Below are 55,436 nucleotides of genomic sequence, written 5' to 3'. Positions count from 1 at the left end.
GACACGGAGCGTCGCGCCGGTGGCGCCGGTGATCCGCACGCGGGCGCCGGTGGGAGCATCGGGCCCGCGTGCCGGCCATTCGCCGTCGCCGACGCGCACCCGGCCGCCATGGTCGCTCACCGGCTCGACCACGGTGACGACCTCGCCAACTAGCCGCGCGACGCGGTCGTTGAGCAGCGGATCGGCGCTCTGCACGGGGAAGTCATGATACCAGCGCCGGCCGATCAGCACCGCAACAGCCGACCAGCCGGCGAAGCCGAGCAGTTGCCCGGCAAGCGGCAGGTCCGGGAACAGCAGCGCGAGGCCGCCCATGATCGCCGCCGCGGCCGCGAGGAACACCAGGAACACGCCCGGCACCGCCAGTTCGGCGATCCCCAGCACGACCGCGGCGATCAGCCAGAGCAGGGGCGGGTGCTGCAGCCAGTCCACCTAGGCGATCAATCCTGCTGGTCGAACGGACCGGGACGGCGGGCCGGCGGCGCGGGCGGGGCGGGGGCCTTGGGGGCGCCGCCAGACAGCGCGTCCCGGGCCAGCTCGCCGATGCCGCCCAGCGTGCCGATCAGCTGGGTCGCCTCGACCGGGAACAGGATGGTCTTGGCATTGGGCGAGGTCGCGAACTTGCCGACCGCCTCGACATATTTCTGCGCGATGAAATAGTTGAGCGACTGGGCGCTGCCGGACTCGATCGCGTCGGACACCAGCCGGGTCGCCTCGGCTTCGGCCTGGGCGGCGCGCTCGCGGGCCTCGGCGTCGCGGAACGCCGACTCGCGGCGGCCTTCGGCCTCCAGGATGCGTGCCTGCTTCTGGCCCTCGGCGCGCAGGATCTCCGACTGGCGGCTGCCCTCGGCCTCGAGGATGTTGGCGCGCTTCTCGCGCTCGGCCTTCATCTGTCGCCCCATTGCGTTGACGATATCGGCGGGTGGGCGGATGTCCTTGATCTCGACGCGGGTGATCTTCACGCCCCAGGGGGTGGTCGCATGGTCGACCACCGAGAGCAGGCGCGCATTGATCTCGTCGCGCTTGGACAGCGTCTCGTCCAAGTCCATCGAGCCCATCACGGTGCGCAGATTGGTCGTGGTCAGCTGGAGCAGCGCGACATACAGGTCCGACACTTCATAGGCAGCCTTGGCGGCATCGAGCACCTGGAAGAACACCACCCCGTCGGTGGAGATCATCGCATTGTCCTTGGTGATGATCTCCTGGCCGGGAATGTCGATCACCTGCTCCATCATGTTCACCTTGCGGCCGACACGGTAGAAAAAGGCGGGGTAGAAGTTGAAGCCGGGTGCGGCGACGGTGGTGAACCGGCCGAAATGCTCGATCGTGTACTGATAGCCCTGGGTCACGATCTTGACGCTGGCCAGCAGGTAGAAGAGCACCAGCGCCACCAGACCGGCCAGAAACACGAAAAGCACGTCCATACGCCCCGACTCCCCTCGCAATGGGGCCTAGTGCTAGCATAGAGAGGCGCGATGACCAGCATGGCTCTCGCCCCCCGCACCGCCCTGTTCCTGCCCGCATCGAACCCGCGTGCGATCGCCAAGGCGCGCACGCTCGCCTGCGACATGGTGATCCTCGACCTCGAAGATGCGGTGAAGCCCAAGGACAAGGATGCGGCGCGCGACGCGGCCGTGGCGGCAGTGGCGGAAGGCTTTGACGGGCGGATCGCGGCCATTCGGTTGAACGGCGCCGACACGGCGGAGCATGAGGCAGATCTCGCCGCGGCCGCGCGCTCGGCGGCGGATCTCATCGTCGTGCCGAAGGTAGAGGATGCCGCCAGCATCGCGCGGATCGCCCCGGCGGCCGGCAAGCCGATCCTCGCGATGATCGAAACGCCGGCCAGCGTTCTTGCCGCCGCTTCCATCGCGGCGGTGCCGGGTGTCGCCGGGCTGATCGCCGGGACCAACGATCTCAAGGCAAGCCTCGGCATTCCCTCGGCGGCGGGGCGGGGCGGACTTTCGCTGGCGCTGCAGACCGTGGTGCTGGCGGCGCGCGCCGGAAATGCCTGGGCGCTCGACGGCGTGTTCAACGCGCTCGCCGATGCCGAGGGGCTCGCTGCCGAATGCCGCGAGGGCCGCGCGCTAGGCTTTGACGGCAAGACGCTGATCCATCCGGGACAGATCGCGATCGCGGCGGAGGCGTTTGGCGCGACCAACGACGAGATCGCCGATGCGCGCGCCTTGCTCGCTGCCGCCCAGGGCGGTGCAGAGCGCTTCCGCGACCGGATGATCGAGGCGATGCACGTGGCCCAGGCGCGGGCTCTTCTGCAACGTGCTCGGGAGGCCGAATAAATCTTCCTGCTCGCGACCGTCCCGTCTGCCGTTCTTCTATGTCTATTGTATGGGCAATCTGCACGAGCTCGACAGCACGCTGCTCCAGGCGATCGGGGCGATCGAAGCGCTGCTCGCCTTGCCCTGCTGCGATGTCGCCGAGCTTTCCCGCATCCGCTACCAGACCGCGCGGGCCGTCGCGGCCCGCCGCCGGGCGATGGACCTGCTGTTCAATGGCGCAATGGCGGAAGGTGGTGCCCGCGCAGAGGCGGTGCAGTCGTTGCGCGCCGGCAATTTCGAAATGCGGATGTTCTACACCGACCATACCATCGCCTGGCCCACGGCGCGTGCCGTCGCGGAGTGGCCGGCCTATGTCGCGGCCTCGCGCAAGCTGGCCGCGGTGATCCGCCGGCAGGTGGAGGTGGAACGCGCGCTGCTCTACCCGGAACAGCCTCGCGTCGACGCCTGACGCTCCCCCTCTAGCGCATCCGCACCCTTGCGGTTACATGGGCCGCCAACATTCGACTCAAGGATTTGGCGCACCCCCATGGAAATCCCTCTCGGCTTAACGTTCGACGACGTCCTCCTCTATCCGGGCGAATCCGAAATCGTGCCGAGCATGGCGGATACGCGCACCCAGGTGACCAAGGGCCTCGCGCTCAATATCCCGATCCTCTCCTCGGCGATGGACACCGTCACGGAAGCCGACATGGCGATCGTGATGGCGCAGCTCGGCGGCATCGGCGTGCTCCACCGCAACATGGAAGTGGAGGAGCAGGTCGAGGCGGTTCGCCTGGTTAAGCGCTTCGAGAGCGGCATGGTCGTCAATCCGATCACCATGGCGCCCAATGGCACGCTCGCCGACGCACAGGCGCTGATGGCGCGCCACCGGATCAGCGGCATCCCGATCGTCGAGGCCGACGGCAAGCTGGTCGGCATACTCACCAACCGCGACGTCCGTTTCGCCGAGAACCCGGCGCAGCGCGTCTCCGAGCTGATGACGCACCAGAACCTCGCTACGGTGAAGCTGGGCGTGGCGCAGGAGGAGGCACGCCGCCTGCTCCACCAGCGCCGCATCGAGAAGCTGCTGGTGGTGGACGACGCCTATCGCTGTGTCGGCCTGATCACGGTGAAGGACATCGAAAAGGCCGTCACCTATCCGCACGCTACCAAGGATGCGACCGGCCGCCTGTGCGTCGCCGCGGCGACGACCGTGGGTGACAAGGGCTTTGCGCGCACCGAGGCGCTGGTCGACGCCGAAGTCGACTTGATCGTCATCGATACCGCGCACGGCCATAACAAGGACGTCAGCCGCGCGGTCGAGCGGGTGAAGAAGCTCTCCAACCGCGTCCAGGTGATCGCCGGCAACATCGCGACCGCCGAAGCCGCACGCGCGCTGATCGGCGCGGGCGCGGACGGCCTCAAGGTCGGCATCGGCCCGGGCTCGATCTGCACCACCCGCGTCGTCGCAGGCGTCGGCGTGCCGCAGCTCACCGCGGTGATGGATGCGGCCAACGAAGCCGCCAAGTCGGGCATCCCGGTGATCGCAGACGGCGGCATCCGCACTTCGGGCGACATCGCCAAGGCACTGGCCGCCGGTGCGAGCGCGGCGATGATCGGTTCGCTGCTCGCGGGCACCGAGGAAGCGCCGGGCGAGACCTTCCTGTACCAGGGGCGTGCCTACAAGTCGTATCGCGGCATGGGCTCGGTGGGCGCGATGGCCAAGGGCTCGGCCGACCGCTATTTCCAGCAGGACATCAAGGACCAGCTCAAGCTCGTCCCGGAAGGCATCGAGGGCCAGGTCCCGTACAAGGGCCCGGCACGCGACGTGATCCACCAGCTGGTCGGCGGCGTGAAGGCGTCGATGGGCTATGTCGGCGCGGCGACGCTGCCCGAGTTCCAGCAGAAGGCGCGCTTCGTGCGCATCACCAATGCGGGCCTCAAGGAAAGCCACGTCCACGACGTGACGATCACCCGCGAGGCACCCAACTACCCGACGCGCTGAGCGCGCTAGCCGGTCGCGGCGGGCCTTTGCGCGCTCGCGACCGGCGGCGGCACCGTTTCGGCATGGCGGACCTGGTTGCGGCCGCCGCCCTTCGCTGCATAGAGCGCGCGGTCTGCTTCGCGATACAGCTTGGCGAGGTCGACGCGGTTGCGTCCTTCGGCCACCCCGATGCTGATCGTAACCCGCTGGTCGCCGATCGCGGCGCGATGATCGCAGGCGGCAATTTCCTCGCGCACCAGCTCGGCAAAGTCGAGCACGGGCGGGACCCCGGATATGGTCAACAGCGCGAACTCCTCGCCGCCCAGCCGGGCGACGGTGCACAGCGGGCTCTCCCATTGCGCCAGCCGTGCGGCGATCGTGCACAGCACGATATCCCCGGCGTCATGGCCATGCTCGTCGTTGATCGCCTTGAAACGGTCGATGTCGACCAGCAGCAATGCCACGGTGGCCTGGCTGCGCGCCGCGGTGGCGATCAGCGCTTCGGCCGCATCGAAAAAACCCCGGCGGTTGCGGATCGCCGTCAGCGGATCATGCTCGGCGAGCCGGCTGGCGCGCGCCTCGGCGGCGCGGGCAAGGTCGCGCTCGGTGCGCATGCGGGCGAGCCGGCGGCTCGCGGCGAACGATAGCCACAGCGTCTGCCAGGCCGAGGCGAACAGCACCAGGATCTGCGCGCCGCCGCCCCAGAAGAAGGTGCCGATATCGATCACTTGCGTGAGCGCCAGCGCTGCCATCGGCACCGACCAGGCCGCAAGCAGGTCGCGCGCCTCCGCGCTGCCGCGGCGGGCGCCGACGATCAGGCATGCCAGCACCGCCACCAGATTGCCCAGCACCGCAGCGGCGAGGGGCGGCGCGATGCTCTCGATCAGCGGGCCGCGCGCCAGCGTCGCCGGGATGCCGATCACCGCGACGGCGATGCCGAGGGCGAGTGCGGTAGCGCGCAGCACACTCGGGATCCGCTCCTTCTCCAGCGCGCTCGTTGCGCTTAGCGTGGCGAGCAGGATGGAGAGGGCGGACAGCGCGGTGCAGGTCTGCGCCGCCAGCGTCCCCGCCAGGCCCGGCGCGAGCAACAAGCCGAATTGCGACCAGATCGCGCCCCATACGCAAACCGTTGCGGCCCAGGCGCCCTGCCAGCCCAGATAGGCACGGCGCGTTCCGAAGGCGAGCGACAGGTTGTACACCGCGCCCGTCAGCAGCAGCGTAAGTGCGGCTCCGATCAGGGCGCCGAGGACGGCGGTTTCGATGCCCGCTTCGCCTGTGTGCACCAACCGCAGCCGCAACAGCTGGGCACTCGCCAGCCGGTCGATCCGCATCGTGATCGAGCGCAACGGGGTCTTCAGGTCGCGCGGCGTGAAGGCGATCTGGGCGCCGGGGCGCCAATGGTCGCCGAAGTTACCGGCGCGAACCTCTTGCCACTCGATGCTGCCATCGGCGTAGCGAAAGGCGACGGCGAGCCGATCGAACCGCGTCTGGTGAACAAGCAGCGTCGCGGCCTCGCCGCGGATGTCATAGCGCTGCGGATCCAGCTGCAGCCATAGCCGCGCCGGCTGGTAGCCGGCGGGCTTTTCCCCGCAGCGGAAGCGGATCGCAGACAGCGCCGCGCTCGGCCCGTCCATAGGCGACGCGGCGGTACACATGCGCGAGTCGAGCGGGATCGGCACCGCATAAGCCGCCGCCGGCACGAGCAAGCAGCCCAGCAGCAGCACCCGCCAGCCACGAAGCAGAGCCCGAATCGCCACGCCACGCACCGAACTCTTCCCCACGATCCCCAAATCGCACCCCATGCGAAACCCGGGGTGTACAAAGGATTGCGCTCGCTGGCTATCCGCCATGAGGGGCGGGCGCTTTGCATTCCGCGGGCGTTCGGCCTAGCGCTGCCGCCATGACTCCTGCCGCACGTGTGCAAATGGCGATCGAGCTGCTCGATCAGGTGATCGCGGCTGCGCGCAACCGCGGTGCCGCGGCCGACATAATCCTGGCGCGCTGGTTTGCCGAGCGGCGCTTCGCGGGCTCGAAAGACCGGAGGGCGGTCCGCGCGCTAGTCTATGATGCGATCCGGCGCTGCGGCGAGGTGCCGGTGTCCGGCCGCGCGGCGATGCTGGCGCTCGCCCAGACGCAGCCGGCACTGGCGGCGCTGTTCGACGGCTCGCGCTACGGCCCCGCTGCGATCGCCGAGGGCGAGCCGGTGGCGGGGCAGGGCATCGCGCCGGCCTGGCTCGAAGCGGCGTTCGAGGCTTCGGGGCTCGATGCGGACGAGCGCGCAGCCTTGCTCGATCGCGCCCCGCTGGACCTGCGGGTCAACCGCCTGAAGACGACACCCGAAACCGTGGCAGCGCTGTTCGACGGCGCCGAGCGCCTCGCCTTCGCGCCCGATGCGCTGCGGCTGCCCGAGGACACGCCGGTCGATCGCAGCGAAGCCTATGCCGAGGGCGCCTTTGAGGTGCAGGATGCCGGCAGCCAGCTGGTCAGCGCGCTGGCGGGTGCGGCGCCGGGGATGACGGTGATCGATCTCTGCGCGGGCGGCGGCGGCAAGACGCTGGCGCTGGCGGCGGCGATGGCGAACCAGGGCAAGATTTTAGCCTGCGACGTCGACCGGCCGCGCCTTTCCAAGCTGATGCCGCGGGCCGAGCGCGCCGGCGTGACCATCGCCGAGACGCTGCTGCTCAACCCCGGTCGCGAAGCCGAAGCGCTGGCGGATTGGCGGGAGCAGGCGGATCTCGTGGTTGTGGACGCGCCCTGTTCGGGCACCGGCACCTGGCGGCGCAACCCGGAGGCGCGCTGGCGGCTGACCCCGGCGCAGCTCGATCGCTATGTCGATACCCAGGCGCATCTGCTCGATGTGGCCGCGCGGCTGGTGCGGCCGGGCGGTGCGCTGGTGCACATCGTCTGCTCGCTGCTCGATGCCGAGGGTGCGGGGCAGGTCGAGCGGTTCGTCGCGGCGCAACCGGGCTGGGTGCCCGTGCGGCTCGACGCGACGGCAGGGAGTCCGCGCGGCGAGGGGCTGCGGCTCACGCCGCTGCACGACACGACCGACGGGTTTTTTGTCGCGAAGCTGGTGCGGCAATGCTAGCCCATCGCCATGGAGTTTCGGAGATGTTGATGCGGTTCACGACGATCTCGGTAGCGGCGGCGCTGCTGGTGCTGACGGTTTCGACCAGCCTGAGCGCGCAGCGGCCCGACAGCCAGCTCGAACCCCGCTCGGTCGAGCTGGTGCGCCAGGCGCGCAGTGCGCAAGGCGCGGGCAACCTCGGCGGTGCCAATGATCTGCTCGAAAGCGCGCTGGCGGTCGATCCGCGCAACCGCGAGGCGTTCGTGCTGCTCGCCGACATCGCGCGGACGCAGAACCTGCCCGGCAAGGCGATCCGCTTCTATGGCGAGGCGCTCAAGCTCGATCCCAACGACGTGACCGCGCTGCGCGGCCAGGGCGAGGCGATGGTCGCCAAGGGTGCGATGACCCGCGCCAAGGACAATCTCGCCAAGATCAAGACGATCTGCAAGACGGGCTGCGCCGATGCGACGATCGCCAAGGGCCCGCCGCCGACCCCGACGCCCGTTGCCGCCAACGACAACGCCGCCAAGGACGCGGCCAAGCCCTAACGGGTTCAGCCGGGGGCGATCGCCGCCTCCAGCGCCCGCGCGCGGCTTTCCTGCGCAGCGACGATGGCGGCGCCGCGATCCATGGCGGTCTGGAGCGCCGGATAATCGGGCTGGCCGCTCTGGGCGCGCTCGATGCGCAGCTGGTCCATATCGGCAAGCGTCACCGCGGTGCGCGAGCGCAGCCCGTCGAGCACGCTCAGCGCGGTCTGCGCGTCGAGCCATGGGCTCGTACCCGCCGCCTGTCCGTGGGCGCGGGTGACCTTCGCCTCGGCATCCTTCGCCGCTGTCTGGAAATCGCGGTCGGCCGACTCGATTGCGGCAGTGAGCGCGGCGATTCGCGCGTCGAGTGCCGCATCGGGAGTCGCCTGCGGGATGGGGCGCTCCGGCTCCGTAAAATTCAGCCCTTCGTTCGCGCGCGGCAGCAGCGAGGGATAGCGCGTGGTGGGCTGGGCGCAGCCGGTGAGCAGCGCGGCGCCGACGGCGAGAAGGGGGAGCGATCGCATGGGCTTGCCATATGCTTGTGGAAAACTTGGCGCAACGGGGTTGCGCTCCCTGACATCCGCCGATAAACGCTCGCCTCCACCAGGCGCCCGTAGCTCAGCTGGATAGAGCATCAGACTACGAATCTGAGGGTCGGACGTTCGAATCGTTCCGGGCGCGCCACTCCCCCGCCAGAGCATCTGCTCGGCGGGGGTTTGTGTTTCTGGGCTCAGGCGCGCACTTCGAGGCTGTCGAGGATCTTGCCGCCGGCCATGAACACCGCGATCGGGCACACCGCGAACAGCAGCTTGCCGCCCAGGCCCGGATACAGGCTCATATAATGGAAGCCGCGTTCCACGGCGCCGTTGGCGAGCCCGAAGATCACCAGGAAGGCTTCGAACTTCGACTTGATCACGAAGAGGCGGCCGATGCGGTACAGCATGGCCGCCACGCAGCAAGCCGCGTGCCAAGCGCCGAAAAGCGTCGGTTCTCAGACGGTGATCATGGTAAAGTGTCAATTAACCCGACAAGGTCGAGCACATCGAGCAGTGCCGCGCGGGCGGCTTCGATGCGGGCGACCAGCGCCGGGTCGGCAATGGCGCTCGGGTCAATCGCCACGGGCCAATGCGCATCGATGACCGCAGCGATGCGGTCGAGCTTGGCGGCATCGACGAGGAAGCGCGGGTCGACAGTTGCCGGATCGGCGACGACGCGCAGCCGCAGGCACGCAGGGCCGCCGCCATTGGCCATGGATTCGCGCACATCGACCACCTCGACCCGCCGGATCGGGCCGTTGCCGGCGACGTGCGCCTCCAGCCAGTTCCACACGGCCGGGGTGTCGCGGGCCTCGGTGGGTACGATCAGCACGGTGTCGCCGCCGGGCGCGGTGACCAGCTGGGCGTTGAACAGATAGGAGGCGATGGTGTCGGCGAGGCTCACCTGGTCGGCGGGCACTTCGACGATCTCGACCTCGGGCATTGCTGTGCGGAGGCGCTCATAGAAGCGCTCCTTGTCGGCAAAAGCCTGTTCGTGCGCGAACAGCACCCTGCCGTTCGCCACCGCGACGACATCGTTATGGAAGGCACCGGCGGCGATCGCTTCTTCCGATTGCTGGACGAACAGGGTGCGTTCCGGATCGAGCAGGTGCCGCCGCGTGACCGCAGCGCTTGCATCGGGATGCTGGCGGGCGGGGAAGGGGCCCCCAGCGATGCCATAGACGAACACCTCCACGCCCGGCGCGTCGTGCGCAGGTGCGAGGCGCATATGGTTGGCCGCGCCTTCGTCGCCAAAGGGTGCCGGCACCGGTCCGTGCACGGCAAAGGCAGGATCAGCAAAGGCGAGGCGGAGCTGCGCCAGCGTCTCGGGCCATTCGTGGCTGCGATGGGGCATCGTCACCAGATTGGCGACGCTCAGATGGCAGCGGCCGTCGGCGGTATCAGGCGCGGGCGAGACGGTGGCGGCATTGGCTGCCCACATCGGCGAGGCGGAGAGCGCCTGCGCCTGGCTGTGCGGCGGCGCCTGCTCGTAGCGGAGCCCGAGCTGGGCCAGCCAGCGATGGTCGGGGCGAGCATGCGGGAGCAAAATGCCCTGGTGCAGCCCGAACGCGAGATTGGCGCGCATCTTGGCGATGCCCTGCAGCGCCGCCGCGCGCGGGTGCGCCACGGCGCCACGGTTGCGCGTCGCGGCCAGGTTGCCGGGGCTGAGGCCGGCATAATTGTGGCTGGGCCCGACGATCCCGTCGAAATTGATCTCCATCAGCATCAGCGGGCTACCCACAGCACGCTGTCGCCCACCGACAGCCGCAGCGCCTCGGCCGAGACCGGATCCAGCACGATCCCGCCTTCCGACGGGGTGATCTGCGCGAGCGCCGACTGGAACTCGGACAGGTTCCCCGAGGCGACTAGCGACGGCTCGCCGCCGCCGGCGACTGCGGTGATGGTCGCGCGCTGCGTCTCGCGCACCGTCTTCACCTGGTCGGTGCGCGCGGTCATGGTCGGACCGCCATCGAAGATGTCGATATAGCTTTCGAACGCAAAGCCTTCATTTTCCAGCATCCGCATCGCGGCACGGCCGGAGGGGTGGGGCAAGCCGATCACCGCGCGTGCATTCTCGGGGAGCATTGCGGTGTAGACCGGGTGCTTGGGCATCAGGTCGGCGATGAATTGGTTGCCATGGGTGGCGTTGAACTCGTCCGCCTGCTGGAAATTCATCCCGAAGAAGCGTCCGGCGACGCCGTCCCAGAAGGGCGAGCCACCGGCCTCGTCAATCACGCCGCGCAGTTCGGCGAGGATGCGGTCGGCGAAGCGCGCGCGGTGCTGGGCGATGAACAGGTAGCGCGAGCGTGCGAGCAACAGCCCCAGCCCGCCGGCGCGCTCGCCCGGGTGGAGGAACAGGCCGCCGACTTCGCTGCACCCTTCCAGATCGTTTACCAGACTTAAGATCTCGGCGCGGAAAGTGCGCTTAAGCTCCTGACTATGCTTGGTAACCGTGCCGATGCGATAGCTGTAGAACGGCCATTTGTCGCCGACCCGGGTGAAGATCTGGCAGGTGCCGCGCACCTCCCCGGTCTCTACATTTTCGAGAATCAGCACGAACAGGTCGTCGGAGACCTCCGCATCCTCGCCGCGCGCAAAGGCCGCATGGCTGCGGTCAAGCTTGGCGCGCAGGGCGGGCTTGTCGGGCGGCAAATTGGTGAAACCGCCGCCGGTTAGCTTTGCCATTTCATACAGATGCTGAAGATCCTCGTCGCGGGCGGCGCGGATGCGGAAGCTGCTCATGGCCGGCCCCGCTCGGCGAGACGGAGGAGGGTGAGGACCGAGAGCGCGGCGCGCTCGGGCAGGCTTTCGCAGATCAGAAATTCCTCCGTGGAATGGATGGCGCCGCCGCGGGCGCCCATGGTGTCGACCACCGGCACCCCGCAGGCGGCGATGTTGTTGCCATCGCACACGCCGCCTGTCGCCTTCCAGGCGATCGGGATGCCCATATCGGCGCCGGCATCGCGGACAAGATCGAACAGGCGGGCGGCGGCGGGGTCGATCGGCTTGGGCGGACGGTTGAAGCTGCCGTGCAGTTCGATGCGCACCTCGTGCGCGGCCGAGACCTGCGCGATCGCCGCGTCGAGCGCGGCCTGGGCGCGGGCGGTTGCGGTCGCGTCGCTGGGGCGGAAATTCACGCGCAGGATAGCGAGGTCGGGCACGACATTGTTCGGGCCGCCGCCATCGATCCGCGCGGGATTCACCGATAGCCCGGGTGCTTTCGCGTCCGCCAGCATCACCGCCAGCGCCGCCGCGGCGACGAGCGCATTGCGGCCTTCTTCGGGGTTGCGCCCGGCATGGGCGCTGCGGCCATGGACGACGAGCGAGAAATTGCCTGTCCCACCTCGGGCGCCCGCGAGCGTTCCGTCGGGCAGCGCCGGCTCATAGGTGAGGGCTGCGGCCTTGCCCTGGGCAACGCGGGCGATCAGCCCCCGCGAGGAGAGCGATCCCGTCTCCTCGTCCGAATTGATCAGCACCGTGTACCCGAAGCGCTCCGCCAGCGGGCTCGCCTCGGCAGCTTCGAGTGCGGCGAGCATCAGCGACAGGCCGCCCTTCATGTCTGCGGCTCCGGGGGCGTTGAGGCGGCCGTCCTCCAACCACTGCGCCTGCTGGAAGGGGTGGTCGGCGGCGAACACCGTGTCCATATGGCCGGTGAGCAGCAGCTGTACCGGCGCCTCGGGGCGCACCTTCAGAAACAGGTGGCGGCCATGGACCAGCGGCTCGACGACGCCGCCCGGGGTCACCGTCTCCACCGGCTCCGGCTCAACCAGCGCAAGCGCACCGGGCAGCACAGAAAAGGCGTCCGCCAGCGTCGCCGCCATGGCGGACAGCCCCGCCAGGTTGCGGGTGCCGCTGTTGATCGCCGCCCACTCCAAGGTCCTCTCCAGCATCGGCGCGGCTTGCGCGCGCTCGATCGCCGTCCGTTCGATCGCGGATAGCATGGTCATGGGTGGGTGGTAGCGCGGAACCGGGGCGGTTGAACACCCCCGGGTCGGCTGCCGGATCAGAAATCGACGACGAGCGCGGCGCGGCTGGTGGTGTCGGTGGTCAGGCGCCCCAGCGGCGGCGCGCTTTCATACTGCACCGTGTAGCTGAACTGCGCCGAGAGCGGCCCGATCAGCTTGGCCAGCAGCGCCGACTTGGTCGCGACCGTGCTGTTGTCCTTCTCGACATAGGCCGAGGCCTGCTGGGTGATCGACATGCCGCGCGACAGCTTCCAGGCGAAGTCGAGCGAGCCGCGCGCGGCGATATTGTTCTCGGTCGGCGCGCCGATGAAGCGGGTGTAGCGATAGGCGGGCCCGAGTTCGACATCGAGCTTGATCGCCGAGGTCTTGATCGCGCTGTAGCCGGCGCCGACCGACATCGAGACGCGGTCGCCGAAGCCCGAGAAGCGATCGCTTTCATATTGGGCGGCGCCGTACATATAGGCGCGATTGTCGAACTTCCAGTTGGGCTCGTAAGCCGCGAGGTAGCGCTCGCGCGTGGTGAGGCCCAGGCTCTCCTGATAATCGGCCTGAACGCGGACCTTGTGCCGCCACTCGATGCCTTCGCGCTTCACCTCGGCGGCGGCGGTGACGCCGATATTCTCCGAATTGCCGGTCTGCACATAGCCGCCGAGCTCGACATGGCCCTTCACCAGCTGGAGGAAATGCGCCTCGCGCAGCGCCTGCTGGGCCACCTCGCGGCGGCTCGAGCGCCATTCGCCGGCGATCTTGGCGACGAGCGGGGCGCTCGCCGGATCGGCGGTCTTGGCGTATTTGACGATGACCGCGACATCGGCCTCGTTGCCCGAGCTCATCGCGGCGTCGAGCATCGCCTTGATCGTCGGCGGGATCGGCGGATCCTCCGCGTTCGCGAGCAGGAGCGGAAAGGCGAGGAGAAGGGCACGCATCACGCATTCGTCCTAGCCATGATTTCGCGGCGCAAAAAGGGCAGGCGGTCGTATCTGCACCACGCATGGCCTCAGCGGCGGCCCCGCGGACAGGTTGCGGGGCGGTGGCGAGGCGCAGACGATGGTGCCTATGGACAAGCAGGCAGTGGTGTTCGGGGCTTCGGGCGGGATCGGTGGCGCGATCGTGGCGCAGCTCGCCGCCGATCCTTTGATCGGGCGAATTCACGCGGGCAGCCGTCGTCCTGGCGCATCGGCGGACGCGAAGCTGGTGCCGTTCGCCTTTGACCTGACCGACGAGGCGAGCATCGCCGCAGCGGCAGAGGGAGTGGAGGGGCAGGTGGACCTGGTGTTCGTGGCGACGGGCACGTTGCACCGCCCCGGAGGCCCTTCGCCGGAAAAGGCGCTGCGGGCGCTGGACGGCGCAGCGATGGCCGAGCTGTTCGCGGTCAACACGATCGGGCCGGCACTGATCGCCAAGTATTTCGCGCCGCTGCTGCCGCGCGATCGGCGCGGGGTGTTCGCGGCGCTATCGGCGCGGGTCGGGTCGATCGCCGACAACCGGCTCGGCGGCTGGCACAGCTATCGCGCGTCCAAGGCGGCGCTCAATATGCTGCTGGTCAATCTCGCCATCGAGCTGCGGCGGACGCATCCGCAGGCGATCGTCGCCGCGCTGCATCCGGGCACGGTCGATACCGGACTATCAGCGCCGTTCCAGCGCGGTGTCGCGCCGGAAAAGCTTTTCGATGCAGATAGAAGTGCAGGTTATCTGCTAGATGTTCTCAACCGCCTCGGCCCCGAGGATTCGGGCGGGCTGTTCGCCTGGGACGGCGCCCGCATTCCTTATTGACCGAGGCGCGTCTCGACCAGCTCGCGCAGAGCGACACGAGCCTTAAGCCGGGCGGCGAGAAGCGCCATGCCGCTGATCTTGCGCTGGACGAACAATGTGTCCGCGGGCGGCACGTGCCACACCGCGCGATCCTCGACCATCTGCATGCCTTCGCCGCGCACCGCCTGCAGGAAACTGCGATCGCCGAAGTCGAAATCGTCGGCGCGGTCGGTCTGTTCGAGGATCAGCCCGATCATCCGGTCGATCACCGCAGGATGCCGCTCCAGCGCGGCTGCACTGAAGAAGCCGAGGTCAAGCGCGGCATCGCGTACGGCAGCACGATCACTGTTCAGTCCGGCTTTCAGAAGGTTGCGATATCCATCTGTGATCGTGTCTGAAACCGGCATGGCCGCACCGAAGTCGAGCAGCACCAGCCGCCCGGTTTCGGGTTGGTAGCGGTAATTGGCGAAGTTGGGATCGGTCTGGATGAAGGCGAAGGCGAAAAGCTCCTGCAGCACCAGGTCGATCAGCGCAGTGGTGACGCGGTTGCGCTCGTCTTGGTCCGCCGTCTCCAGAATCTCGATCGGCTTGGCGGCGATATAGTCCATCGCCAGCACGTTGGGGGTGGAGAGTTCGGGCACGGGGCGCGGCACCAGATAGCGGTCGTCGCCGGCGAGATGATCGGCATAGCGCGTCATCATCGCCGCCTCGCGGACATAATCCGCTTCGTCATGGAGCTGGCGCTTCGCCTCGCCGAGCAGCGGCGCGACGTCGAGCCCCTTGGGCAGCAGCCCGGAGAGGCGGAGCAGGGTCGCGACATTGTCGACATCGGCGTCGATGCTCTCGCGCACGCCGGGATATTGCACCTTGATTGCCAGCATCCGCCCGTCGGGCAGCCGCGCGCGATGGACCTGGCCGATCGAGGCGGCGGCCATCGGGTGCGCCTCGAACAGCGCGAAGCGGCGGCGCCAGTCGGCACCCCATTCCTTTGCCAGCACCTGCTGGAGCTGGGCAGGGGGCATGTGATGCGCGCGGTCGCGCAGGCGGGCGAGGATCTGGGTGAGCTCGTCGGGCAGCACGTCGCCGGCGTCGAGCGAGATCATCTGCCCCAGCTTCATCGCCGCACCACGCAGCTGGGCCAGCTGCTCGGTGGCGCGCGCGACGTTGCCGGGGGTGAGGACGAGGTCGCGCAGCTGCGGGCGCTCGCCGGCGACGAGCCGCTTGGCGCCCTCGGCGAGGACGTTGCCGGCGACGCCGCCCGCCAGCCGGCCCATCACCCCGAAGCGGGCGAGGCGCCCCTTCGGCACTGCGCGCGAGCGGCCGTCATATCCCTCATCATCCGCCATGCCGTTCCCTTTCGCGCATCCAGCGCTGGAGTGTGGGCCGAACGCGCAGGAAGGCGCGATAGAGCCGTTCGAGGAGCCAGGTCATCCCCGGTAGGAGCGCCAGCAGCCCCAGCGGCCGCAGCAGCGGGATCTGCCGCCACATCGCCGCGAAGGCCGCCGCGCCGCTGTAGAAGCGGCCTTGTGCGTCGCTGACATGGAAGCGGGCGAGCAGGTCGCCGCGGTCGAGCGGGCAACTGCTGGCGTCGTCGCTAACGTCGACGAAACGCAGCCGGCTGCGGTGATCGAGCCGGCGCATCAGCGCGATCTCGCGCGTGCACAAGGGGCAGCCGCCATCGTACCAGACGGTGAGTGGCTCAGCCATTCCAGCGGCTCCCGGCGGGCACCAGCGCGTCGAGGAAGCGGGCGGAGTCCGCGCGGATCTCGGCCTTGCGTTCGTCGGTCATGCGATCGAAATTGCGGACGATCGGTCCCATCCGCTGGTTGCGCGCGAAGCGGTCGCGGTGACGGGCGACGAAATCCCAGTAGAGATAGTTGAACGGGCAGGCATCGGGCCCGGCCTTCAGCTTCACCTTGTAGCGGCAGCCGGCGCAGTAATCGGACATGCGATCGATATAGGCGCCGCTCGCCGCATAGGGCTTGGAGCCCATGATCCCGCCATCGGCGAACAGCGCCATGCCGATGGTGTTGGGCATCTCCACCCATTCATAGGCATCGGCATAGACGGCCATGTACCAGATATGGACCAGATAGGGGTCGATGCCCGCGAGCAGCGCGAAATTACCGGTGACCATCAGCCGCTGGATATGGTGCGCATAGGCATGGGCGTGGGTCTGCTCGACCGCGTCGCGCACGCACGCCATGTCGGTTTCGGCGGTCCAGTAGAAGTCGGGGAGCGGGCGCCGGGCCTCCAGTGCGTTCACATCCGCATAGCGCGGCATGTGAAGCCAGTAGATTCCCCGTACATATTCGCGCCAGCCGAGGATCTGGCGGATGAAGCCTTCGGCCGAGTTGATCGGTACGCGGCCGGCGCGCCATTCGGCCTCGGCGCGGCGGCAGAGGTCGAGCGGATCGAGAAGGCCGATGTTCATGTAGAGCGCGAGATGCGCGTGGAACAGCACGGGCTCGCCGCGCCGCATCGCGTCCTGATAGTCGCCGAAGCGGGGCAGGGCATGGGCGAGGAAATGGTCGCGCGCCTTCTCTGCATCGGCGCGGGTGACGGCGAGTGCGAATGGCTGCAGGTCGCCGAAATTGTCGGGGAAGCGGCGCTCGACCAGCGCCAGAACCTCGCGGGTGATCGTATCGGGCTCGAACGCCGGGAGCGACGGCGTCTCGGTGCCGGGCGGCGGGGTCCCGCGATTGTCGTGATCGTAATTCCATTCGCCGCCGGCGGGCTGGTCGCCGTCCATCAGCAGGCGGGTGCGGCGGCGCATGTCGCGGTAGAAATACTCCATCCGCAGCTGGCGGCGGCCCTGCGCCCAGGCGCGGAATCCTGCGGGATCGATCAGGAAGCGGGTGTCGGGGAGGAGGGTGAGGTCGGGCACCGCCGCCAGGGCCTGGCGGAGGCGCCATTCGCCCGGCTCGGTGCAGAGCACCTCGTCCACGTCGATCTCGGCGCGCGCGCGCTCGATCTCGCCGATCAGGCTGCCGCTATTTTCCGGATCGTCGAGCCGGGTGTAGCGGACCTGCCAGCCGTCGCAACGCAGCTCCTCGGCGAAGTGGCGCATCGCGGAAAAGACGAAGGCGAGCTTCTTCTTGTGGTGGGGGACATAGTGCGCCTCTTCGGCGACCTCCGCCATGAGCACGACATCTTCGCCCGGATCGGCTTCGGCGAGCGAGGAAAGGCCAGCACTGAGCTGGTCGCCGAGCAGGAGGATCAGGCGGGCCATGGATGCCATGTGGGGCCGGGGGCGGCGGCGGGCGCGATGTCTTTTCGGACAGGTTGAGCGCTGGCGACGTGCAGGCGATCCCGATGCGATGGAAAACCACGCCTCGCTCGCCCCCGCCGCGCGGATCCTCGGCTATGCCGGGCTGCTGCCGCTGATCGGCTGCGCCGCGGGGCTGGTGCTGCTGCCGCTGCACCGTGCACTGCTGCTCGACGCCGGGTTCGGCTATGCCGCGCTGATCTTCAGCTTCCTCGGCGGGCTGTGGTGGGGGCAGGGTGTCGCGAAAGGCACCGCTTCTCCTGCGCTGTTCACCATCGCGGTGCTGCCGTCGCTGATCGCCTGGGGACTGATGCTGCTCCGGCTGCTCGGCTGGACGACGGAAGCGGCGCTGCTCGTGCTGGGCGCGGCGATCCTGCTCTCGCCGATCGTCGACCTCGCGCTGGCCCGCAAGCAGCCGAGCATTAGCGGCTGGATCGCGCTGCGCCTCCAGCTCTCCATCGGCCTCGGCGCGCTGACGCTGGCGCTCGCGTTGTTGTAATTACGCGGCTGCCGCCGCGCTGCCGATCATCGTGCCGAGATGGTGGCCGGAGAGCCAGGCGAGCTCCACCCGCGGCCCCTGCAGCCAGTCTCCGCACGCGCCGAGGCGAAGCGATCCGTTCCACAGCGCACCCTTGTCGATTCCCGGCGTCATCGCGAACCGCCAGCGGTGCGCAGCGAGGTAGCGGACCGCCGGCACCGCGCCGTCGGCATATGCGAGCAGCGCCTCCAGCAGCGCCTGCGCCACATTGTCGGCGGCGTCTTCGAGATGCTGGGTCGACCAGGAGCCATGGCCCTGCACCACCCAGGTCTCGCCGTCGCGGCGACCGGGCTTGGCGCCGTCGCGTGCGGCCCAGCCGATGATGCCATGCTGGCGGATGCTGTCGGCGGCGATCGGCACGCGATCCTCGAACGCGATCATCGCCGTCCAGCAGGGCTGCGAGCGGGCGGCCATGGCATCGGCCGCCATCATCAGGTCGTGCGTGCCGAGGATCGCCGCCGCCTGCTCCGCCGGCAGCGCGATGATCGCCGCGTCGAACGGTCCATGCTGCCGTTCCTGCAGCCGCACATGCCAGCCCTGCGCGTTGCGCGTGAGACCGACGACATGCTGGCCGAAATGGACCTGATGGGCCGACGCCATGTGGCGGACCGGCGCGTTCATCGTCGGCGTGCCGACCCAGGCGTCCGGGCCGGCTTCGTGCCAGGGGCTGGCGACGCCCTGCGCCTGCCAATCCTGCACGAGTCGCCGGAAGCGATCGTCGCGGACGGTGAAATACTGGGCGCCGTGGTCGAACTGCAGCACCTCGCCGTCCAGCTCGATCCGCCGCGTCGACATCCGCCCGCCGGGGCCGCGACCCTTGTCGAACAGGGTCACGCGGTGCCCGGCGGCACGCAACTGATCGGCGCAGGCCAGGCCGGCGATGCCGGCACCGAGGATCACGACGTCCATCTCCGCGTGCCCGCTCAATAGCCCATCAGCGACATCAGCTCGGCGCGGCTGCTGCGATCCTCGAGGAAGCAGCCCAGCATCCGGCTGGTGACCATGCCGACGCCATGGGTTTTCACCCCGCGCCCGGTCATGCAGCCATGCTGGGCCTCGATCACCACCGCGACGCCGGCGGGCTTCAGATGCGTCCAGATCGCCTGGGCGACCTCGGCAGTCAGCCGCTCCTGGATCTGCAGGCGCCGGGCATAGCCGTGGAGCACGCGGGCGAGCTTGGAAATGCCGACCACGCGGTCCTTGGGCAGATAGGCGATCGAGGCCTTGCCGGTGATCGGCGCGAGATGGTGCTCGCAATGCGACTGGAACGGGATGTCCTTCAGCAGCACGATCTCGTCATAGCCGGCCACTTCCTCGAAGGTGCGGGCGAGGTGCATGCCGGGATCCTCGTCATAGCCCGCGCAATATTCGCGCCAGGCCTTGGCATGGCGCAACGGCGTATCGCGCAGGCCCTCGCGCTCGGGATCCTCGCCGACCCAGCGCAGCAGGGTACGAACCGCTTCCTGCACTTCGTCGGGGACCAATTCGGCGCCGGTTTCGTTGTCGGCCCGTTCTATATCGTTGCAGAAGAAGTTCATCGGGCCTACCTTTTGTTTCACCGGCAGCATTTGCGTGGCACGCCGGCGTCGAGTGTCCTCCACATGAGGAACCCGGGTGAAACCGGGAACATGGACAAAAGGGTATGCAGATTTGCGGCCCCAAAAGGATGCGGAAAGCCGACCAATGCCACTAGCCGACATGATCGCCGGAAGCGCCGTCGCCGCGGTGCTCAGCAACCCCCGACTGCCCGACAATCCAATTGTCGATTGCAACGATGCCTTCATTGCGCTGACCGGCTATCAGCGCGACGAGATTCTCGGCCGCAACTGCCGCTTCCTCTCGGGCGACAAGACCGAGCCCTGGCTCAGCGAAGCCCTGAGCGCCGGCGTGCGCGAGAAGCGCCCGGTGATGGTGGAGATCCTCAACTACAAGAAGGACGGCACGCCGTTCCGCAACGCGGTGCTGGTCGCGCCCATCTTCGGCGAGGATGGCGAGCTTGAATATTTCCTCGGCTCGCAGATGGAGGTCGAGGGGCCGAAGGAAGGCACCGCGCACCGCGCCACGATCGCACGCGAGAAGATCGATGGACTGTCACCGCGCCAGCGCGCGGTGCTGATCGCGATGGCAGCGGGCAAGCTCAACAAGCAGATCGCCTACGACCTCGGCCTGACCGAGCGGACGATCAAGATGCACCGCGCGGCGATGTTCCGGGCGCTGGGCGTGCGCACCGCGGCGGATGCCGTGCGCATGGCGATCGAAGCCGGCTACTGAGCCACGAAAAAGGGGCGCCCCCGAAGGGACGCCCCTGATCTGACGGTTCGTGCAGGCTTACTGCGCGTTGGCGGCCGGCACATCGGCACCGTTGTCCGGCGCGGCGTTGCCGATCATCGCATCGGCCTCGGCATTGGCGCGATCCTCGGCGTCGTTCTGGTAGATCATCGCATTGGCCTCCGGCGCGACGTTCGCGCCGTCGGACAGATTGCCTTCGCTGCCGCCGCATGCCGCAAGCGGCGTCAGCAGGGCTGCCGCGGCCATCAGGCGAAGCTTGGTCATCCGGGTGCTCCTACGTACAAATCCGTTGCGCAGCCGAAAGGGGCTGCGCGTCAAGCCCGCTGCATGGGGCACGGCGAGCAACGCGTCAAACGCAAATATGTCGCATCGCCGTGACTTTGCCATGTTTCTGCCCGATTTCGGGACCTGCCGTCACTCGCCCTTTTCGGCGGGAACGGCGGCAATGTTCTCCGGTGCGTTCGCCGCGATCGCCAGCATCGATGCCCAGGCGGCGACGTTCTGGCGGAGCTGCGCGGGATCGATCTTGTCGAGCGTATCGTCGGGCGTGTGGTGCAGGTCGAAATAGCGCAGCCCGTCCTGGTTGAGCCCGATCGTGCCGACGCCGAGCGCCAGGATGCCCTCCACATCGGTACCGCCATGCGCGGTGCCGCGGCCGCGCTCGATGCCCAGCGGATAGAGCGCGGTCTCCAGCCGGTCGGCGATCGGCTTGGCGCCCTCGGGCAGGTTGGTCTCGAACTTCCAGACGCGATCGGCGCCGAAATCCGATTCCATCGCGAGCACATGGCGCTCCTTGACATGCGCCTTGGCATAGGCGGCACCCCCGAAGCCGCCGACTTCCTCCGCGCCGAACCAGACGACGCGGATCGTGCGGCGCGGCTGACCGAGCTTGGCGGCCTGGAGCGCGGCGGCGGTGGTGATCGCTACGCCCGAGGCATCGTCGATTGCGCCGGTGCCGAGGTCCCAGCTGTCGAGATGGCCGCCGACGACGATGATGCCGGCGCTCGGATCGCTGCCGGGGATGTCGGCGACGACGTTGCCGGACTCGGCCTCGCCCTTGAACTGCGGCGTTACGCTCAGCCGCAGCTTGACCGGGCCGCGCTTGACGAGGCGCACCAGCTGCTCGGCATCGGGTACGGACAGCGCAGCGGCGGCGATCGGCGAGACGCCCTTGGCCCAGGTGGTGACGCCGGTGTGCGGGTTACGGTGATGGTCGGTGCCGATCGAGCGGATCAGCACCGCGGCGGCACCCTTGGTCGCCGCGATGCTCGGGCCGGCGCGGCGGACGGCGCCGTAATAGCCGTACTGCGAGCCGTCCTGCGTAGGCACCATCGCATGGTCGATAAAGGCGATCTTGCCCTTGAGGCTGCCCGCGGGCGCGGCCTGGAGCTCGGCCAGCGAAGCGAAATAGACGATCTCGGCTTCGAGCGGCTGCGCGCCGGTCGAGCCCGAATAGCCAAGCGCGGCGATCGTCAGCTTCTGTGCCGAGCCGCCGAGCACCTCAGCGGTTTCCGCGCCGCGCACCCATACCGGCATGCGATAGGTCTCGACATGGACGTTCTGGAAGCCGAGCGCGGTCAGCTTCTTGACGCCCCAGGCGCGGGCGCGTGCCTCGGCCTCGGTGGCGGCGAGGCGCTGGCCGATCTCGGTGGTGAGGCCCTCCACCACGTCCCAGGCGACATCGTCCTGCAGCGCGGCGTCGCGCACCTTCGCCACTTGGGCGGCGGTCTGCGCGAGAGCGGGAAAGGGAAGGGCGAGCGCGGCAGCGGCCGCGAGCAGGAGGCGCTTTGTCATGCTGCGGATGCTAACCAGCGGTGGAACGATTGCAATGGGGGATGAAGCGTTTCCATTACTTAGCCCCTCCTCCTCGGAGGAGGGGTTGGGGTGGAGGGATTCCAGAACAGAGGCTGGTCTCCGCGAGACACAGCCCCACCCCAACCCCTCCCCTGAAGGGGAGGGGCTTAGAACCTCCGCCAACCCCCGCGTTGCCAATCCGCGCCCGCATCGCTACATGCCACGCGTCTTTCCAGCATCCAGAATTCTCGCAACGGAGATCCGCCACCGTGGCTGCGCAGTACGCCTTCGTCATGAAGGACATGACCAAAACCTTCCCCGGCGCCCCCAAGCCGGTGCTCAACAACATCAACCTGCAATTCTACCAGGGCGCCAAGATCGGCATCGTCGGTCCGAACGGCGCGGGCAAGTCGACGCTCATGAAGATCATGGCGGGCATCGACAAGGATTTCTCGGGCGAGGCTTGGCCGGGCGAGAACATCACCGTCGGCTATCTGCCCCAGGAGCCGCAGCTCGATCCGACCAAGAACGTGCTCGAGAACGTCAAGGACGGCGCGCGTGAGACGGCGGACATGGTCGATCGCTTCAACGCCATTTCGGCGGAGATGGGCGATCCCAAGGACGATACCGATTTCGACGCGCTGATGGAGGAGATGGGCGATCTCCAGGCCAAGATCGACGCGGTCGATGGCTGGAGCCTCGACAACCAGCTCGAGATCGCGATGGAGGCATTGCGCTGCCCGCCGTCCGACTGGCCGGTCGAGAACCTCTCGGGTGGTGAAAAGCGCCGCATCGCGCTGACCCGCCTGCTGATCCAGAAGCCGTCGATCCTGCTGCTCGACGAGCCGACCAACCATCTCGACGCCGAAAGCGTCAACTGGCTGGAAAATCACCTCAAGGAATATGCCGGCGCGGTGCTGATGATCACCCACGACCGCTACTTCCTCGACAATGTCGTCGAATGGATCCTCGAGATCGATCGCGGCAAGTATTTCCCGTACGAGGGCAATTACTCGACCTACCTGGAGAAGAAGGGCAAGCGCCTGGAGCAGGAGGACCGCGAGGCCTCGGGTCGCCAGAAGGCAATCCAGGACGAGCTTGCCTGGATCCGGCAGGGCGCCAAGGCCCGCCAGACCAAGTCCAAGGCGCGTATCGCCAAGTTCGAACAGCTGGTCGCCAGCCAGGAGAACCGCACGCCGGGCAAGGCCCAGATCGTCATCCAGGTGCCCGAGCGCCTGGGCGGCAAGGTGATCGAGGCCAAGAACATCTCCAAGGCGTACGGCGACAAGCTGCTGTTCGAGAATCTCTCGTTCATGCTGCCGCCGGGCGGCATCGTCGGCGTGATCGGGCCGAACGGCGCGGGCAAGTCGACGCTGTTCAAGCTGATCACCGGCCAGGAAACGCCGGACACCGGCGAGATCGACATCGGCTCGACCGTGCGCCTCGGCTATGTCGACCAGAGCCGCGATCACCTCGACGACAGCAAGAACGTCTGGCAGGAAATCTCCGACGGTCTCGATTACATGAAGATCAACGGCCACGACCAGTCGACGCGTGCTTATGTCGGCGCGTTCAACTTCAAGGGCGCGGACCAGCAGAAGATCGTCGGCAAGCTTTCGGGCGGTGAGCGCAACCGCGTCAACATCGCCAAGATGCTGAAGCGCGGCGGCAACGTGCTGCTGCTCGACGAGCCGACCAACGATCTCGACGTGGAAACGCTGGGCGCGCTGGAAGAGGCGATCGAGAATTTCGCGGGCTGCGCCGTGGTGATCAGCCACGATCGCTTCTTCCTCGATCGTCTCGCCACCCACATCCTCGCCTTCGAAGGCAACAGCCATGTCGAATGGTTCGAGGGCAATTTCGAAGCCTATGAGGAAGACAAGCGCCGCCGCCTGGGCGATGCCGCGGATCGTCCGACCGCGCTGTCGTACAAGAAGCTGACGCGCTGATACTGAACGCGCCGGGTCGAGCCCCAGAGGCTTGATCCGGCGCTTGCTTTTCTGCGGTGTATTGCTGCTATAGTACGGCCCTGTACCAGAGGGGAGCCGTACGATGCTTGCACTGATGCTGATCGCCGCCATGCCGTTGCCGGACGTAGCGGTGCCCGATGGATCACGGCTCCGTGAAGGCAGTGCCTGCTACGCGCTGACCCGCGCCGACAAGCCGATCGGCCAGACCTGGCAGCGCGTCCGTGCCGCGATGGACGGGAGCACCCCCGTCTGGGACATCATCGTCCACCAGCGCGTCGGCGACGGCAAGTTCGACATGCGCGATCATTTCGTGCTGCGACGTAGCGATCTCCGCCCGCTCCGCATGGACAGCCGCCGCAACGGGGTGGAGCATGTCCGCGTCCGCTACGATGGGGCGGAGATCCAGGTGGCGCGGCCGGACAAGGCCGAGACGCAGATCTCCGCTCCGGACGCGGTATGGGACGGCAATCTCTGGGGTTTGACCTTTGCGGCGCTGCCGCTGGCTGACGGGCAAACGTACGAGCTGCCGTTCTTCCAGTATGACAAGGGGCTGGGGCGCTTCACGCTCAAGGTCGTCGGCAGTGCGAAGGTGGACGGCGTCGATGCCTGGCTGGTCGACGCGGATGCCGGCGACGGCCATGCCGTGCGCTATCGGATCGGCAAGAGCCCGGCAGCGGAACTGGGTACCGAAACCCCGATGTTCGGCCAGCGCGGCGGTGATTGCAGCGCGCTGGCCGAACCCTGATCCCGCGGATCAGGCGGTGAATCGCTTGGTGAAGCCCTTGTGCGCCTTGTCCTCGGGCACTGCCTCGCTGTCGACATGCTCCACCCGCGCCATGGGCGGGCCTTCGCGGCAGGCCTCGACGAACAGGCCGAGCGCGGTGTCTTCCCCCGCAGCGAGAATCTCCACGCGTCCGTCACGCAGATTGCGTACCCAACCGGTGAGCCCGCCACGCTGTGCCGTGCGAACGACCCAGTCGCGATAGCCGACCCCCTGTACCCGTCCCGAAACCAGGATTCGCTGCTGCGCCATATGCTCCCTTTGTACACGCCCATGATGTCGGGCTGCGATTACCTGTAGCAGTCTGGGACAGAGGGGAAGCGGGGCAGGGGAACGGTCCGCCGCAAACCCGGCAGACCCCGGCGCGTCAGGGATAGGTTATCGCCATCACTTCATATTCGCGCTCGCCCGCGGGCAGGGTCACGCGGCGGAGATCGCCGACGCGCGCGCCGCGCAGTGCCCGCGCAAGCGGCGCGTTCCAGCCGACCAGCCCCTTGGCGGCATCGGCCTCGTCGTCGCCGACCAGCGTGAGGGTACGGTGGTTGTCGTCCTCGTCGGCAATGGTCACGCAGGCGCCGAAAAACACGCCGCTGCGATCCTCCTGCCGCGTAGGATCGACCACCTTGGCCGCTTTCATCCGCCGGGCGAGGAAGCCCAGCCGCCGATCGATTTCGCGCAGGCGCTTGCGGCCGTAGATGTAATCGCCGTTCTCCGAGCGATCGCCATTGCCCGCCGCCCAGGAAATCGTCTCGACCAGCTTGGGGCGTTCCTGCCCGAACAGCTGGTCATATTCGGCCTTGAGCGCGGCATAGCCGGCGGGAGTGATATAGTTGGGGCGATCGTTCATGATCGGCCCGCGCTATCAGCCCGGCCGGCTCTTGCCCAGATACCAGCTGAGGTTCGCCGTACCCTTGCTGCGCGCATAGGACGGGTTCATCAGGTCGTAGACCACGGCGTTCTCCAGCACGCGCTGGACATAGTTCTTGGTCTCGAAGATCGGGATCTGCTCGATCCAGCGGACCATGTCGCCGCCGGGCAGGCGCGGGTCGCCATAGGCGTTGAGCCATTTGTTCACATTGCCCGGCCCGGCATTGTACGCCGCCACCGCCAGCGGATAGCAGCCGCCATAATAAGTCAGCATCCGCTGAAAATAGCTGGAGCCGAGCTGGATGTTGTAATCGGTATCGGCGTTGAGCGCGCCGGGATCATAGCCCATGCCGAGCTTGGTCGCCGTCTCGCGAGCGGTGCCGGGCATCAGCTGCATCAGGCCGCGGGCGCCAGCGCGGCTGACCGCGTCGCGGTTGAACTGGCTTTCCTGGCGCGCAATCGCGTGAATGATCGTCCAGTAATCACGCTGCCCCTCGGGCACCTTCACCGACGGGTAGCCGGCGGCGCTATAGTCGGACAGGCCGTTCTGGAGCGCGCTGCGGCCGACCATCACGCCCAGGTCCGGGCGGCCCAACGTGCGGCTGAGATCGGCGGCGAGGAGATGGTCGTCCTCGGTCGTCGCATCCTCTGCGATCTTGCGGAGGAACAGGCTCTGGTCGCTGCGATTGCCCATCTGGCCGAGCAACTGCGCGGCGCGGACCAGCTCGCCGCGGTAAAAGGCCTCGCGCGCACCGGGCGACGCGGTCTTGCCGGTGAGGTCGCGCGGCCCCCGCAGCGGCTGGCCAAGGCGCTCGACCGCGAGCTGGCCGTAGAACAGGTCCGGGAAACCGCTCGCACTCGCATAATAGGTGCGCGCGCTGGTCGCGTTTCCGGCGGCCTCGGCGGCGCGACCGGCCCAGTACAGGCCTTTGGACTGCGTGCCCGGCGTCTTCGAGCCATGGCCGTAGCGCGCGAACATGCCCACGGCATCGCTGGGCCGCCCGAGATTGTAGAGCGCCACCGTTCCGGCGAGCCAGGTGAGGCTGGTATAATCGTCGCGCACCCCGAGCGAGAGCTCGCTGACGTCGGTGCCCGAGGGGAAGGCGTCGTCTACCTGCGAAGCGATGCGATAGGCGAGGTCGTACTGCCCGTCCGCCAGCGCGCCGCGCGCGGCCGAGAGCAGTACCTCGTACCATTTCTCCGGATCGCCCGGGAAGCCCGCCATGCGGCGCGGCTGGGCGAGATAGGAGCGCATGAGCTGGGTCTGGCCGGTCTGCCCGAGCCAGCGCGCGCGATCGGCAATATAGCCATGGTCGGCGCCGCCGCGCGCCTCCGCCAGGCTGGCCTTGGTCGCCGCGTCATAGGCATTGGTACGATAGGCGATCCGCGCGTCGAACACCGGGCGCAGCTCGGGCGAGGTATAGACGAGCTGCCGCGTCGCGATGCTGGTCGCGCCCTGCCAGAGCAGCATATCCTCGCGCGCGTCATGGTCAGCGGGACGGAGCGCGGTGCCGAAGGACGCCAGCAGCTTGCTCTCGTCGGTCGTGCGCAGGATGCCGGCGCGCCAAGCACGACGGGCCTGGTCCTCCCCCTCGGCGCGGCGGCCGGTGGCGGCGAGCGCCTCGGCATAGCGCAGGCGTCCGGCGGGGGTGATCGGCGGAAAGCGGGTGAAGAAGCGAACGGCGAGGTCCGGCATCGTCGCGCCGCTGTCGAGGATCGTCTCGGCGGCCGCGCGGCGGCTCTTCTCGCCCGGCCAGCCGGGATGGGCGAGCAGGAAATTGGCATAGTCGGAAAAGGCGTAATTGTCCGATTGCTGCAGGCGCTTCCATTCGACCAGCGCCGTGCTCACCGGATCATATTGCGCCTGGGCCTGCGGCACGAAGCCGCCCGCCAGGGCCGCCAGCATCGCAGGGGTTACCTGCGAGGAGGCCGCCAGTCCCGAAACACCGGCGAACACCAACGCGCCTTTGAGTACCGTACCGACCATCTGGACATGATAGGAGATCCGCCCGTATCTGCCACCCCGTTTCTACCGAAAAAAGAGGATGATTCCGCGCGATGTTTTCTGGATCGATCCCTGCGCTCGTGACGCCGTTCCGCAGCGGCGCGTTCGCGGAGGAGGATTTCCGCGCGCTCGTCGAATGGCAGATTACCGAAGGCTCGTCGGCGCTGGTGCCCTGCGGCACCACCGGCGAGGCCGCGACCATGCCCAAGGACGAGCATTTCCACATCGTGCGGGTCTGTGCCGATCAGGCGAAAGGCCGGGTGAAGATCCTCGCGGGCGCCGGCTCCAACGACACCAAGGTGGCTATCGACAACGTCCGTGCCGCCACGGATGCCGGCGCGGACGCCGCGCTGATGGTGCCGCCCTACTACAACCGTCCGAGCCAGGAAGGCATCTTCCGCCACTTCGCCGCGGTGGCCGAGGCGACCGACTTGCCGATCGTGCTCTACAACGTGCCCGGCCGTACCGTGACCGACATCCAGCCCGCCACCATGGCGCGGATCGTAAAGGCGTATCCGGAGACCTTCGTCGGCGTGAAGGACGCGACCGGCAACCTTGGCCGCGTCTCCGAGCAGCGCGCGGGCTGCGGCACCGGCTTCGTTCAGCTCTCGGGCAATGACGAGACCGCGCTGGCGTTCAACGCGATGGGGGGCGTCGGCTGCGTGTCGGTGACGGCCAATGTCGCGCCCAAGCTGTGCGCCGAGTTCCAGGCGGCCTGGGCGGCGGGAGACACCAAAAAGGCGCTCGAACTGCATGACAGGCTCTACCCGCTCCACATCGCGATGTTCACCGATGCCTCACCGGGGCCGGTCAAGTATGCGATGGGCCGGGTGCGCCCGGGCTTCCCGCAGGAACTCCGCCTGCCGATGACCGAGGCGGGGGAGGCCAGCCGCAAGGCGGTCGACGCCGCACTGGAATTCGCCGGGCTCCTCTGAGCTTCGGACCGGAGCGCCAACAAACGGCTGGCGCTCCGGGCTATGCGTCCCTACATCCCGCGGTCTTATGGCCCGTCCACGTCCCCAGGAATTCGACAAGGTAAAGACCGTCGCCGAGAACCGGCGCGCGCGTTTCGACTATTTCATCGAGCAGGTCTATGAGGCTGGCCTGGTGCTCACCGGCACCGAGGTGAAGTCGCTGCGCTTCGGCGAGGGCTCGATCGCCGAGGCCTATGCCGAGATCAAGAGCGACGCGGTATGGCTGGTCAACGCCAACATTCCCGAATTCAGCCACGGCAATCGCTTCAACCATGAGCCCAAGCGGCCGCGTAAACTGCTCCTCAACGAGCGCCAGATAAACAAGCTGCATGGCGCCGTCGCGCGCGAGGGCATGACGCTGGTCCCGCTGTCGGTCTATTTCAACGCCAAGGGGCGTGCGAAGGTCGAACTGGCACTGGCGAAGGGCAAGAAGACGCATGACAAGCGCGAGACCATCAAGGAACGCGACTGGAAGCGCGAACAGTCGCGCATCCTCCGCGACCGCGGCTGACGGCGTGCGACCGGGGCGCCTGCAACGTCTGGCGGCCAGGGCGATCCCTAGCAGGGAGTCGATCGAGACCAATCGCTGGCTGAAGCCCATTGCCGGGCGGGTGATGCATGCATCGCTGTGGCGGTTCACGCGGCGTTCGGTTCCGCGTGGCGTGGCGCTCGGCATGCTGACCGGGATCCTGGTGCCGATGGGGCAGATCCCCGCCTCGGCCGTCCTCGCGCTGCCGCTGCGCGCCAACATTCCGGCTGCGGCGGCAACCACCTTTCTCACCAACCCCTTCACCACGCCGCCGCTCTGGATCGCAGCCTATGGCCTCGGCAGCTGGATGCTCGGAGTTCGCGTGGGGGGAGAGGTGTTCGAGGGCAACGCGTCGGCGTGGCTCGATTGGTTGCTGCATAACGGCGGGCCCGCATTGCTAACCGGGCTGGTCACGCTCGCGGTTGCGCTCGCCATTCTGGGCTATTTCGGTAGCGGTCTGGCCTGGCGCTGGTGGATTCTCCGCAAGCGGCGTCGGCGGCTGAGCCTGCGTGCGGCAGCTTGATGTAACGCAACGCAGCATCCAAGGTGACGCGATCGGCGCTTGACGCTGGCGCGGGGACGGAACATCGGTGAACGATGGCTAGTCTGCCCGACGCCGAACTGCCCAAGCCGTCGCTGCTGCTGCCGATCGTGGCCGTGGTGGTCACCGGCGTCGCCGCGGCTGGCGTCATCCTCACCAGCCTCAACGATCACGCGATTGCGATGGGCTTCCTCGCCGCGGCGCTGCTCGCGGCCGGCATGATGCTCGCAATGGGGCGGCTGTTCCGATCGCCCACGACCAGCATCGAACGCTATACCGACTGGGCGATCGCCCATGCGCTCGCTTCGGCCAGCGACGATGCGCTGGCGGTGACCGACCGCAGCGGCCGGCTGGTCTGCGCCAATCCGCGCTACGAGGCGCTGTTCGGCGGCTGGCCAACCCCGCCCAATCTGCCGATCGGCGACGAGGGTGAGCGCGCGCTTGGCGCCTGCGCCCGCGCCGCCTGGCGCGACGGCGAGAGCCGCTGCAGCGACGTCCAGGTGTTCGGCGCGCAGGTGGCGGTGCGAGTCGTCCGCGTCGGCGACGAATCGCTGGTGTGGCGGTTCATCGGTATCCACGCGCTCGACCTGGCGGTGCAGGTGCAGGGGCTGCTCGCGGGCCCGACGGGCGATCGATTGGGCGGCGCGGGGGTGATGGTGGTGCTGGTGGCGCCCGACGGCCGCATCCGTTCGGCCAACCGCGTGTTTCGCCACCGCGCGCTCGGCAGCGCCGATGCGATCGCCGACGGGCGCGATTTTGCCGGGCTGCTGATCACGGACTCGATCGGCCAGGTGCGCTTCGAGCGCGAGGGCATCGAGGGCACGCCGCTGCGCGTGCTGCAGATCCCGTTTCTCGAAGGCGATGAGGCGCCGCTGCTGGTGGCGCTGCTCGACGAGGAGCCTACGGCGATCGCGGCGCCCGCGCTCGCCGGCAGCGCCGCGGGGCATGTCCACGCGCTGATCTCGCTGCTCCCGACCGGCCTCGCGCTGATCGACCGCGACGGCCGCTTCCTGACGATGAACGAGGCGTTCGTCCGCACCGCCCGGGTGCATCCTGCAGCGCCGCCGCTCTATCCGGGCGACCTGGTGGTTCGCGAGGACAAGGCGACGCTGGCCGATGCCGTTCGCCGCTTCGCCGGCGGCGCGCCGCAGTCGCTCGAGATCACGGTCCGGCTGAAGGACGCCTCGGAAGAGCCGGTGGCGATCACCATCGCCGGCGCGCGCGGGCTGGGCGACGCGGCGGTGCTGCTGAGCCTGCGGGACTCGGGCGAGGAGGGCAAGCTCAAGCGCCAGATCGCGCAGGCGACCAAGATGCAGGCGGTGGGCCAGCTCGCCGGCGGCGTGGCGCACGATTTCAACAACATCCTCACCGCGATCATCGGGCATTGCGACTTGATGCTGATGCGCCACTCGCCCGGCGACAGCGATTATGACGACATCCAGCAGATCCGCGCCAATTCGAACCGTGCTGCCAGCCTGACCCGGCAGCTGCTTGCCTTTTCGCGCCAGCAGACGCTGCGGCCGCAGGTGCTGCAGTTGCCGGACATCATCTCCGAAGTGTCCAACCTGCTCAAGCGGCTGCTCGGCGAAACGGTGTCGCTCGACGTTAAGCACGGTCGCAACCTGGGGCCGGTGCGCGCCGATCCGGGGCAGCTCGAGCAGGTGGTGGTCAACCTCGCGGTCAACGCGCGCGATTCGATGATCAGCAAGAATCCCAGCGGCGGCGGCTCGCTGACGATCGAGACGCTGGCGGTCTCGTCCGCAGACGTCCGGCGCATGGACGACGACGTGCTGCCGGTGGGCGACTATACCGCACTGCGCATCTCGGACACCGGCACCGGCATCCCGCCCGAAATCCTGCCCAAGATCTGGGAGCCTTTCTTCACCACCAAGGAAGTGGGCAAGGGCACGGGGCTGGGCCTGTCGACCGTCTACGGCATCATCAAGCAGTCGGGCGGCTATATCTTCGCGGAGAACAATCCCGGCGGCGGGGCGGCGTTCACCATCTACCTGCCGGTGCATACCGCGCCCGAGGCGACGGTGGCGAAGCTGCCGGTGGTCAAGGAAAAGCCCGCCGATCTGTGGGGCACGGGCACGATCCTCGTCGTCGAGGACGAGGACATGGTTCGGGCGATCGCCGAACGTGCGCTGACGCGGCAGGGCTACTCGGTGGTCACCGCCGAAAATGGCGAGGTCGCGCTTGAAACGATCGAGACGATGGAGAAGCCGGATCTGTTGGTTTCCGACGTGGTGATGCCGGTGATGGATGGCCCCAGCATGGCGCGCAAGGTGCGCGAGCGCTGGCCCGACCTGCCGATCCTGTTCATGTCCGGCTATGCGGAGGAACAATTGCGCCGTTCGATCGATCTCGACAATGTCGCCTTTCTCCCAAAACCCTTTTCCGTGCAACAACTTGCAGAAGCGGTTCAGGAGATCTTGGTGGTCAAATAAGTGCTTGGCACGAAACCATTTTCCTGCAAAGGGGGTAGCATGCAGGGTCCGCGTAACATTCTCATCGTCGAAGACGAGCCGTTGATCGCGATGATGCTCGAGGATTTTCTTGATGCATTGGATCGCGTGCCGGCGGGCACGGCCGACAATGTCGCCGAAGCGCTCGACCGGATTGGTGCCGGGGGCATCGATGCCGCGATCCTCGACGTCAACCTGCGTGGCGGCGAGCAGAGCTGGCCGATCGCCGACAAGCTTGCCGAACTCGGCATTCCCTTCGTGCTCGCGACTGGCGGCGCCGACGACAGCATCGCCCATTCGCATCGCGACCGGCCGGTGCTCTCCAAGCCGTTCACGCTGGACCGGGTCGACAAGGTGCTCAGCAACCTCAGCTGAGCTTTCAGCGCCAAGGGTTGTGCGCGGGGCAGGGGCGACGCTAAAGCCCCTGTCATCATGACCGAACTCCCCAAGACCTTCGACCCCGCCGACATCGAAGCCCGCTGGTATGCCCATTGGGAAGACGAAGGCCTGTTCCGCCCCGAGCGCCAGGGCGCCGAGCCCTGGACGATCGTCAACCCGCCGCCCAACGTGACGGGCAGCCTGCACATCGGCCACGCGCTCGACAACACGCTGCAGGACATCCTCGTCCGCCATGCGCGGCTGAAGGGCAAGGACGCGCGCTGGGTGGTCGGCACCGACCATGCCGGCATCGCGACGCAGATGGTGGTCGAGCGCCAGCTCAACGCCGCCGGGCAGAAGCGTACCGACTTCACCCGCGAGGCGTTCGTCGACAAGGTATGGGAGTGGAAAGCCGAGAGCGGCGGCCAGATCACCCGCCAGCTGCGCCGGCTCGGCTGCTCGATGGACTGGGCCAACGAGCGCTTCACCATGGACGAGGGCTTCTCCAAGGCCGTCCTCAAGGTGTTTGTCGAGCTCCACCGCCAGGGGCTGCTCTATCGCGACAAGCGGCTGGTGAACTGGGACCCGGGCCTCGGCACCGCGATCTCGGATCTCGAGGTCGAGACCAAGGAAGTCCGCGGCAATTTCTGGCATTTGCGCTATCCGCTGGCGGACGGCTCGGGCTTCATCCAGGTCGCGACGACGCGGCCCGAGACGATGCTGGCCGACATGGCGGTTGCCGTGCACCCCGAGGACGAGCGCTACAAGGCGCTGATCGGCAAGCAGGTCAAGCTGCCGATCACCGGCCGGCTGATCCCGATCGTCGGCGACGAGCATGCCGATCCGGCGCTCGGCTCGGGTGCGGTGAAGATCACGCCGGGCCATGATTTCAACGACTTCGAAGTGGGTGTTCGCGCCGGCATCAAGGCCGGCGAGATGCTCAACATGCTCGATGCCAAGGCGGCGATCTGTCAGACCCAGGACGGGCTGGTGCCGGCCGAACTGATCGGGCTCGACCGCTTCGAGGCGCGCAAGACGATCGTTGCGCGGCTGAAGGACGAGGGCTTCCTCGTGCCCTTCGTCGACAAGGAAGGCGCCGAGCACGACGCAGAGCCGCGCACGATCCAGACGCCCTATGGCGACCGTTCGGGCCAGGTGATCGAGCCGTGGCTGACCGATCAGTGGTATGTCGATGCCGCGAGGCTCGCCAAGCCGGCGATCGAGGCGGTCCGCTCGGGCGCGACCAGGATCGTGCCGAAGAGCTGGGAAAAGACGTACTTCAACTGGATGGAGAACATCCAGCCCTGGTGCGTCAGCCGCCAGCTCTGGTGGGGGCATCGCATCCCGGCGTGGTTCGATGCCGACGGCAAGGCCTATGTCGCCGAAACCGAGGAAGAGGCACAGGCGCAGGCGGGCGAGGGCGTTGCGCTCACCCGCGATCCCGATGTGCTCGACACCTGGTTCTCCTCGGCGCTGTGGCCGTTCGCGACGCTCGGCTGGCCCGAGAATAGCGACCCCACGCTCGGCGGCCGCTATTCGAACGATGTGCTCATTTCCGGCTTCGACATCCTGTTCTTCTGGGATGCGCGGATGATGATGCAGGGTTTGCACTTCATGAAGGAAGTGCCGTTCAAGACCCTGTATCTGCACGGTCTTGTCCGCGCCGCGGATGGCCAGAAGATGTCCAAGTCCAAGGGCAACACGGTCGACCCGCTGGGCATGATCGACAAATACGGCGCCGATGCGCTGCGCTTCTTCATGGCGGCGATGGAGAGCCAGGGCCGCGACATCAAGATGGATGAGAAGCGGCTCGAGGGCTATCGCAACTTCGCGACCAAGCTGTGGAACGCGGCGCGCTTCTGCCAGTCCAATGGCATTGCCGCGAGCAAGCATCTTGAGGCGCCGACGGCGGAACTGGCCGTAAACCGCTGGATCATCGCGGAAACCATCGCGACGGTGCAAGCGCTGGACCTGGCGCTGGCCGACCTGCGCTTCGACGAGGCGGCGAACAGCATCTACCAGTTCGTGTGGAGCCGCTTCTGCGATTGGTATCTCGAGCTGATCAAGCCGGTGCTGCAGGGCGAGGGCGTCGCTGCTGCGGACGCGGAAGAGACCCGTGCCGTCGCCGGCTGGGCGCTCGACCAGATCCTCGTCATGCTCCACCCGTTCATGCCCTTCATCACCGAAGAGCTGTGGTCGAAGATGGGCCCGCGCGACCATGACCTGATCGTCGCGCACTGGCCGATGGCCGATGCCCGCGCGCTCGATCCGTCGGCGGCGCAGGAGATCGACTGGCTGATCCGGCTGGTGAGCGAGATCCGTGCGGCGCGGACCGAACTCAACGTGCCGCCGGGCGCGCGGCTGGCGCTGCACATCCGCGATGCGTCTGCGGAGACCGTTGCCCGTCTGGCGCGGCAGGAGGCGGCGCTGGCCCGGCTTGGTCGCGTCGACCAGGCGCAGGGCGATGCCCCCAGCGGCGGTGCGCTGCAGCTGGTGGTGGACGAGGCTACCTTCGTGATGCCGCTGGGCGACGTGGTAGATCTGGAAGCCGAGCGTGCGCGCCTCACCAAGGCGATCGCGGCGGCCGAGAAGGAGCGCGACGGGCTTGCCGGGCGGCTCGGCAATCCGAGCTTCGTCGAGCGGGCCAAGCCCGAGGCGGTCGAGAAGGCGCGGGCGGATCATGCCGAGAAGGCTGCGGAAGCCGAGCGGCTTTCGGCGGCGCTGGCGCGGTTGGGGTAAGTTCTAGCCCGACTGACCCTCACCCTCCCATCGCTAGCGCGATGGGCCCCTCCCTCTCCCGCAGGCGGGAGAGGGGTTCTGGTCCCTCTCCCGCCTGCGGGAGAGGGAGGGAGCCGCGAAGCGGCGGAAGGGTGAGGGTGACTCTACCAGGCTACTCCGCCGCGTGCGGCACCATCACGTCGATCACCGCCGCTGCCACCGTCGCCGTCACCGGCGTCTTGGCCAGCACCTCGCCGTCGATCGAGATCGGCAGCGACGGCTCGGTAGCCACCCGCAACGATTGCCCGCGGAACGTCACCGTATCCTCCTTGCGCGCCTCCAGCCGCAGCACCGAGGCTGCCCAGTTGCGCACCAGCCGTGACTTGGTCGGGCCCTTCACCACCTGCACGACGATCTCGCCCGAGGCGACCCCGGCCTCGTCGACCAACTCGGTGCCGCCATGGAACGGCCCGTTCGAGATCCGCACCTCCACCGCGCGCAGGCGCTTGGCCTCGGCACCCTCGCCGACGATCACCGTGAACGGCTTGAACTTCACGAACTGCAGCGCCGCCCAGCTGAGATAGCCCATCCGTCCGAACCAGCGCTTGGCGTTGTGCGGCACGGTCTCGGCGATCTGCGGCGACAGGCCGATCGCGGCGGTGCTGGCATAATAATCGTCGTCGATCATGCCGAGGTCGATCCGCTTGGGTCGCCCCTGGAGGATTGCATCGATGGCGCCGTCGACGTCGAGCGGAATGCCTAGCGACCGCGCAAAGCTGTTGGCGGTGCCGAGCGGCAGCACGCCCAGCGTCACGCCCTTGCCGACCAGCTTGTCGACGAGCCCGCTGACCGTGCCGTCGCCGCCCCCCAGGATCACCAGCTCGGGCTTTTTCGCAAGCACCTCGTCCAGCACCGTCTCCAGCCGGTCGGGATCCTCGACTGCATGCGCGTCGACCGGCATGTCTTGTTCCCCGAACCGGGCGCAGGCGCGGTCGAACCAATCCTGGCCGTGGCGGGACTTGGTGTTGACGACCATCGCCGCCGATTTGAATGCCATGGGAGCCCCTCGATTGATGACGGAAGCGTAACGCCCGCCCGCGCGGATCGGGTCCATGCCCCCTGTTCCAGCGGACAGGTCGCCTTCGCCGAGACTTGCGCGTTTGTGCGCCTATGACCGCACCCGTCCTGCTCTGGTTCCGCCGCGACCTCCGCCTTGCCGATCAACCCGCGCTCGCCGCTGCAGTGGAGGAGGGGGCGGTCATCCCGGTCTATGTGCTCGACGACGAGACGGCGAAGCACCGCGCGATGGGCGGTGCTTCGCGCTGGTGGCTGCACCACAGCCTTGATGCACTCGACGCGGCCCTGCGCGACAAGGGTTCGCGGCTGATCCTCCGCCGGGGGAAGAGCGACGAGGAACTCGCGCGGCTCGCCGAGGAGACGGGCGCCACGACCGTCCACTGCATCCGCCATTACGAGCCCTGGTGGCGCAATGCCGAGCGGGCGGTGGCGCAGCGGCTCACGCTCTGCTGCCACGACGGCAATTACCTGCTCCCCCCAGGCGCGGTGACGACCGGCGCGGGCAAGCCTTACAAGATCTTCACGCCCTTCTGGCGCGCGTTGCGCGAGCGCTTGCCGCCGGCGCCGCCGCTACGGGTGCCGCAGAAGATCCACGCGCCGTCCAAATGGCCGAAGAGCGACAAGCTGGAAGACTGGGACCTGCTCCCGACCGCGCCGGATTGGGCCGCGGGCTTCCGCGAGGAATGGACGCCCGGCGAGGCCGGCGCCCATAAGCGGCTGCAACGCTTCCAGGAGCATGCCGCGCGCTATGACGACACCCGCAACCTGCCCTCTATCGAAGGCAGCTCGCGCCTGTCGCCGCACCTCCATTTCGGCGAGGTCTCGCCGGCGCAGGTCTGGCACGCGGTCGAGGATGCAGGCGGGCAGGTCGAGGAATATCTGCGCGAGCTGGGCTGGCGGGACTTCACCCAGAACCTGATCTGCCAGTTTCCCGATTATGCCGCGAAGAACGGTCGCCCCGCCTTCGACAAGCTCGAATGGCGGAGCGGTCGAGAAGCCAAGGCCGATCTCCGCGCCTGGCAGCGCGGGCAGACCGGCTACCCGATCGTCGACGCGGGCATGCGCCAGCTCTGGACGAGCGGCTGGATGCACAATCGCGTGCGGATGATCGCGGCGAGCTTCCTGATCAAGCACCTGCTGATCGACTGGCGCGAGGGCGAGCGCTGGTTCTGGGACACGCTGGTCGACGCCGATTACGGCAACAACGCGGTCAACTGGCAATGGGTCTCGGGCTCGGGTGTCGATTCGAGCCAGTGGAGCCGGGTGATGGCACCGCTCACCCAGTCCGAGAAGTTCGATGCGGCGGGCTATATCCGGCAATGGGTGCCGGAGCTCGCCAAGCTGCCCGATAGCGTGATCCACGATCCGGATGCGGCGGGATGCCGTCCCGCCGCCTATCCGCCCAAGCGCATCGACCACCGCGAGGCGCGGGAGCGCGCGCTTGCGGCGGGCCGGGCGGTTCGCTGAGGGGCCTCAGCCGCAGCGGGCGTCGGTGATGGTGCCGCTTGCGTCGACATGGAGGTTCAGCCGGTCGACGCGGAAGTCCATCGTCACCGCCGAGCCCGGCTCTACCCAGCGGACGCGCTTGGCGCCCGAGCGGGCGAGCGCATCGGCCTCGATCGCGGGCGAGCGCTGCTTGCCCTTGAGGTCCTGGATGCGGTTGGCGTCGCATTCGACCATTGCGGGCAGCGGCTCGGCCTTCTTCTGCGGCGCGCAGCCGGCGGCGGCGCCGGCAAGCGCGAGCAGGGCGAGGGCACGGATCATGCCGGGTCCTCGGTGCGGGTCATCTTGAGCTTGCCGTTGCGCACCGCAAAGCCGAGCTGGCCTTCGACCAGCGCCAGCGCATCGCGGCCGAACTGTTCGTAGCGCCAGCCCTCCAGGATCGGCAGGTCCTTGCGGACCCCGGAAGCCAGCGCCTCGAGATCCTCCGACCGCGCGAGCAGACGGGGGGCCACATTCACTTCCTTGGCGCGGATCTTGAGCAGCAGCTTGAGCAGATCGGCGACCAGCGCGCCGTCCTTGCCGAGCGAGGGCTTGCGCTCCTCGCGACCCGGCATCTCGTCCGCCGGCATCGGCTTCGATTCGGCAATGGCCGCCATCATCCGCCCGCCGATGTCGTTGCCCGCCCAGGCGGCGGAGAGGCCGCGGACCTTGGCGAGGTCGGCCTGCTTGCGCGGCGGGTTGGCGGCGATGTCGGCCAGCGTCTCGTCCTTGACGATGCGGCCGCGCGGCAGGTCCTTGCCCTGCGCCTCCAGCTCCCGCCAGCGGGCCAGCGCCTTGAGGCGGCCGAGCACTTCGGGCTTGCGGCTGTTGATGCGGACGCGCTGCCACACCTGGTCGGGATCGTTGCGATAGTTTTCGGGGTCGGAGATCCGCTCCATCTCCTGGTCCAGCCACACGCCGCGGCCGGACTTGCGGAGCTTCTCGAGCATCTTGGGGAAGATTGCGGAGAGGTGCGTCACGTCGGCGATGGCATAGTCGATCTGGCGCTTGTCCAGCGGGCGGCGCGCCCAGTCGGTGAAGCGAGCGCCCTTGTCGACGACGATGCCGAGATAGGTGTCGACAAGGTTGGAATAGCCGATCTGCTCGCCCTGGCCGAGCGCCATCGCGGCGACCTGGGTGTCGAACATCGGGTGCGGGGTCTTGCCGGTTAGGTTGTAGACGATCTCGATGTCCTGGCCGCCGGCGTGGAAGACCTTCAGCACGTCCTCGTTGTTGACCATCAGCTCGAGCAGGGGGCCCATGTCGAGGTTCGGGGCCATCGGATCGATCGCCGCGGCCTCCTTGTCGTTCGCCACCTGGATCAGGCAGAGCTCGGGCCAGTAGCTGTTTTCGCGCATGAACTCGGTGTCGACTGTGATGAAGTCGGACTTCGCGAGGCGTTTGCAGAGTTCGGCGAGGGTGACGCTGTCTTCGATCAGACCATGAATGTGCATCGCATGCCCATATACCGGTCTTCGGGTTGACAAAAGTGGGGTGTGACCGGAATGCGCGCGGTCATAGTGTTTCAATATCGTCGCGCCGGCCCGTTCCGGCACCGCCCCACCGGGCGGCGATGACGACAAGGTGAGAAGAACCGCAACATGCACGCCTATCGCACCCACACCTGCGCCCAGCTCCGCTCCGCGGACGTCGGGCAAACCGTCCGCCTGTCGGGCTGGGTGCACCGCAAGCGCGACCATGGCGACCTGGTGTTCGTCGACCTGCGCGACCATTACGGCATCACCCAGATCGTCACCGACGCAAGCGGCCCGGCCTTCGAAGCGATCGAGTCGCTGCGCTCCGAATCGGTGATCACCGTCACCGGCACGGTCGTTGCGCGCGACGCCAGCGTGGTGAACCCGAACCTGCCGACCGGCGAGATCGAGGTCCGCGCCGCCGAGGTGACCGTCCAGTCGGCCGCCGCCGACCTGCCGATGCCGGTGTTCGGCGACCAGGAATATCCGGAAGAGATCCGCCTGCGGAACCGCTATCTCGATCTGCGCCGCGAGAAGGTCCACAAGAACATCCTGCTGCGCTCGAACGTGATCGCGTCGCTGCGCCGCCGGATGATCGACCAGGGCTTCACCGAGTTCCAGACGCCGATCCTCACCGCGTCGAGCCCCGAGGGCGCGCGCGACTATCTCGTCCCCAGCCGGGTCCATCCGGGCAAGTTCTACGCGCTGCCGCAGGCACCGCAGATGTTCAAGCAGCTGCTGATGGTCGCCGGCTTCGACCGCTATTTTCAGATCGCGCCCTGCTTCCGCGACGAGGACGCCCGCGCCGATCGCAGCCCGGGTGAATTCTACCAGCTCGATTTCGAGATGAGCTTCGTCACCCAGGACGACGTGTTCGCCGCGATCGAGCCGGTGCTGCACGGTGTGTTCGAGGAATTCGCCGACTGGGAGGGCATGGGCCGCAGCGTCAGCGCGCTGCCGTTCAAGCGCATTCCGTACCGCGAATCGATGCTCAAATACGGCAACGACAAGCCGGACCTGCGCAACCCGCTGGTGATCACCGACGTGTCGGACTTCTTCAAGGGTTCGGGCTTCGGCCGCTTCGCCTCGATCGTCGAGGGCGGCGACGTCGTCCGTGCGATCCCGGCGCCGGGCACGCATGAGAAGAGCCGCAAGTTCTTCGACGACATGAACAGCTGGGCGCAGAGCGAAGGCTTCCCGGGCCTTGGCTATGCGACGCAGAAGGACGGCGTGTTCGGCGGCCCGATCGCCAACAACCATGGCCAGGACGGCATGAAGGCGATGGCGGAAGCCATGGGCCTGGGCCCCAACGACGGCATCTTCTTCGCCGCCGGCAAGGAAGCGCAGGCCGCCAAGCTCGCCGGCTTGGCGCGCACCCGCGTCGCCGACCAGCTGGAACTGATCGACAAGAAGCGCTTCGAGTTCTGCTGGATCGTCGACTTCCCGATGTTCGAATATGACGAGGACGCGAAGAAGGTCGACTTCAGCCACAACCCCTTCTCGATGCCGCAGGGCGAGCTGGAGGCGCTGGAGACCAAGGATCCGCTCGACATCCTCGCCTATCAGTATGACATCGTCTGCAACGGCATCGAGCTGTCCTCGGGCGCGATCCGGAACCACAAGCCGGAGATCATGTACAAGGCGTTCGAGATCGCCGGCTACACGCAGGCCGATGTCGACACCAACTTCGCGGGTATGATCAACGCCTTCAAGTTCGGCGCGCCGCCGCACGGTGGCTCGGCCCCGGGCGTCGACCGCATCGTGATGCTGCTCGCCGACGAGCCGAACATCCGCGAGGTGATCGCCTTCCCGATGACGCAGAAGGCCGAGGACCTGATGATGCACGCGCCGTCGGCGGTGAGCGACAAGCAGCTCAAGGAGCTGCACATCCGCCTGGCACCGGGCGTCGACGGCCCCAAGGCTGGCTGAGCGGAGACCGGCGGTCATGCGAGTCGCGGTGTTCAACACCAAGGCCTATGACCGCCGCTTCCTTTCCGAAGCGAACGCCCGCTTCGGGCACGACCTGACCTTCCTCGAACCCCGCCTCGATGCGCTGACCGCCACGCTGGCGGCGGGGCACGAGGCGGTGTGCGTGTTCGTCAATGACGGCGTCGATGGGACGGTGCTGGAAGCGCTGGCCAAGGTTGGCGTGCGGCTGGTGGCGCTGCGTTGCGCCGGGTTCAACAATGTCGATCTCCTCGCGGCCGAGCGGCTGGGCATTGCCGTGGTGCGGGTGCCCGCCTATTCGCCGCACGCGGTGGCGGAGTTCACCGTCGGGCTGCTGCTGGCGGTGGACCGCCAGATCCCGCGTGCCTGGTCGCGGGTGCGGGAGAATAATTTCGCGCTCGACGGGCTGATCGGTCGCAACCTCCACGGGCGCACCGTCGGCGTCGTCGGCACCGGCAAGATCGGCGCGCTGGTCGCCCGGGCGTTGCGGGCCGGGTTCGGCTGCACCGTGCTGGCGAGCGACCTTCATGCGGACCCCGAACTGGAAGCGATCGGCGTCCGCTACGTGGCCCGAGAGGAGCTGCTGCGCAGCGTCGAGATCGTCACGCTGCATTGTCCGCTGACGCCCTATACGCACCGCCTGATCGACGCACAGGTGATCGCGGAGGCGCGAGACGGACTGGTGATCGTCAACACCAGTCGCGGCGCGCTGATCGACACGGCCGCGCTGATCGACGGGCTCAAGGCGCGTAAGATTCGGGCAGTGGCGCTCGATGTCTATGAGCAGGAGGCCGACCTGTTCTTCGAGGACCTCTCCAACGAGATCATCGCCGATGACCAGTTCCAGCGGCTGCTCACTTTCCCCAACGTGCTCGTGACCGGCCATCAGGCCTTCCTTACCGAAGAAGCGCTGGCGGCAATCGCCGAGACGACGCTGGCCAGCATCGCCGATTTTGAAGGCGGCCGGCCGCTCGCCAATCGAGTCGATGCAGCCTTGATCGCCGCGCCGCGTTGAGCAGCCCCATGACCATCGATCTTTCCGACTACGAGGCCGGCGACCATTTCGACGGCGATTATGAAACCGAACTCGCCAAGCTGCAGAAGCGGCTGAGCCATATCCAGACCGCGCACATCATCCACAAGCGCCGCGCGATCATTGCGCTGGAGGGCTGGGATGCGGCAGGGAAGGGCGGGGTGATCAAGCGCCTCACTGCCGAATGGGACCCCCGCTATTATGAGGTCTGGCCGATTTCCGCGCCGACCCAGGAAGAGCTCGCGCACCATTTCCTCTGGCGCTTCTGGCAGCGACTGCCGGCGCAGCACAATATCGCGGTGTTCGACCGGACCTGGTATGGCCGTGTGCTGGTCGAACGGGTCGAGGGCTATGCCAGCGAGACCGACTGGCGGCGCGGCTATGCCGAGATCAACGACTTCGAGGCGCAGCAGGTCAACAACGGCGCTACGCTGATCAAGATCTTCCTCCACGTCACGCAGAAGACCCAGGACAAGCGCCTCCGCGACCGGCTGACCCATCCGTGGAAGCGCTGGAAGACCGGCATGGACGATTTCCGCAACCGTGCGCGCCGGGCCGATTATCTCGATGCGATGCACGAGATGTTCCACGAGACCGACACCCCGCACGCGCGCTGGACGGTGATCGACGGCAACAACAAGAAGGCCGCACGGATCGCGGCGCTGACCGCCATCGCCGAGCAACTGGAGAAGCACGTGCCGATGGTGCCGCCGGAGCTCGACCCGGAAGTGTTGAAGGTGGCGACCGAAGCGCTGGGTAAGTTCTGACCCTAAATTCCTCCCCGGAACGGGGAGGGGGACCATGCGCAGCATGGTGGAGGGGCCGCCGCGCCAGCGGCGGTAGGACCTGAAGCTCCCGGAAGACCGCGCCTCCGGCGCGGCCCCTCCACCACCGCCTTCGGCGGCGGTCCCCCTCCCCGTGCCGGGGAGGAGTTTAGACGCTACGCCGCCGCGAACATCCCGTCGTCGCCCATTACGTGCAGCACGCCGTCGGCGATCGCGAAATACGCGCCGTGGATCTTCAGTGTGCCCGCGGCCTCGCGCTCGGCGACGAAGGGGAAGGTGCGCAGGTTGCGGATCGAGACGCGGACGGTCTCCTGTTCCATCGCGCGCACCGCTGCCGGGCCCTCGCCATGCTCCGCCACGATCTTCTCGCGGGCGCCATCCAGCATGTCGACCCAATGGGCGATGAACCCGCCTTCGCCATTCTCGGCATCGGCGAAGCGCTGGGTGAGCGCCGCATGCGCGCCGCCGCAGGCGCCGTGCCCCATCACCACGATCTCGGGCACTTCGAGCTGCGTCACCGCGAACTCCAGCGCCGCCGACACGCCGTGACGACCGCCGCCCATCTCGAAGGGCGGCACAAGATTCGCGACGTTGCGCACCACGAAGATCTCGCCGGGCGAAGTATCGAAGATCTGCGCCGGGTCGACCCGGCTGTCGGAGCAGGCGATCACCATCACCTTGGGGCTCTGCCCTTCGGACAGCTCGGCCCAGCGGGCGCGCTGGGTGCTCCAGCCTTCGTTGCGGAAGCGGCGATAGCCGCTGAGGAGTGCGTCGAATCCAGCCATTCGTTTCGCCTATCCATCCTTTTTGCTCTTGTCGACCGCCCCAACGTTCACGCGCCGCTTACGCTCCGTGCAACCCCATGCGCAATTTCCGGGACTGGCGAAACGCGTTCGGGCGCTCTATCTGCCCCCCATGAACGAGCAGACTCCGCTGGCCCGGCCCGAACGCCTCCGCAAGCCCGATTGGATCCGCGTCAAGGCGCCCACGTCCGAAGGGTTCGCCAAGACCCGTGCGCTGATGCGCTCCAAGAACCTCACGACGGTTTGCGAGGAAGCCGCCTGTCCGAATATCGGCGAGTGCTGGACCAAGAAACACGCGACGGTGATGATCCTGGGCGACGTCTGCACGCGCGCCTGCCGCTTCTGCAACGTCAAGACCGGCATGCCGCGCAAGGTCGATCCGCTCGAGCCCCAGCACGTCGCCGAGGCGGCGGTGCAGATGGGCCTGGAGCACATCGTCATCACCTCGGTGGACCGCGACGACCTGCCCGACGGGGGTGCGAGCCAGTTCGTCAAGGTGATCGAGGCGATCCGCAAGGCGAGCCCGACTACCACGATCGAGATCCTGACGCCCGATTTCCGCAACAAGCACGAGGCTGCCGTCGAGGCGATCGTCGCGGCGCGCCCGGACGTGTACAACCACAATCTGGAGACGGTCCCCAGGCTCTATCCGATGATCCGCCCGGGCGCGCGCTACTACGCGTCGCTGCGCCTGCTGGAGACGGTGAAGCGGCTCGATCCGTCGATCTTCACCAAGTCGGGCATCATGCTGGGCCTGGGCGAGCAACGCCTGGAAGTGCACCAGGTGATGGACGACATGCGCTCGGCCGACATCGATTTCCTGACCATGGGCCAGTATCTCCAGCCGACGCCGAAGCACGCCAAGGTCGAGGAGTTCGTGACGCCGCAGAATTTCCAGGCGTACGGCGCGATCGCCCGTGCCAAGGGCTTCCTGCAGGTTGCATCGACCCCGCTCACGCGTTCCAGCTACCACGCCGGCGAGGATTTCGCCGAAATGCGCGCGGCCCGCGAGGCCAAGCTGGCGAAGGCGAGCGCCAAGGCCTGATGCCCAAGCACAGCGAAACCCGGCAGCTTCCTTACTCGCCGGAACAGATGTTCGATCTGGTCGCCGACGTCGCGCGCTACCCCGAGTTCCTGCCCTGGGTGAGCGCGATGCGCGTCCGCTCGTCGAGCGACACCCAGGTCGTGGCCGACATGATCGTCGGCTTCAAGGGGCTGCGCGAGACCTTCACCTCGCGCGTCACCAAGGCGCGGCCCGAGACCGTTCATGTCGAATATGTCGATGGGCCGCTCAAGCATCTGTCGAACGACTGGAAGTTCCGGCCGGACGGGCAGGGCGGTTGCTATGTCGATTTCTGCGTCGACTTCGCGTTCAAGAACCGGGTGTTCGAGATGCTGGCCGGCCAGGTGTTCGACCGCGCGCTCCGCAAGATGATCGGTGCGTTCGAGGAGCGCGCGGCGAAGCTTTATGCGGCTTCGGGTTCCTCGACCGGCACTTCGGGCGACGGCATCAACAGGTCGAGCGCGCACAACGCCGCCTGAAGGCGGATGCCGCCGCGGCCGTTATCCTCGAAATGGCGCGCGTCGGCGACGACGTGCTTGGGATCGGCGCCGCGGATCGCCTGGGCGAACACGACGGTGCCCACCGGCTTGTTTTCGGTCGCCCCGCCAGGGCCGGCGATGCCGGTGATGGCGACGGCGACATCGGCCTTGGTGCGCTCCAGCACGCCCTGCGCCATGCTCCAGGCAACCGCGATCGAGACGGCGCCGAAGGTTTCGAGCACGTCGAGGCTCACCTTCAGCACGTCCATCTTGGCATCGTTGGAATAGGTGACGAAGCCGGCGTCGAAGACGTCGGACGAACCCGGCAATTCGGTCAGCGCGGCGGAGACCAGGCCGCCGGTGCAGCTCTCGGCAACGGCGACGCGGCGGCCGGCGGCGCGGTTTGCGTCGATGACCTTACGCGCGGCTTCTACGAGCTCGGTGGGAAGAATCGTGTCCATAACGGCGCCCCCTTGCCATTGGATGAAGGGTGTTACGAGTCAGTTCCTTGCAGGTACGCGTACGGTTGCGACAGCCTGCGCCGCCATGCCCTCGCCGCGGCCGGTGAAACCCAGGCGTTCGGTGGTGGTCGCCTTCACGCTCACCTGCCCCGGATCGAGACCGAGGATCGCGGCGATCGAGGCGCGGATCGCCTCGCGGTGCGGGCCGATCTTGGGCGCCTCGCAGATCAGCGTCACGTCGATGAAGTCGAGGATGCCGCCTTCGGATGCGACCAGCGAGGCGGCATGTTCGAGGAAGCGGGCCGAGGCCGCGCCGCGCCACTGCGGGTCGCTGGGCGGAAAATGCATGCCGATATCGCCTGCGCCGATCGTGCCGAGCAGCGCATCCGTGATCGCGTGGAGCGCCACGTCCGCGTCGCTATGCCCGGACAGGCCCTTGCTGTGGGGGATACGCACGCCGCCGAGCCACAGCGCCTCGCCCTCCGCGAAGCGGTGGACATCATAGCCGGTCGCGGTGCGGACGCGCATGGCGGCGGCCAGCCGCGTCTCGGCGGCGGCGAAATCTGCGGGATGGGTGATCTTTTCGAGCATCGGGTCTCCGGGGACGAGCGCGACCTGGCCGCCGATCGCGCGCAGCATCTGCGCGTCGTCGGTCGCGTCCACCTCGGCGGGCCAGCGGCGGTGCGCATCGAGAATGGCGTCGAAAGCAAAGGCCTGTGGGGTCTGGACGCGGTAAAGAGCGTCGCGCGGCACGGTGTCGCCGATCAGTTCGCCTTCGCCGCGGACCAGCGTGTCGGCGACGGGGAGGGCAGGGATCGCCCCGCCGGTAGTGCCTAGGCTCGTCAGCAAATCGTCGATCACCCGAGCCGCGAGGAAGGGCCGGGCGGCATCGTGGATCAGGACATGGGTGAAGCCGCCGGCGAGCAACGCTTCCAGCCCGTTGCGCACCGACTCGCGCCGGGTGGCGCCGCCGGTGACGAAGGGCGTGGTGCCCAGCGCCGCTTCGAGCAGCGCTTCCTGGCCTTCGCCGATCACGGTCAGTACTGCGTCGATCTTGGGATGACTGCTCAGCGCCTGATGGGCATAAGCGAGCAGCGGCTTGCCGCCGAGCAGCGCATATTGCTTGGGCACGCTGCCACCTGCGCGGGTGCCGCTGCCGGCGGCGACAAGGATGGCGGCGGTCCTGAACGCGGTCATGGCGGAGCGCCTAGCCGAGTTTGCGGGACAGCGGTAGGGCCGACCCAATTCCTCCCCGGCACGGGGGAGGGGGACCGCGCGGCGCAGCCGCGTGGTGGAGGGGCCGCGCCGCGAGGCGCGGGACTCAGCTCGCGCGTTGGACACCGCCGCGTGCCGCGGCGGCCCCTCCACCATTTGCTGGCGCAAATGGTCCCCCTCCCCGTGCCGGCGAGGAATTGGGCACCTTGCCCTTCGCGCCCCGGATCGCTACATGCGCTGCCTGATTTTCAGGCAGAATTGATGCGCGAACTCGCCCCCATCCAGATCGGCCCCGTCACGGTCGAAGCCCCGGTGCTGCTTGCGCCGATGACCGGCGTTACGGACCTGCCGTTCCGGCGCGCAGTGCGGCGCTTCGGCTCGGGCCTCAACGTCACCGAGATGATCGCCAGCGCCGCCGCGATCCGCGAGACGCGGCAATCGGTGCAGAAGGCGGCCTGGGATCCGATCGAGGAGCCCGTCTCGATGCAGCTCGTCGGCTGCACCCCGCACGAGATGGCGGAGGCGGCCAAGCTCAACGAGGATCGCGGCGCCTCGATCATCGACATCAACATGGGCTGCCCGGTCCGCAAGGTCACCAACGGTGACGCAGGCTCGGCGCTGATGCGCGACCTGGACCATGCCGGCGCGATCATTCGCGCCTGTGTCGATGCCGTAAAGGCGCCGGTGACGGTCAAGATGCGGATGGGCTGGGATCTCGACAGCCTCAACGCCCCCGAGCTGGCGAATATCGCGCAGGATCTCGGCGCCAAGCTGGTGACCGTCCATGGCCGCACCCGCAACCAGATGTATCGCGGGTCGGCCGACTGGAGCTTCGTGCGCCGGGTGAAGGATGCCGTGTCGATCCCGGTGATCGTCAACGGCGACATCTGCTCGGTGGCCGATGCCCGCGAGGCGCTGGCGCAGTCCGGCGCGGACGGCGTGATGATCGGCCGCGGCGCCTATGGCAAGCCGTGGATCCTCCGCCAGGTGATGGACGCGCTGACCGGCAAGGGCGACAAGCCCGAGCCGTCGATCGAAGAACAATATCGCGTGATCACCGAGCATTATGTCGAGACGCTCGGCCACTATGGCAACGAGGTCGGGGTCAACGTGATGCGCAAGCATCTCGGCTGGTACACCAAGGGGCTGCACGGCTCGGCGGAGTTCCGCAACAAGGTCAACCAGGTCGTCGATCCGGTGAAGGTGCTCGACATGCTGGCGGAGTTCTACGAGCCGTGGCTTTCCCGCGCGGCGGCCTGAGGCGGTTTCGCCCCCAGACCGTCGAGGGACCGAGCTTCGCCGAGCTGTTCGGCGCACTGCCGGTGGCGGTGCTCGTGCTCGATCCAGACGGGCGCATCGCCCATGCCAACCCCGCTTGTGAGGTGCTGCTCAACCACAGCGAGACCAGCATGGTCGGCCAGCCCTATGACGCGGTGCTGCTGCCGCCAGAGGACTATGCCGACCGGCGGGACGGGCGCGGTTTCGCGGCGTTCGACGCCGAGATCGAGGCGGTGCGGGGCACGCGGCTGCGCGTCGATTTTCTCGAGAGCCAGGTGCCCGATCATCCCGGCTGGCGGATCGTGACGCTCCATCATGCCCCCCAGGCCCGCAAGATGAACCACGGCCTCGACCGCACCGCCGGCGCGCGCGCGGCGATCGGCGCGGCGGCGATGCTGGGGCATGAGATCAAGAACCCGCTGTCCGGCATCCGCGGGGCGGCGCAGCTGCTCCAGAGCGGCGGCGATCCCGAAACCAACGACGAGCTCACCCGCCTGATCACCACCGAAGTCGACCGCATCGCCGCGCTGATCGACCGGATGCAGGACTTCACCGACACCCGGCCGCTCGACCTCGCGCCGACCAACATCTACCCGCTGCTCGACCATGGTCGCCGCGTGGCGCTGGCGGGGTTCGCACGCGGGATCGTGATCGAGGAATGGTTCGACCCCTCGCTGCCGCCGGTGCTGGTCGACCGCGATGCTTTCCTGCAGGTGCTGATCAACCTGCTCAAGAACGCGGCCGAGGCGCTGAGGGGCCTGGCCCAGCCGCGCATCATCCTGTCGACCGCCTTTCGCCACGGCATGTCGGTCAATGCGGGCCCCGGCCAGCCGCGCCGGCCGCTGCCGATCGAGATCTGCGTGATGGACAATGGTCCCGGCGCCCCCGCCGACATTGCCGAGCATCTGTTCGAGCCGTTCGTCTCGGGCAAGCCGGAGGGAAAGGGGCTGGGGCTGCCGCTGGTCGAGAAACTGGTGCGGGACATGGGCGGGATCGTCCAATATGCCCGCGAACGCGAACCGGAGGTCACAGTGTTCCGCATCCTGTTGCCGCGAGCCGCGGCATGACGCCGGGCTCGGTTCTGGTCGTCGATGACGACGCCGCGATTCGCACCGTGGTTGCCGCCGCGCTCAAGCGCGAGGGGCACCGCGTCGCCACCGCCGCCAGCGTCGCCGAGCTGCGCCGCGCGCTCACCACCGGCGTGCCCGACGTGCTGGTGACCGACGTGGTGCTGCCCGACGGCAACGGGCTGGACGTCGTCTCCGGGCTGATGGCCGAGCATCCCACGCTGCCGGTAATCGTCTTCTCCGCCCAGAACACGCTGGCGACGGCGGTCCGCGCCACCGAAGTCGGCGCCTTCGACTATCTTCCCAAGCCGTTCGACCTCGATGCGTTGACCCATGCGGTGCAGAGCGCGATGGCGCGCGGCCGCCGTCGCCCCGCCGATCAAACCGATGCGGAGCAGACCGGCGGCCCGTCGCTGATCGGCCGCTCGCCGGCGATGCAGGAGGTATACCGGGTGATCGCCCGCGTCGTCTCCAACGATCTCACCGTGCTAATCAGCGGCGAGTCGGGGACCGGCAAGGAGCTGGTCGCCAAGGCGATCCATGATCTCGGGCCCCGCCGTCGCGCGCCGTTCGTGGCGCTCAACATGGCCGCGATCCCGCGCGAGCTGATCGAAGCCGAGCTGTTCGGCCATGAACGCGGCGCCTTCACCGGCGCCCAGGCGCGCGTCGCCGGCAAGTTCGAGCAGGCGGCGGGCGGCACGCTGTTCCTCGACGAGATCGGCGACATGCCGATGGACGCGCAGACGCGGCTGCTCCGCGTGCTGCAGTCGGGCGAATTCACCACCGTGGGCGGCGCGCGGACGATCCGCGCGGACGTCCGCATCGTCGCGGCGACCAACAAGGACCTGGCGCAGCTGGTGCAACTCGGCCAGTTTCGCGAGGATCTGTTCTACCGGCTCAACGTCGTGCCGATCAGCCTGCCGGCCCTGCGCGAGCGCCGTCAGGATATTCCGCTGCTCGCCCGCCACTTCCTCGACCGCGCCGCCGAGGACGGGCTGCCGCGCAAGCAGCTCGACAAGGATGCGGTGGCGCTGCTCGAGACGCTCGACTGGCCGGGCAATGTCCGCGAACTCGAGAACCTGATGCGCCGCATCGCCGCGCTCTCGCGCGACGAATGGATCGATGCCGCAGCACTGCGCCGGGCGCTGGGCGACGGCGGCGGCGTGCTGCCCGTCGCCCGCGATGCCGGGATCGAGGCGGCGATCCGTGCCCGGCTGGAGCGGATCGCGCTGGAGGAGCCGCGCGCGCTCGACGACGGCACGCTCTACGACCGGATCATCAGCGAGGTGGAGCGTCCGCTGATCGAGATGATGCTCGCGCGGCACCAGCAGAACCAGCTGCGCGCGGCGCGGGCGCTGGGGATCAACCGGAACACGCTGCGCAAGCGTCTGGATACGCTGGGGATCGCGACGCGAGGGGACGATCCGACCAGCTGAGACACGCGATCTGCGGCGAACCGATGCGTGTGAGTGACAATAGGGCAATATTATGTGTTCTTTTGGCCACAATCCCCGTGTACACAGGGGGTAATGGTCGCCGTAGCTCCAACGAGTCTCGATAGCCCTGAAGATTGGTCGCGCCCCGGACGGGCGTTTCGGCTGGTCGAGATGCTGGTGGTCGCGCTGGCCGTCGCCACCCCCGTCATCACCTACTGGTTCGTCCGGCATCAATCGAACCAGCAATTGTTCAGCCCGGGCGTCGCCGCGGCGCTGCTGCTGATCAACCTGCTCCCCTATGTCGCCCTGATCGTGTTGATCGGGCGGCGGATCGCACTCCAGCGAACCGCGCGCTCGGCGCTGGCGGGCGGGGGACGGCTGCACGTCCGGCTGGTCGCAGTGTTCTCGCTGATGGCGAGCGTGCCGATCGTGCTCGCGGTGATTGCGGCCTCGATCATGTTCCAGTCGGGCATTCAGCTCTGGGGATCGGAGCGGGCGCGCGCCGCCCTCACTTCCACCCAGGCGCTGGCCAATGAAGGCAAGGCGCTGGTCATCCAGCGCTGGAAGAGCGAGGCACGGCAGATGGTGAGCGACATGCTCGAAACCGCGCCCAAGGTGCCGGAGCGCTCGCCTGTGTTCGAGGACTGGTTCCTCCGCCAGACCTATTTCCGCCAGTTTTATCAATCGGTGCTGTTCCGCGTGATAGACGGCAAGCGGGTCGAGGCGCTCTACGCCTATGAGGCGCCCTCTTCGCCGACCTTCACCCGCCGCGTCTCGGGCAAGGTGCTGAAGGTGCTGCGCGACGAGGACAGCTATATCAACTACGACTCCGAGGTGGTGTGGGTGGTGACCCCGGTCGACCGCTCGGCGAACCTGTTCCTCTATGTCGCCACGCCGAACAATGTAGACTTCCTCAACCGGCAGAATCTGGCCTCGGATCGGATCGGCCACGAATATACCGCGCTGATCGCTCGGTCGCGCTCGCTCCAGCTGCAGTTCAACGCCGTGCTGTTCGGGGTCGCGCTGCTGATCGTCGGCATCGCCACCTGGATCGCGCTGGCCGTCGCGGATCGGCTTGTGCGCCCGGTCGACCAGCTCGTCCAGGCGGCGGGGCAGGTGGCGGACGGCGACCTCAGCGCGCGGGTGCCCACGCCGGAGCGGATCGACGAGATCGCCACGCTCGGCATCGCCTTCAACAGCATGACCGAGCGGCTGCAGGACCAGACCAACGCGCTGGTCACCGCCAACGCCCAGCTCGACAGCCGCCGCGCGCTGATCGAGGCGGTGCTGTCGGGTGTGTCGGCGGGCGTGATCGCGATCGGCGGCGACCATCGCGTGCGGCTGATCAATGCCTCGGCGATCGCGCTGCTGCGCAACGCCGCCGAGCAACCGGTCGGCCAGCCGCTGGAGGCGCTCGCCCCCGAGCTGGAGACGATGCTGGCCAGCGGCGAGCGCGAGGGGATCGTGCAGATCGCCAGCGGCAGTGAAGCCCGGACGCTGGCGGTGAAGGTCACTAGCGACGAGGGCGGTCAGGTGCTCACCTTCGACGACATCACCCAGCAGCTCAACGACCAGCGCCGCGCCGCCTGGGCGGACGTCGCCCGCCGCATTGCGCACGAGATCAAGAACCCGCTCACCCCGATCCAGCTCGCGGCCGAACGCCTCCAGCGCCGCTATGGCAAGCAGGTCGACCAGAGCGATGGCGTGTTCGCGCGGCTGACCGAGACGATCGTCCGCCAGGTCGGCGATCTGCGGCGGATGGTCGACGAATTCTCGTCCTTCGCGCGGATGCCCAAGCCGATGTTCCGCCGCGAGTCGCTGCTCGACATCGCCCGCCAGGCGATGTTCCTGCACGAAGTCGCGCATCCGGCGCTGCGCTTCACGCTCGACGCGCCCGACCCCGCCCCCTCGCTGGTATGCGACCGCCGCCAGATCGGCCAGGCGCTGACCAATGTCGTCAAGAACGCCGTGGAAGCGATCGAGGCGCGCAACGAGGCGGCGGGGCAGGGGGCGGAGCTGCCGCAGGGCGAGGTGCATCTCACCATCCAGCCCGAGGGCGACGACAAGCTTATCCTCACCCTTGGCGACAACGGCGTCGGTCTGCCGGTCGAGCGTGACCGGATCGTCGAGCCCTATATGACGACGCGCAGCCGGGGTACCGGGCTGGGCCTCGCCATCGTCAAGAAGATCGTCGAAGAACATTGCGGCACGATCGGCTTTGCCGACCGCCCCGGCGGCGGCACGCTCGTGACGCTGTGCTTCGATACCGCGATGCTCGCCAGCGTCGCACTCACGGAGACGCCGGACGACGCGAAGGACGCGCGCCCGGCCATGCTCACCCGGATCGGAAGCAGAACATGAGCCTGGACATTCTCGTCGTCGACGACGAGCGCGACATCCGCGAACTGGTAGCCGGCGTGCTGGAGGACGAGGGGTACGCCACCCGCAACGCCGCCGACAGCGACTCGGCACTGGAGGCCATCGCCGAGCGCCGGCCTAGCCTGGTGCTGCTCGACGTGTGGCTGCAGGGCTCGCGGCTCGACGGGCTGGAACTGCTCGACGAGATCAAGCGGCGCGATCCCTCGATCCCGGTGCTGGTCATCTCGGGCCATGGCAATCTGGACACCGCCGTGGCGGCGATCCGCCGCGGCGCCTCCGACTTCATCGAGAAGCCCTTCGAGGCCGAGCGGCTGCTGCTGATGGTGGCGCGTGCGACGGAGACCGAGCGGCTGCGTCGCGAAGTCGCCTCGCTGCGCGCGGTGACGGGGCGGGGGACCGACCTGCAGGGCACCTCGACCGCGATCAACACGGTGCGCGCCACCCTCAAGCGCGTCGCCTCGACCGGCAGCCGGGTGCTGATCACCGGCGGTGCGGGCGTCGGCAAGGAAGTCGCCGCACGGCTGCTCCATGGCTGGAGCCAGCGCGCCGACGCGCCCTTCGTGATCGTCAGTGCCGCGCGGATGACGCCCGACCGGGTCGACGACGAACTGTTCGGCGTCGAGGAAAGCGGCGACCTCGTCCGCCCCGGCCTGCTCGAACAGGCGCATGGCGGCACGCTGTTCCTCGACGAGATCGCCGACATGCCGGTTGCCACCCAGGCGCGGATCCTGCGCGTGCTCACCGACCAGAGTTTCAGCCGCGTCGGCGGCACCCGCGTGGTGAAGGTGGACGTCCGCGTCGTCTCGGCCACCGCCCGCGACCTCATGGCGGAGATCGCCGCGGGCCGCTTCCGCGAGGACCTCTATTACCGGCTCAACGTGGTGCCGGTGCCGATCCCGGCGCTGACCGATCGCCGCGAGGACATCCCCGCGCTGGTCGAGCATTATGTGGCGCACTATGCCTCCGAGCGGCGTGTGCCGACGCCCGAGATCGCCGCCGACGCAATGGTGGCGCTGCAGAGCTATGACTGGCCGGGTAATGTCCGCCAGCTGCGCAACGTCGTCGAGCGCACCGTGATCCTGGCGCCCGGCGACCGGATCGGCCGGATCGACGTCGACCTGCTGCCCCCCGAGGTGCTGGGTCGACAGAACGACAGCGGCGGCGGCATGGCCTCCAACGCGATCATGGGCGCGCCGCTCAAGGAAGCGCGCGAGAGCTTCGAGCGCGAATATCTGCGGGTGCAGATCCGCCGCTTCTCGGGCAACATCTCGCGCACGGCGAGCTTCATCGGGATGGAGCGCTCGGCGCTGCACCGCAAGCTCAAGCTGCTCGGCATCACCGACGCGCGCGAGGATTGAGCGGCACCAGGCCTCAGCGATAGGTGACGCGCAGCCGCGCCTCGGAGGTGTAGCCCTTCAGGTAGGTCGGCATGCGCAGGGCGGTGTCGTGCAACGTCGGCACCGTTGCCTGTCGGCTGCCTTCGATCAGCACTGCCGACGCGATCGGGCGGCCCAGTTCCTGGTACAGCGCGATCTTCGCGCTCGCGCAGCCGCCGATCATGTCGAACATGCCCGCGACCATGAATGAGGCAGACTGCCGCGCGATGGCCCAGCCGACCCGGCATTGCACCTGCAGGTCGCCCAGGCGAAGATTACCGGGGTCGGTTCGCGGGGAGACCACCCAAGGGCGGATCCGGATCGGCGCCGGCCGGCCGGCATGAACGAGGCGCCAGCCTTCGCCGGCGAGGTCCGGGATTCGGATGCGGTGATCGGTGCCCATCGCCAGCGGGAGGCGGGCCCGCCCGTCGGTCAATGCCAGTTGCACACCCGTGAGCGATGGATCCCCGCCGCGTGCCGAAACCTCGAACCAGAGCCCGCTATCGCGTGCGAAGGACGGCCGATACTTGCGAAAGGCCTTCAAGGCCGCGGCAAATTCTTCGCCGGTCAGCTTGTAGTCGCGGCTGCTGCCGGTCACGACGATCTCGTCGTCGGTTGAACCCGCATCCTGTGGCGACGCCGTTGCTGCGCACACGAGAACAATCGCACCGACGATCCTGAGCATGGCCTTCTCCCCCAAATGCTGTTCATTGCACCAGCGGAACTTGGCGGAAGTGCGACGCAATCCTGTCCCGAACCGGCCGCAGCGGAGCTATGGACGGAAGCGCCACAAGCCCCTAGATTGGATCCCGGCGCCGGGGTGGCGCCGACCCTGACGCCGGGAACGGCGCACCGCGGG

54 protein-coding genes and 1 tRNA gene (2 of these 55 cut by a window edge) are annotated in these 55,436 nt (G+C 67.9%); 29 read left to right on the top strand and 26 right to left on the bottom strand.

Annotated elements, in window-relative coordinates:
• Both BM009_RS00550 and BM009_RS00545 read right to left on the bottom strand, forming a co-directional pair.
• Positions 1–429: the 5' portion of an NfeD family protein gene (locus BM009_RS00550; RefSeq protein ID WP_093292713.1), read on the bottom strand. 30 nt of this gene lie to the left of the window's left edge; 429 of the gene's 459 nt are visible here — the first part of the coding sequence; it begins with the start codon at positions 427–429; its stop codon lies beyond the left edge, outside the window.
• Positions 430–437: 8 nt separating this feature from the next.
• Positions 438–1,421, bottom strand: a complete 984-nt coding sequence (locus tag BM009_RS00545) for an SPFH domain-containing protein (RefSeq protein ID WP_093292712.1) — start codon at positions 1,419–1,421, stop codon at positions 438–440.
• A 51-nt stretch (positions 1,422–1,472) separates the two neighbouring features.
• Between BM009_RS00545 and BM009_RS00540 the strand changes: the two genes are divergently transcribed.
• From BM009_RS00540 to guaB, 3 genes are all read left to right on the top strand, one after another.
• Complete coding sequence (locus tag BM009_RS00540; protein WP_093292710.1) at positions 1,473–2,291, top strand: HpcH/HpaI aldolase/citrate lyase family protein; 819 nt, start codon at positions 1,473–1,475, stop codon at positions 2,289–2,291.
• A 49-nt stretch (positions 2,292–2,340) separates the two neighbouring features.
• A complete protein-coding gene (locus BM009_RS00535) occupies positions 2,341–2,739 on the top strand; it encodes a hypothetical protein (RefSeq protein ID WP_093292708.1) in 399 nt (132 codons plus the stop codon).
• Between the two features lie 78 nt (positions 2,740–2,817).
• Entirely contained in the window at positions 2,818–4,275 is a 1,458-nt protein-coding gene (gene guaB, locus BM009_RS00530) for an IMP dehydrogenase (RefSeq protein ID WP_093292706.1), read from the top strand.
• A 5-nt stretch (positions 4,276–4,280) separates the two neighbouring features.
• On the opposite strand, the gene BM009_RS00525 is transcribed toward guaB, so the two are convergent.
• Positions 4,281–6,011 carry a GGDEF domain-containing protein gene (locus tag BM009_RS00525; protein ID WP_254772091.1) on the bottom strand — a complete coding sequence of 577 codons (1,731 nt, stop codon included), beginning with the start codon at positions 6,009–6,011 and terminating at the stop codon, positions 4,281–4,283.
• Between the two features lie 143 nt (positions 6,012–6,154).
• Between BM009_RS00525 and BM009_RS00520 the strand changes: the two genes are divergently transcribed.
• Complete coding sequence (locus tag BM009_RS00520) at positions 6,155–7,342, top strand: RsmB/NOP family class I SAM-dependent RNA methyltransferase (protein WP_093292703.1); 1,188 nt, start codon at positions 6,155–6,157, stop codon at positions 7,340–7,342.
• 29 nt (positions 7,343–7,371) lie between these two features.
• Positions 7,372–7,869, top strand: a complete 498-nt coding sequence (locus BM009_RS00515) for a tetratricopeptide repeat protein (RefSeq protein ID WP_093294523.1) — start codon at positions 7,372–7,374, stop codon at positions 7,867–7,869.
• 5 nt (positions 7,870–7,874) lie between these two features.
• Here BM009_RS00515 and BM009_RS00510 read toward each other — a convergent pair whose 3' ends face one another.
• The gene (locus tag BM009_RS00510; RefSeq protein ID WP_093292702.1) at positions 7,875–8,372 is read right to left on the bottom strand and encodes a hypothetical protein; all 498 of its coding nucleotides are present in this window, start codon (positions 8,370–8,372) and stop codon (positions 7,875–7,877) included.
• Positions 8,373–8,455: 83 nt separating this feature from the next.
• On the opposite strand from BM009_RS00510, the gene BM009_RS00505 reads away from it, so the two are divergent.
• A tRNA-Arg gene (locus tag BM009_RS00505) sits at positions 8,456–8,532 on the top strand.
• A gap of 46 nt (positions 8,533–8,578) precedes the next feature.
• Here BM009_RS00505 and BM009_RS00500 read toward each other — a convergent pair.
• From BM009_RS00500 to BM009_RS00480, 5 genes are read right to left on the bottom strand one after another with little or no spacing between them, the layout of a single operon-like run.
• Entirely contained in the window at positions 8,579–8,791 is a 213-nt protein-coding gene (locus BM009_RS00500) for a hypothetical protein (protein ID WP_093292700.1), read from the bottom strand.
• A gap of 59 nt (positions 8,792–8,850) precedes the next feature.
• Positions 8,851–10,110 (bottom strand): N-succinylarginine dihydrolase, encoded by a 1,260-nt coding sequence (locus BM009_RS00495; RefSeq protein WP_175487843.1) that lies wholly within the window; start codon positions 10,108–10,110, stop codon positions 8,851–8,853.
• Positions 10,110–11,126 carry an arginine N-succinyltransferase gene (locus BM009_RS00490; RefSeq protein ID WP_093292698.1) on the bottom strand — a complete coding sequence of 339 codons (1,017 nt, stop codon included), beginning with the start codon at positions 11,124–11,126 and terminating at the stop codon, positions 10,110–10,112. The genes BM009_RS00495 and BM009_RS00490 overlap by 1 nt, the downstream gene beginning before the upstream one ends.
• A complete protein-coding gene (locus tag BM009_RS00485; protein ID WP_093292696.1) occupies positions 11,123–12,331 on the bottom strand; it encodes a hydrolase in 1,209 nt (402 codons plus the stop codon). Before BM009_RS00485 ends, BM009_RS00490 begins: the two co-directional genes overlap by 4 nt.
• 56 nt (positions 12,332–12,387) lie before the next feature.
• Positions 12,388–13,275, bottom strand: a complete 888-nt coding sequence (locus tag BM009_RS00480) for a DUF481 domain-containing protein (RefSeq protein WP_093292694.1) — start codon at positions 13,273–13,275, stop codon at positions 12,388–12,390.
• Positions 13,276–13,405: 130 nt separating this feature from the next.
• Here BM009_RS00480 and BM009_RS00475 point away from each other — a divergent pair, with 130 nt between their 5' ends.
• A complete protein-coding gene (locus BM009_RS00475) occupies positions 13,406–14,122 on the top strand; it encodes an SDR family NAD(P)-dependent oxidoreductase (protein WP_093292692.1) in 717 nt (238 codons plus the stop codon).
• On the opposite strand, the gene BM009_RS00470 is transcribed toward BM009_RS00475, so the two are convergent.
• From BM009_RS00470 to BM009_RS00460, 3 genes are read right to left on the bottom strand one after another with little or no spacing between them, the layout of a single operon-like run.
• Positions 14,116–15,447 (bottom strand): ABC1 kinase family protein, encoded by a 1,332-nt coding sequence (locus BM009_RS00470; RefSeq protein WP_093292690.1) that lies wholly within the window; start codon positions 15,445–15,447, stop codon positions 14,116–14,118. The genes BM009_RS00475 and BM009_RS00470 overlap by 7 nt on opposite strands.
• Entirely contained in the window at positions 15,437–15,808 is a 372-nt protein-coding gene (locus BM009_RS00465) for a thiol-disulfide oxidoreductase DCC family protein (RefSeq protein ID WP_093292688.1), read from the bottom strand. The genes BM009_RS00470 and BM009_RS00465 overlap by 11 nt, the downstream gene beginning before the upstream one ends.
• A complete protein-coding gene (locus BM009_RS00460; RefSeq protein WP_093292686.1) occupies positions 15,801–17,342 on the bottom strand; it encodes a cryptochrome/photolyase family protein in 1,542 nt (513 codons plus the stop codon). The genes BM009_RS00465 and BM009_RS00460 overlap by 8 nt, the downstream gene beginning before the upstream one ends.
• A 79-nt stretch (positions 17,343–17,421) precedes the next feature.
• Here BM009_RS00460 and BM009_RS00455 point away from each other — a divergent pair, with 79 nt between their 5' ends.
• The gene (locus BM009_RS00455; protein WP_093292684.1) at positions 17,422–17,868 is read left to right on the top strand and encodes a DUF3429 domain-containing protein; all 447 of its coding nucleotides are present in this window, start codon (positions 17,422–17,424) and stop codon (positions 17,866–17,868) included.
• Here BM009_RS00455 and BM009_RS00450 read toward each other — a convergent pair whose 3' ends face one another.
• Together BM009_RS00450 and folE are read right to left on the bottom strand one after the other, a co-directional pair.
• Positions 17,869–18,816: an NAD(P)/FAD-dependent oxidoreductase gene (locus tag BM009_RS00450; protein ID WP_093292682.1), complete on the bottom strand. Its 948-nt coding sequence runs from the start codon at positions 18,814–18,816 to the stop codon at positions 17,869–17,871.
• Positions 18,817–18,830: 14 nt separating this feature from the next.
• Positions 18,831–19,445 carry a GTP cyclohydrolase I FolE gene (gene folE / locus BM009_RS00445; protein ID WP_093292680.1) on the bottom strand — a complete coding sequence of 205 codons (615 nt, stop codon included), beginning with the start codon at positions 19,443–19,445 and terminating at the stop codon, positions 18,831–18,833.
• A 145-nt stretch (positions 19,446–19,590) separates the two neighbouring features.
• Between folE and BM009_RS00440 the strand changes: the two genes are divergently transcribed.
• On the top strand, positions 19,591–20,178 hold the full coding sequence (locus BM009_RS00440) for a PAS domain-containing protein (RefSeq protein ID WP_175487842.1): 588 nt from the start codon (positions 19,591–19,593) through the stop codon (positions 20,176–20,178).
• A gap of 57 nt (positions 20,179–20,235) precedes the next feature.
• On the opposite strand, the gene BM009_RS00435 is transcribed toward BM009_RS00440, so the two are convergent.
• Positions 20,236–20,460, bottom strand: coding sequence for a hypothetical protein (locus BM009_RS00435; protein WP_093292676.1), 225 nt, complete (start codon positions 20,458–20,460; stop codon positions 20,236–20,238).
• A gap of 150 nt (positions 20,461–20,610) precedes the next feature.
• On the bottom strand, positions 20,611–21,990 hold the full coding sequence (locus tag BM009_RS00430; RefSeq protein WP_093292674.1) for a M20/M25/M40 family metallo-hydrolase: 1,380 nt from the start codon (positions 21,988–21,990) through the stop codon (positions 20,611–20,613).
• A 269-nt stretch (positions 21,991–22,259) separates the two neighbouring features.
• On the opposite strand from BM009_RS00430, the gene ettA reads away from it, so the two are divergent.
• On the top strand, positions 22,260–23,939 hold the full coding sequence (gene ettA, locus BM009_RS00425; RefSeq protein WP_093292672.1) for an energy-dependent translational throttle protein EttA: 1,680 nt from the start codon (positions 22,260–22,262) through the stop codon (positions 23,937–23,939).
• Between the two features lie 103 nt (positions 23,940–24,042).
• Positions 24,043–24,705 carry a DUF3108 domain-containing protein gene (locus BM009_RS00420; RefSeq protein WP_093292670.1) on the top strand — a complete coding sequence of 221 codons (663 nt, stop codon included), beginning with the start codon at positions 24,043–24,045 and terminating at the stop codon, positions 24,703–24,705.
• A 9-nt stretch (positions 24,706–24,714) separates the two neighbouring features.
• Here BM009_RS00420 and BM009_RS00415 read toward each other — a convergent pair whose 3' ends face one another.
• From BM009_RS00415 to BM009_RS00405, 3 genes are all read right to left on the bottom strand, one after another.
• Positions 24,715–24,993, bottom strand: a complete 279-nt coding sequence (locus BM009_RS00415) for an acylphosphatase (protein WP_093292668.1) — start codon at positions 24,991–24,993, stop codon at positions 24,715–24,717.
• A 115-nt stretch (positions 24,994–25,108) separates the two neighbouring features.
• The gene (greB, locus tag BM009_RS00410; protein ID WP_093292666.1) at positions 25,109–25,588 is read right to left on the bottom strand and encodes a transcription elongation factor GreB; all 480 of its coding nucleotides are present in this window, start codon (positions 25,586–25,588) and stop codon (positions 25,109–25,111) included.
• A 15-nt stretch (positions 25,589–25,603) separates the two neighbouring features.
• Complete coding sequence (locus BM009_RS00405; protein WP_254772090.1) at positions 25,604–27,565, bottom strand: lytic transglycosylase domain-containing protein; 1,962 nt, start codon at positions 27,563–27,565, stop codon at positions 25,604–25,606.
• 101 nt (positions 27,566–27,666) lie between these two features.
• On the opposite strand from BM009_RS00405, the gene dapA reads away from it, so the two are divergent.
• From dapA to BM009_RS00375, 6 genes are all read left to right on the top strand, one after another.
• Positions 27,667–28,548, top strand: a complete 882-nt coding sequence (dapA, locus tag BM009_RS00400) for a 4-hydroxy-tetrahydrodipicolinate synthase (RefSeq protein ID WP_093292662.1) — start codon at positions 27,667–27,669, stop codon at positions 28,546–28,548.
• 67 nt (positions 28,549–28,615) lie between these two features.
• On the top strand, positions 28,616–29,098 hold the full coding sequence (gene smpB / locus BM009_RS00395; RefSeq protein ID WP_093292660.1) for an SsrA-binding protein SmpB: 483 nt from the start codon (positions 28,616–28,618) through the stop codon (positions 29,096–29,098).
• The gene (locus tag BM009_RS00390) at positions 29,025–29,639 is read left to right on the top strand and encodes a DUF2062 domain-containing protein (RefSeq protein WP_093292658.1); all 615 of its coding nucleotides are present in this window, start codon (positions 29,025–29,027) and stop codon (positions 29,637–29,639) included. Before smpB ends, BM009_RS00390 begins: the two co-directional genes overlap by 74 nt.
• A gap of 74 nt (positions 29,640–29,713) precedes the next feature.
• On the top strand, positions 29,714–32,107 hold the full coding sequence (locus tag BM009_RS00385; RefSeq protein ID WP_093292656.1) for a hybrid sensor histidine kinase/response regulator: 2,394 nt from the start codon (positions 29,714–29,716) through the stop codon (positions 32,105–32,107).
• Positions 32,108–32,146: 39 nt separating this feature from the next.
• Positions 32,147–32,500: a response regulator gene (locus BM009_RS00380; RefSeq protein WP_093292654.1), complete on the top strand. Its 354-nt coding sequence runs from the start codon at positions 32,147–32,149 to the stop codon at positions 32,498–32,500.
• Between the two features lie 57 nt (positions 32,501–32,557).
• A complete protein-coding gene (locus BM009_RS00375; RefSeq protein WP_093292652.1) occupies positions 32,558–35,242 on the top strand; it encodes a valine--tRNA ligase in 2,685 nt (894 codons plus the stop codon).
• 151 nt (positions 35,243–35,393) lie between these two features.
• Here the strand turns inward: BM009_RS00375 and BM009_RS00370 are convergent, their stop codons facing one another.
• Entirely contained in the window at positions 35,394–36,278 is an 885-nt protein-coding gene (locus BM009_RS00370; RefSeq protein ID WP_093292650.1) for a diacylglycerol/lipid kinase family protein, read from the bottom strand.
• Positions 36,279–36,391: 113 nt separating this feature from the next.
• Between BM009_RS00370 and BM009_RS00365 the strand changes: the two genes are divergently transcribed.
• Positions 36,392–37,765 (top strand): cryptochrome/photolyase family protein, encoded by a 1,374-nt coding sequence (locus tag BM009_RS00365; RefSeq protein ID WP_093292648.1) that lies wholly within the window; start codon positions 36,392–36,394, stop codon positions 37,763–37,765.
• 6 nt (positions 37,766–37,771) lie between these two features.
• Here BM009_RS00365 and BM009_RS00360 read toward each other — a convergent pair whose 3' ends face one another.
• Both BM009_RS00360 and rnd read right to left on the bottom strand, forming a co-directional pair.
• Positions 37,772–38,062, bottom strand: coding sequence for an I78 family peptidase inhibitor (locus BM009_RS00360; protein WP_093292646.1), 291 nt, complete (start codon positions 38,060–38,062; stop codon positions 37,772–37,774).
• On the bottom strand, positions 38,059–39,234 hold the full coding sequence (rnd, locus tag BM009_RS00355) for a ribonuclease D (protein ID WP_093292644.1): 1,176 nt from the start codon (positions 39,232–39,234) through the stop codon (positions 38,059–38,061). The genes BM009_RS00360 and rnd overlap by 4 nt, the downstream gene beginning before the upstream one ends.
• A gap of 147 nt (positions 39,235–39,381) precedes the next feature.
• On the opposite strand from rnd, the gene aspS reads away from it, so the two are divergent.
• From aspS to BM009_RS00340, 3 genes are read left to right on the top strand one after another with little or no spacing between them, the layout of a single operon-like run.
• Positions 39,382–41,184 (top strand): aspartate--tRNA ligase, encoded by a 1,803-nt coding sequence (gene aspS / locus BM009_RS00350; protein ID WP_093292642.1) that lies wholly within the window; start codon positions 39,382–39,384, stop codon positions 41,182–41,184.
• Positions 41,185–41,200: 16 nt separating this feature from the next.
• On the top strand, positions 41,201–42,217 hold the full coding sequence (locus BM009_RS00345; protein WP_093292640.1) for a 2-hydroxyacid dehydrogenase: 1,017 nt from the start codon (positions 41,201–41,203) through the stop codon (positions 42,215–42,217).
• 8 nt (positions 42,218–42,225) lie between these two features.
• Complete coding sequence (locus BM009_RS00340; RefSeq protein WP_093292638.1) at positions 42,226–43,002, top strand: polyphosphate kinase 2 family protein; 777 nt, start codon at positions 42,226–42,228, stop codon at positions 43,000–43,002.
• A gap of 173 nt (positions 43,003–43,175) precedes the next feature.
• Here BM009_RS00340 and BM009_RS00335 read toward each other — a convergent pair whose 3' ends face one another.
• On the bottom strand, positions 43,176–43,805 hold the full coding sequence (locus BM009_RS00335) for a carbonic anhydrase (protein ID WP_093292636.1): 630 nt from the start codon (positions 43,803–43,805) through the stop codon (positions 43,176–43,178).
• 130 nt (positions 43,806–43,935) lie between these two features.
• Between BM009_RS00335 and lipA the strand changes: the two genes are divergently transcribed.
• Both lipA and BM009_RS00325 read left to right on the top strand, forming a co-directional pair.
• The gene (lipA, locus tag BM009_RS00330; RefSeq protein ID WP_093292634.1) at positions 43,936–44,868 is read left to right on the top strand and encodes a lipoyl synthase; all 933 of its coding nucleotides are present in this window, start codon (positions 43,936–43,938) and stop codon (positions 44,866–44,868) included.
• Positions 44,868–45,365: a type II toxin-antitoxin system RatA family toxin gene (locus tag BM009_RS00325; protein ID WP_093292632.1), complete on the top strand. Its 498-nt coding sequence runs from the start codon at positions 44,868–44,870 to the stop codon at positions 45,363–45,365. The genes lipA and BM009_RS00325 overlap by 1 nt, the downstream gene beginning before the upstream one ends.
• Here the strand turns inward: BM009_RS00325 and BM009_RS00320 are convergent.
• Positions 45,290–45,826, bottom strand: coding sequence for a CinA family protein (locus BM009_RS00320; protein WP_093292630.1), 537 nt, complete (start codon positions 45,824–45,826; stop codon positions 45,290–45,292). The genes BM009_RS00325 and BM009_RS00320 overlap by 76 nt on opposite strands.
• 39 nt (positions 45,827–45,865) lie before the next feature.
• Complete coding sequence (locus BM009_RS00315; protein WP_093292628.1) at positions 45,866–47,023, bottom strand: bifunctional 2-C-methyl-D-erythritol 4-phosphate cytidylyltransferase/2-C-methyl-D-erythritol 2,4-cyclodiphosphate synthase; 1,158 nt, start codon at positions 47,021–47,023, stop codon at positions 45,866–45,868.
• Positions 47,024–47,302: 279 nt separating this feature from the next.
• Here BM009_RS00315 and dusB point away from each other — a divergent pair, with 279 nt between their 5' ends.
• The 5 genes from dusB (at position 47,303) to BM009_RS00290 (ending at position 54,559) form a co-directional block, all read left to right on the top strand.
• A complete protein-coding gene (dusB, locus tag BM009_RS00310) occupies positions 47,303–48,301 on the top strand; it encodes a tRNA dihydrouridine synthase DusB (protein WP_093292626.1) in 999 nt (332 codons plus the stop codon).
• Positions 48,277–49,386 carry a two-component system sensor histidine kinase NtrB gene (locus BM009_RS00305; RefSeq protein ID WP_093292624.1) on the top strand — a complete coding sequence of 370 codons (1,110 nt, stop codon included), beginning with the start codon at positions 48,277–48,279 and terminating at the stop codon, positions 49,384–49,386. Before dusB ends, BM009_RS00305 begins: the two co-directional genes overlap by 25 nt.
• Complete coding sequence (ntrC, locus tag BM009_RS00300) at positions 49,383–50,822, top strand: nitrogen regulation protein NR(I) (protein WP_093292622.1); 1,440 nt, start codon at positions 49,383–49,385, stop codon at positions 50,820–50,822. The genes BM009_RS00305 and ntrC overlap by 4 nt, the downstream gene beginning before the upstream one ends.
• A gap of 93 nt (positions 50,823–50,915) precedes the next feature.
• Positions 50,916–53,183, top strand: a complete 2,268-nt coding sequence (locus tag BM009_RS00295) for a sensor histidine kinase NtrY-like (protein WP_093292620.1) — start codon at positions 50,916–50,918, stop codon at positions 53,181–53,183.
• A complete protein-coding gene (locus BM009_RS00290) occupies positions 53,180–54,559 on the top strand; it encodes a nitrogen assimilation response regulator NtrX (protein WP_093292618.1) in 1,380 nt (459 codons plus the stop codon). The genes BM009_RS00295 and BM009_RS00290 overlap by 4 nt, the downstream gene beginning before the upstream one ends.
• Positions 54,560–54,572: 13 nt before the next feature.
• On the opposite strand, the gene BM009_RS00285 is transcribed toward BM009_RS00290, so the two are convergent.
• Positions 54,573–55,262, bottom strand: a complete 690-nt coding sequence (locus BM009_RS00285) for a hypothetical protein (RefSeq protein WP_093292616.1) — start codon at positions 55,260–55,262, stop codon at positions 54,573–54,575.
• Between the two features lie 15 nt (positions 55,263–55,277).
• Between BM009_RS00285 and hfq the strand changes: the two genes are divergently transcribed.
• A protein-coding gene (gene hfq, locus BM009_RS00280; RefSeq protein ID WP_093292614.1) for an RNA chaperone Hfq crosses the window boundary here: on the top strand, positions 55,278–55,436 show its start. The gene runs 525 nt beyond the window's last position; the window shows 159 of its 684 coding nt (coding positions 1–159); the start codon lies at positions 55,278–55,280; its stop codon lies beyond the right edge, outside the window.

It is taken from the genome of Sphingomonas sp. NFR04, from assembly GCF_900114095.1.
GTDB lineage: Bacteria > Pseudomonadota > Alphaproteobacteria > Sphingomonadales > Sphingomonadaceae > Sphingomonas.
Note: the sequence above shows the minus strand (reverse complement) of the source record. Positions and strands in the feature narration are given on the sequence as shown.

Bases quoted from the DNA above. Each gene is read 5' to 3' on its own strand.
- BM009_RS00545 (WP_093292712.1), bottom strand. From the start codon at position 1,421: ATGGACGTGCTTTTCGTGTTTCTGGCCGGTCTGGTGGCGCTGGTGCTC.
- BM009_RS00540 (WP_093292710.1), top strand. From the start codon at position 1,473: ATGACCAGCATGGCTCTCGCCCCCCGCACCGCCCTGTTCCTGCCCGCA.
- BM009_RS00535 (WP_093292708.1), top strand. From the start codon at position 2,341: ATGGGCAATCTGCACGAGCTCGACAGCACGCTGCTCCAGGCGATCGGG.
- guaB (WP_093292706.1), top strand. From the start codon at position 2,818: ATGGAAATCCCTCTCGGCTTAACGTTCGACGACGTCCTCCTCTATCCG.
- BM009_RS00520 (WP_093292703.1), top strand. From the start codon at position 6,155: ATGACTCCTGCCGCACGTGTGCAAATGGCGATCGAGCTGCTCGATCAG.
- BM009_RS00515 (WP_093294523.1), top strand. From the start codon at position 7,372: ATGCGGTTCACGACGATCTCGGTAGCGGCGGCGCTGCTGGTGCTGACG.
- BM009_RS00510 (WP_093292702.1), bottom strand. From the start codon at position 8,372: ATGCGATCGCTCCCCCTTCTCGCCGTCGGCGCCGCGCTGCTCACCGGC.
- BM009_RS00500 (WP_093292700.1), bottom strand. From the start codon at position 8,791: ATGCTGTACCGCATCGGCCGCCTCTTCGTGATCAAGTCGAAGTTCGAA.
- BM009_RS00495 (WP_175487843.1), bottom strand. From the start codon at position 10,110: ATGCTGATGGAGATCAATTTCGACGGGATCGTCGGGCCCAGCCACAAT.
- BM009_RS00490 (WP_093292698.1), bottom strand. From the start codon at position 11,126: ATGAGCAGCTTCCGCATCCGCGCCGCCCGCGACGAGGATCTTCAGCAT.
- BM009_RS00485 (WP_093292696.1), bottom strand. From the start codon at position 12,331: ATGACCATGCTATCCGCGATCGAACGGACGGCGATCGAGCGCGCGCAA.
- BM009_RS00480 (WP_093292694.1), bottom strand. From the start codon at position 13,275: ATGCGTGCCCTTCTCCTCGCCTTTCCGCTCCTGCTCGCGAACGCGGAG.
- BM009_RS00475 (WP_093292692.1), top strand. From the start codon at position 13,406: ATGGACAAGCAGGCAGTGGTGTTCGGGGCTTCGGGCGGGATCGGTGGC.
- BM009_RS00470 (WP_093292690.1), bottom strand. From the start codon at position 15,447: ATGGCGGATGATGAGGGATATGACGGCCGCTCGCGCGCAGTGCCGAAG.
- BM009_RS00465 (WP_093292688.1), bottom strand. From the start codon at position 15,808: ATGGCTGAGCCACTCACCGTCTGGTACGATGGCGGCTGCCCCTTGTGC.
- BM009_RS00460 (WP_093292686.1), bottom strand. From the start codon at position 17,342: ATGGCATCCATGGCCCGCCTGATCCTCCTGCTCGGCGACCAGCTCAGT.
- BM009_RS00455 (WP_093292684.1), top strand. From the start codon at position 17,422: ATGGAAAACCACGCCTCGCTCGCCCCCGCCGCGCGGATCCTCGGCTAT.
- BM009_RS00450 (WP_093292682.1), bottom strand. From the start codon at position 18,816: ATGGACGTCGTGATCCTCGGTGCCGGCATCGCCGGCCTGGCCTGCGCC.
- folE (WP_093292680.1), bottom strand. From the start codon at position 19,445: ATGAACTTCTTCTGCAACGATATAGAACGGGCCGACAACGAAACCGGC.
- BM009_RS00440 (WP_175487842.1), top strand. From the start codon at position 19,591: ATGCCACTAGCCGACATGATCGCCGGAAGCGCCGTCGCCGCGGTGCTC.
- BM009_RS00435 (WP_093292676.1), bottom strand. From the start codon at position 20,460: ATGACCAAGCTTCGCCTGATGGCCGCGGCAGCCCTGCTGACGCCGCTT.
- BM009_RS00430 (WP_093292674.1), bottom strand. From the start codon at position 21,990: ATGACAAAGCGCCTCCTGCTCGCGGCCGCTGCCGCGCTCGCCCTTCCC.
- BM009_RS00420 (WP_093292670.1), top strand. From the start codon at position 24,043: ATGCTTGCACTGATGCTGATCGCCGCCATGCCGTTGCCGGACGTAGCG.
- BM009_RS00415 (WP_093292668.1), bottom strand. From the start codon at position 24,993: ATGGCGCAGCAGCGAATCCTGGTTTCGGGACGGGTACAGGGGGTCGGC.
- greB (WP_093292666.1), bottom strand. From the start codon at position 25,588: ATGAACGATCGCCCCAACTATATCACTCCCGCCGGCTATGCCGCGCTC.
- dapA (WP_093292662.1), top strand. From the start codon at position 27,667: ATGTTTTCTGGATCGATCCCTGCGCTCGTGACGCCGTTCCGCAGCGGC.
- smpB (WP_093292660.1), top strand. From the start codon at position 28,616: ATGGCCCGTCCACGTCCCCAGGAATTCGACAAGGTAAAGACCGTCGCC.
- BM009_RS00390 (WP_093292658.1), top strand. From the start codon at position 29,025: ATGACAAGCGCGAGACCATCAAGGAACGCGACTGGAAGCGCGAACAGT.
- BM009_RS00385 (WP_093292656.1), top strand. From the start codon at position 29,714: ATGGCTAGTCTGCCCGACGCCGAACTGCCCAAGCCGTCGCTGCTGCTG.
- BM009_RS00380 (WP_093292654.1), top strand. From the start codon at position 32,147: ATGCAGGGTCCGCGTAACATTCTCATCGTCGAAGACGAGCCGTTGATC.
- BM009_RS00375 (WP_093292652.1), top strand. From the start codon at position 32,558: ATGACCGAACTCCCCAAGACCTTCGACCCCGCCGACATCGAAGCCCGC.
- BM009_RS00370 (WP_093292650.1), bottom strand. From the start codon at position 36,278: ATGGCATTCAAATCGGCGGCGATGGTCGTCAACACCAAGTCCCGCCAC.
- BM009_RS00365 (WP_093292648.1), top strand. From the start codon at position 36,392: ATGACCGCACCCGTCCTGCTCTGGTTCCGCCGCGACCTCCGCCTTGCC.
- BM009_RS00360 (WP_093292646.1), bottom strand. From the start codon at position 38,062: ATGATCCGTGCCCTCGCCCTGCTCGCGCTTGCCGGCGCCGCCGCCGGC.
- rnd (WP_093292644.1), bottom strand. From the start codon at position 39,234: ATGCACATTCATGGTCTGATCGAAGACAGCGTCACCCTCGCCGAACTC.
- aspS (WP_093292642.1), top strand. From the start codon at position 39,382: ATGCACGCCTATCGCACCCACACCTGCGCCCAGCTCCGCTCCGCGGAC.
- BM009_RS00345 (WP_093292640.1), top strand. From the start codon at position 41,201: ATGCGAGTCGCGGTGTTCAACACCAAGGCCTATGACCGCCGCTTCCTT.
- BM009_RS00340 (WP_093292638.1), top strand. From the start codon at position 42,226: ATGACCATCGATCTTTCCGACTACGAGGCCGGCGACCATTTCGACGGC.
- BM009_RS00335 (WP_093292636.1), bottom strand. From the start codon at position 43,805: ATGGCTGGATTCGACGCACTCCTCAGCGGCTATCGCCGCTTCCGCAAC.
- lipA (WP_093292634.1), top strand. From the start codon at position 43,936: ATGAACGAGCAGACTCCGCTGGCCCGGCCCGAACGCCTCCGCAAGCCC.
- BM009_RS00325 (WP_093292632.1), top strand. From the start codon at position 44,868: ATGCCCAAGCACAGCGAAACCCGGCAGCTTCCTTACTCGCCGGAACAG.
- BM009_RS00320 (WP_093292630.1), bottom strand. From the start codon at position 45,826: ATGGACACGATTCTTCCCACCGAGCTCGTAGAAGCCGCGCGTAAGGTC.
- BM009_RS00315 (WP_093292628.1), bottom strand. From the start codon at position 47,023: ATGACCGCGTTCAGGACCGCCGCCATCCTTGTCGCCGCCGGCAGCGGC.
- dusB (WP_093292626.1), top strand. From the start codon at position 47,303: ATGCGCGAACTCGCCCCCATCCAGATCGGCCCCGTCACGGTCGAAGCC.
- ntrC (WP_093292622.1), top strand. From the start codon at position 49,383: ATGACGCCGGGCTCGGTTCTGGTCGTCGATGACGACGCCGCGATTCGC.
- BM009_RS00295 (WP_093292620.1), top strand. From the start codon at position 50,916: ATGGTCGCCGTAGCTCCAACGAGTCTCGATAGCCCTGAAGATTGGTCG.
- BM009_RS00290 (WP_093292618.1), top strand. From the start codon at position 53,180: ATGAGCCTGGACATTCTCGTCGTCGACGACGAGCGCGACATCCGCGAA.
- BM009_RS00285 (WP_093292616.1), bottom strand. From the start codon at position 55,262: ATGCTCAGGATCGTCGGTGCGATTGTTCTCGTGTGCGCAGCAACGGCG.